50 protein-coding genes and 1 pseudogene (1 of these 51 running past the window's edge) are annotated in these 56,534 nt (G+C 66.8%); 23 read left to right on the top strand and 28 right to left on the bottom strand.

Annotated features, from left to right (window positions below):
* Positions 1 to 73: 73 nt before the first annotated feature.
* Complete coding sequence (locus ACN22W_RS31880) at positions 74 to 1,651, bottom strand: aldehyde dehydrogenase (NADP(+)) (protein WP_419688478.1); 1,578 nt, start codon at positions 1,649 to 1,651, stop codon at positions 74 to 76.
* A gap of 248 nt (positions 1,652 to 1,899) precedes the next feature.
* On the opposite strand from ACN22W_RS31880, the gene ACN22W_RS31875 reads away from it, so the two are divergent.
* Complete coding sequence (locus ACN22W_RS31875) at positions 1,900 to 3,291, top strand: MFS transporter (protein ID WP_419688476.1); 1,392 nt, start codon at positions 1,900 to 1,902, stop codon at positions 3,289 to 3,291.
* Between the two features lie 61 nt (positions 3,292 to 3,352).
* Here the strand turns inward: ACN22W_RS31875 and ACN22W_RS31870 are convergent.
* Positions 3,353 to 3,676 (bottom strand): annotated as a pseudogene (locus ACN22W_RS31870) (site-2 protease family protein); the annotation flags it as partial.
* A 92-nt stretch (positions 3,677 to 3,768) separates the two neighbouring features.
* On the opposite strand from ACN22W_RS31870, the gene ACN22W_RS31865 reads away from it, so the two are divergent.
* Entirely contained in the window at positions 3,769 to 4,821 is a 1,053-nt protein-coding gene (locus tag ACN22W_RS31865; RefSeq protein ID WP_419688474.1) for an RNA-guided endonuclease InsQ/TnpB family protein, read from the top strand.
* A gap of 28 nt (positions 4,822 to 4,849) precedes the next feature.
* Here ACN22W_RS31865 and ACN22W_RS31860 read toward each other — a convergent pair whose 3' ends face one another.
* Together ACN22W_RS31860 and ACN22W_RS31855 are read right to left on the bottom strand one after the other, a co-directional pair.
* On the bottom strand, positions 4,850 to 5,002 hold the full coding sequence (locus ACN22W_RS31860; protein WP_419688472.1) for a hypothetical protein: 153 nt from the start codon (positions 5,000 to 5,002) through the stop codon (positions 4,850 to 4,852).
* The gene (locus ACN22W_RS31855) at positions 4,999 to 5,952 is read right to left on the bottom strand and encodes a DUF2167 domain-containing protein (RefSeq protein WP_419688470.1); all 954 of its coding nucleotides are present in this window, start codon (positions 5,950 to 5,952) and stop codon (positions 4,999 to 5,001) included. The genes ACN22W_RS31860 and ACN22W_RS31855 overlap by 4 nt, the downstream gene beginning before the upstream one ends.
* A gap of 196 nt (positions 5,953 to 6,148) precedes the next feature.
* Between ACN22W_RS31855 and ACN22W_RS31850 the strand changes: the two genes are divergently transcribed.
* A complete protein-coding gene (locus tag ACN22W_RS31850) occupies positions 6,149 to 6,997 on the top strand; it encodes a helix-turn-helix domain-containing protein (protein WP_419688468.1) in 849 nt (282 codons plus the stop codon).
* 52 nt (positions 6,998 to 7,049) lie between these two features.
* Here the strand turns inward: ACN22W_RS31850 and ACN22W_RS31845 are convergent, their stop codons facing one another.
* The gene (locus ACN22W_RS31845) at positions 7,050 to 7,676 is read right to left on the bottom strand and encodes a LysE family translocator (protein ID WP_419688466.1); all 627 of its coding nucleotides are present in this window, start codon (positions 7,674 to 7,676) and stop codon (positions 7,050 to 7,052) included.
* A gap of 167 nt (positions 7,677 to 7,843) precedes the next feature.
* Here ACN22W_RS31845 and ACN22W_RS31840 point away from each other — a divergent pair, with 167 nt between their 5' ends.
* A complete protein-coding gene (locus tag ACN22W_RS31840; RefSeq protein ID WP_129515837.1) occupies positions 7,844 to 8,308 on the top strand; it encodes an Lrp/AsnC family transcriptional regulator in 465 nt (154 codons plus the stop codon).
* On the opposite strand, the gene ACN22W_RS31835 is transcribed toward ACN22W_RS31840, so the two are convergent.
* From ACN22W_RS31835 to ACN22W_RS31785, 11 genes are all read right to left on the bottom strand, one after another.
* A complete protein-coding gene (locus ACN22W_RS31835) occupies positions 8,305 to 9,675 on the bottom strand; it encodes a dihydroorotase (RefSeq protein WP_419688464.1) in 1,371 nt (456 codons plus the stop codon). The genes ACN22W_RS31840 and ACN22W_RS31835 overlap by 4 nt on opposite strands.
* A 3-nt stretch (positions 9,676 to 9,678) precedes the next feature.
* Entirely contained in the window at positions 9,679 to 10,239 is a 561-nt protein-coding gene (locus ACN22W_RS31830) for a carbonate dehydratase (RefSeq protein WP_048245843.1), read from the bottom strand.
* Positions 10,236 to 10,817: a 6-pyruvoyl trahydropterin synthase family protein gene (locus ACN22W_RS31825; protein WP_419688462.1), complete on the bottom strand. Its 582-nt coding sequence runs from the start codon at positions 10,815 to 10,817 to the stop codon at positions 10,236 to 10,238. The genes ACN22W_RS31830 and ACN22W_RS31825 overlap by 4 nt, the downstream gene beginning before the upstream one ends.
* Positions 10,811 to 11,731, bottom strand: a complete 921-nt coding sequence (gene folE2, locus ACN22W_RS31820) for a GTP cyclohydrolase FolE2 (protein WP_419688461.1) — start codon at positions 11,729 to 11,731, stop codon at positions 10,811 to 10,813. The genes ACN22W_RS31825 and folE2 overlap by 7 nt, the downstream gene beginning before the upstream one ends.
* 58 nt (positions 11,732 to 11,789) lie before the next feature.
* Positions 11,790 to 12,998 (bottom strand): zinc metallochaperone GTPase ZigA, encoded by a 1,209-nt coding sequence (gene zigA, locus ACN22W_RS31815; protein WP_193099728.1) that lies wholly within the window; start codon positions 12,996 to 12,998, stop codon positions 11,790 to 11,792.
* A gap of 177 nt (positions 12,999 to 13,175) precedes the next feature.
* The gene (locus ACN22W_RS31810) at positions 13,176 to 14,387 is read right to left on the bottom strand and encodes an acyl-CoA dehydrogenase family protein (RefSeq protein WP_419688459.1); all 1,212 of its coding nucleotides are present in this window, start codon (positions 14,385 to 14,387) and stop codon (positions 13,176 to 13,178) included.
* A complete protein-coding gene (locus tag ACN22W_RS31805; RefSeq protein WP_419688457.1) occupies positions 14,384 to 15,241 on the bottom strand; it encodes a hypothetical protein in 858 nt (285 codons plus the stop codon). The genes ACN22W_RS31810 and ACN22W_RS31805 overlap by 4 nt, the downstream gene beginning before the upstream one ends.
* A gap of 54 nt (positions 15,242 to 15,295) precedes the next feature.
* Complete coding sequence (locus tag ACN22W_RS31800; RefSeq protein ID WP_048023409.1) at positions 15,296 to 15,952, bottom strand: methionine ABC transporter permease; 657 nt, start codon at positions 15,950 to 15,952, stop codon at positions 15,296 to 15,298.
* A complete protein-coding gene (locus ACN22W_RS31795) occupies positions 15,945 to 17,123 on the bottom strand; it encodes a methionine ABC transporter ATP-binding protein (RefSeq protein ID WP_419688455.1) in 1,179 nt (392 codons plus the stop codon). The genes ACN22W_RS31800 and ACN22W_RS31795 overlap by 8 nt, the downstream gene beginning before the upstream one ends.
* Positions 17,124 to 17,141: 18 nt before the next feature.
* A complete protein-coding gene (locus ACN22W_RS31790; RefSeq protein ID WP_412023702.1) occupies positions 17,142 to 18,551 on the bottom strand; it encodes an LLM class flavin-dependent oxidoreductase in 1,410 nt (469 codons plus the stop codon).
* 11 nt (positions 18,552 to 18,562) lie between these two features.
* A complete protein-coding gene (locus tag ACN22W_RS31785) occupies positions 18,563 to 19,423 on the bottom strand; it encodes a MetQ/NlpA family ABC transporter substrate-binding protein (RefSeq protein ID WP_419688453.1) in 861 nt (286 codons plus the stop codon).
* Positions 19,424 to 19,844: 421 nt separating this feature from the next.
* Here ACN22W_RS31785 and ACN22W_RS31780 point away from each other — a divergent pair, with 421 nt between their 5' ends.
* The 5 genes from ACN22W_RS31780 (at position 19,845) to ACN22W_RS31760 (ending at position 26,060) form a co-directional block, all read left to right on the top strand.
* Positions 19,845 to 21,209: a 2-hydroxycarboxylate transporter family protein gene (locus tag ACN22W_RS31780; protein WP_048245865.1), complete on the top strand. Its 1,365-nt coding sequence runs from the start codon at positions 19,845 to 19,847 to the stop codon at positions 21,207 to 21,209.
* A 145-nt stretch (positions 21,210 to 21,354) separates the two neighbouring features.
* A complete protein-coding gene (locus ACN22W_RS31775; RefSeq protein ID WP_419688451.1) occupies positions 21,355 to 23,238 on the top strand; it encodes a sensor histidine kinase in 1,884 nt (627 codons plus the stop codon).
* Positions 23,228 to 24,589 (top strand): sigma-54-dependent transcriptional regulator, encoded by a 1,362-nt coding sequence (locus ACN22W_RS31770; protein WP_193099720.1) that lies wholly within the window; start codon positions 23,228 to 23,230, stop codon positions 24,587 to 24,589. The genes ACN22W_RS31775 and ACN22W_RS31770 overlap by 11 nt, the downstream gene beginning before the upstream one ends.
* A gap of 25 nt (positions 24,590 to 24,614) precedes the next feature.
* The gene (locus ACN22W_RS31765) at positions 24,615 to 24,944 is read left to right on the top strand and encodes a DUF3579 domain-containing protein (protein ID WP_343494741.1); all 330 of its coding nucleotides are present in this window, start codon (positions 24,615 to 24,617) and stop codon (positions 24,942 to 24,944) included.
* A gap of 264 nt (positions 24,945 to 25,208) precedes the next feature.
* A complete protein-coding gene (locus ACN22W_RS31760; RefSeq protein ID WP_343494740.1) occupies positions 25,209 to 26,060 on the top strand; it encodes an alpha/beta hydrolase in 852 nt (283 codons plus the stop codon).
* An 86-nt stretch (positions 26,061 to 26,146) separates the two neighbouring features.
* Here the strand turns inward: ACN22W_RS31760 and ACN22W_RS31755 are convergent, their stop codons facing one another.
* Complete coding sequence (locus ACN22W_RS31755; RefSeq protein ID WP_419688448.1) at positions 26,147 to 26,587, bottom strand: PACE efflux transporter; 441 nt, start codon at positions 26,585 to 26,587, stop codon at positions 26,147 to 26,149.
* A gap of 101 nt (positions 26,588 to 26,688) precedes the next feature.
* On the opposite strand from ACN22W_RS31755, the gene ACN22W_RS31750 reads away from it, so the two are divergent.
* The gene (locus ACN22W_RS31750; RefSeq protein ID WP_419688447.1) at positions 26,689 to 27,579 is read left to right on the top strand and encodes a LysR family transcriptional regulator; all 891 of its coding nucleotides are present in this window, start codon (positions 26,689 to 26,691) and stop codon (positions 27,577 to 27,579) included.
* Positions 27,580 to 27,644: 65 nt separating this feature from the next.
* Here the strand turns inward: ACN22W_RS31750 and ACN22W_RS31745 are convergent, their stop codons facing one another.
* Positions 27,645 to 28,076, bottom strand: a complete 432-nt coding sequence (locus tag ACN22W_RS31745) for a Tautomerase enzyme (RefSeq protein ID WP_129515854.1) — start codon at positions 28,074 to 28,076, stop codon at positions 27,645 to 27,647.
* Between the two features lie 125 nt (positions 28,077 to 28,201).
* Here ACN22W_RS31745 and ACN22W_RS31740 point away from each other — a divergent pair, with 125 nt between their 5' ends.
* Positions 28,202 to 28,798 carry a TetR/AcrR family transcriptional regulator gene (locus tag ACN22W_RS31740; protein WP_419688445.1) on the top strand — a complete coding sequence of 199 codons (597 nt, stop codon included), beginning with the start codon at positions 28,202 to 28,204 and terminating at the stop codon, positions 28,796 to 28,798.
* A gap of 20 nt (positions 28,799 to 28,818) precedes the next feature.
* Here ACN22W_RS31740 and ACN22W_RS31735 read toward each other — a convergent pair whose 3' ends face one another.
* The 5 genes from ACN22W_RS31735 to ACN22W_RS31715 form a co-directional block, all read right to left on the bottom strand.
* Positions 28,819 to 30,039: an ISL3 family transposase gene (locus ACN22W_RS31735; protein ID WP_419684184.1), complete on the bottom strand. Its 1,221-nt coding sequence runs from the start codon at positions 30,037 to 30,039 to the stop codon at positions 28,819 to 28,821.
* 165 nt (positions 30,040 to 30,204) lie between these two features.
* A complete protein-coding gene (gene opcM, locus ACN22W_RS31730; RefSeq protein WP_129515856.1) occupies positions 30,205 to 31,740 on the bottom strand; it encodes a multidrug efflux transporter outer membrane subunit OpcM in 1,536 nt (511 codons plus the stop codon).
* A gap of 10 nt (positions 31,741 to 31,750) precedes the next feature.
* Complete coding sequence (gene ceoB, locus ACN22W_RS31725; RefSeq protein ID WP_129515857.1) at positions 31,751 to 34,951, bottom strand: multidrug efflux RND transporter permease subunit CeoB; 3,201 nt, start codon at positions 34,949 to 34,951, stop codon at positions 31,751 to 31,753.
* A 45-nt stretch (positions 34,952 to 34,996) separates the two neighbouring features.
* The gene (gene ceoA, locus ACN22W_RS31720) at positions 34,997 to 36,214 is read right to left on the bottom strand and encodes a multidrug efflux RND transporter periplasmic adaptor subunit CeoA (RefSeq protein WP_193099713.1); all 1,218 of its coding nucleotides are present in this window, start codon (positions 36,212 to 36,214) and stop codon (positions 34,997 to 34,999) included.
* A gap of 31 nt (positions 36,215 to 36,245) precedes the next feature.
* The gene (locus ACN22W_RS31715) at positions 36,246 to 37,106 is read right to left on the bottom strand and encodes an alpha/beta hydrolase (RefSeq protein ID WP_048245885.1); all 861 of its coding nucleotides are present in this window, start codon (positions 37,104 to 37,106) and stop codon (positions 36,246 to 36,248) included.
* Between the two features lie 457 nt (positions 37,107 to 37,563).
* Between ACN22W_RS31715 and ceoR the strand changes: the two genes are divergently transcribed.
* The 4 genes from ceoR to ACN22W_RS31695 all read left to right on the top strand — a co-directional run bounded on the left by ceoR (position 37,564) and on the right by ACN22W_RS31695 (position 41,356).
* Positions 37,564 to 38,568: a putative multidrug efflux transcriptional regulator CeoR gene (gene ceoR / locus ACN22W_RS31710; RefSeq protein ID WP_048245886.1), complete on the top strand. Its 1,005-nt coding sequence runs from the start codon at positions 37,564 to 37,566 to the stop codon at positions 38,566 to 38,568.
* Positions 38,569 to 38,972: 404 nt separating this feature from the next.
* Positions 38,973 to 39,266, top strand: coding sequence for a DUF4148 domain-containing protein (locus ACN22W_RS31705; protein WP_193099712.1), 294 nt, complete (start codon positions 38,973 to 38,975; stop codon positions 39,264 to 39,266).
* Positions 39,267 to 39,972: 706 nt separating this feature from the next.
* Positions 39,973 to 40,584, top strand: a complete 612-nt coding sequence (locus ACN22W_RS31700) for a M35 family metallo-endopeptidase (RefSeq protein WP_240674458.1) — start codon at positions 39,973 to 39,975, stop codon at positions 40,582 to 40,584.
* 13 nt (positions 40,585 to 40,597) lie between these two features.
* The gene (locus ACN22W_RS31695) at positions 40,598 to 41,356 is read left to right on the top strand and encodes a hypothetical protein (RefSeq protein ID WP_419688441.1); all 759 of its coding nucleotides are present in this window, start codon (positions 40,598 to 40,600) and stop codon (positions 41,354 to 41,356) included.
* A 114-nt stretch (positions 41,357 to 41,470) separates the two neighbouring features.
* Here ACN22W_RS31695 and ACN22W_RS31690 read toward each other — a convergent pair whose 3' ends face one another.
* From ACN22W_RS31690 to selD, 3 genes are all read right to left on the bottom strand, one after another.
* Positions 41,471 to 42,550 (bottom strand): purine-nucleoside phosphorylase, encoded by a 1,080-nt coding sequence (locus ACN22W_RS31690; protein ID WP_048245889.1) that lies wholly within the window; start codon positions 42,548 to 42,550, stop codon positions 41,471 to 41,473.
* Positions 42,551 to 42,834: 284 nt separating this feature from the next.
* The gene (locus ACN22W_RS31685) at positions 42,835 to 43,425 is read right to left on the bottom strand and encodes a LysE family translocator (protein ID WP_419688439.1); all 591 of its coding nucleotides are present in this window, start codon (positions 43,423 to 43,425) and stop codon (positions 42,835 to 42,837) included.
* Between the two features lie 73 nt (positions 43,426 to 43,498).
* Entirely contained in the window at positions 43,499 to 44,563 is a 1,065-nt protein-coding gene (gene selD / locus ACN22W_RS31680) for a selenide, water dikinase SelD (RefSeq protein WP_419688437.1), read from the bottom strand.
* A 113-nt stretch (positions 44,564 to 44,676) separates the two neighbouring features.
* Between selD and ACN22W_RS31675 the strand changes: the two genes are divergently transcribed.
* Entirely contained in the window at positions 44,677 to 45,513 is an 837-nt protein-coding gene (locus tag ACN22W_RS31675; RefSeq protein ID WP_419688436.1) for an EamA family transporter, read from the top strand.
* 28 nt (positions 45,514 to 45,541) lie between these two features.
* Here the strand turns inward: ACN22W_RS31675 and ACN22W_RS31670 are convergent, their stop codons facing one another.
* Entirely contained in the window at positions 45,542 to 46,645 is a 1,104-nt protein-coding gene (locus ACN22W_RS31670; protein WP_048245893.1) for a porin, read from the bottom strand.
* A gap of 349 nt (positions 46,646 to 46,994) precedes the next feature.
* Here ACN22W_RS31670 and ACN22W_RS31665 point away from each other — a divergent pair, with 349 nt between their 5' ends.
* Genes ACN22W_RS31665 through ACN22W_RS31655 form a run of 3 tightly spaced genes read left to right on the top strand, consistent with a single transcriptional unit; the run spans position 46,995 to position 50,184 of the window.
* Positions 46,995 to 47,894 carry an N-formylglutamate amidohydrolase gene (locus tag ACN22W_RS31665; RefSeq protein ID WP_129515866.1) on the top strand — a complete coding sequence of 300 codons (900 nt, stop codon included), beginning with the start codon at positions 46,995 to 46,997 and terminating at the stop codon, positions 47,892 to 47,894.
* Positions 47,891 to 48,664 (top strand): IclR family transcriptional regulator, encoded by a 774-nt coding sequence (locus ACN22W_RS31660; protein ID WP_419688435.1) that lies wholly within the window; start codon positions 47,891 to 47,893, stop codon positions 48,662 to 48,664. Before ACN22W_RS31665 ends, ACN22W_RS31660 begins: the two co-directional genes overlap by 4 nt.
* Before the next feature lie 29 nt (positions 48,665 to 48,693).
* Entirely contained in the window at positions 48,694 to 50,184 is a 1,491-nt protein-coding gene (locus tag ACN22W_RS31655) for a YfcC family protein (protein ID WP_419688433.1), read from the top strand.
* Positions 50,185 to 50,215: 31 nt separating this feature from the next.
* On the opposite strand, the gene ACN22W_RS31650 is transcribed toward ACN22W_RS31655, so the two are convergent.
* Positions 50,216 to 51,724 (bottom strand): PLP-dependent aminotransferase family protein, encoded by a 1,509-nt coding sequence (locus ACN22W_RS31650; protein WP_419688431.1) that lies wholly within the window; start codon positions 51,722 to 51,724, stop codon positions 50,216 to 50,218.
* A 126-nt stretch (positions 51,725 to 51,850) separates the two neighbouring features.
* Here ACN22W_RS31650 and ACN22W_RS31645 point away from each other — a divergent pair, with 126 nt between their 5' ends.
* The 4 genes from ACN22W_RS31645 to ACN22W_RS31630 all read left to right on the top strand — a co-directional run.
* Positions 51,851 to 53,134, top strand: a complete 1,284-nt coding sequence (locus ACN22W_RS31645) for a 4-aminobutyrate--2-oxoglutarate transaminase (RefSeq protein ID WP_419688429.1) — start codon at positions 51,851 to 51,853, stop codon at positions 53,132 to 53,134.
* An 83-nt stretch (positions 53,135 to 53,217) separates the two neighbouring features.
* Entirely contained in the window at positions 53,218 to 54,687 is a 1,470-nt protein-coding gene (gene gabD / locus ACN22W_RS31640) for an NADP-dependent succinate-semialdehyde dehydrogenase (protein ID WP_419688428.1), read from the top strand.
* A gap of 674 nt (positions 54,688 to 55,361) precedes the next feature.
* Entirely contained in the window at positions 55,362 to 55,895 is a 534-nt protein-coding gene (locus ACN22W_RS31635; protein ID WP_419688426.1) for a PAAR domain-containing protein, read from the top strand.
* A 253-nt stretch (positions 55,896 to 56,148) separates the two neighbouring features.
* Positions 56,149 to 56,534, top strand: the 5' portion of a protein-coding gene (locus ACN22W_RS31630; protein ID WP_419688424.1) for a M35 family metallo-endopeptidase. It continues 13 nt past the right edge of the window; only the first 386 of its 399 coding nucleotides appear in the window; the start codon lies at positions 56,149 to 56,151; its stop codon lies off the right edge, out of view.

The raw sequence follows: 56,534 nt of genomic DNA, 5'->3' as shown, positions 1-56,534 counted from the left end.
TTCGTTTCCCGGTGCCGGCACGCGCCCCGGTGCACCAGCCGCCGGGGATCGCGCCTTCAGTCGATCCGGCTCGTCACTCCGCTTTCCCGTCGCGCAAACGCGGAATCGCGAGCCGATTGCTTTCCTGCAGCCCTTCGGGCAGCAGGTCGTCCGGGAAATCCTGATAGCACACGGGCCGCAGGAAACGGTCGATCGCCGTCGCGCCGACCGACGTGACGGCCGGGTTCGACGTCGCCGGGAACGGGCCGCCGTGCACCATCGCGTCGCAGACTTCGACGCCGGTCGGGTAACCGTTGACGAGCAGGCGCCCGGCCTTGCGTTCGAGGATCGGCAGCAGCCGGCGCGCGAGCGGCTTGTCGTCGGCATCCATCTGCAGCGTGGCCGTCAGCTGGCCTTCGAGCGCGTCGAGCACGCGCGCGACTTCGTCGAGATCGCGGCAGCGCACGATCAGCGACGCCGGCCCGAACACCTCGTGACTGAACGCCGGCTCGGCCAGGAACGCCTGCGCGCCGACTTCGTACAGCGCGCCGCCCGCCTGGCATTCGGTTTGCGCGGCCTCGCCCGCGCCGATTTCGCGCACGCCCGGCAGTTCGGCCAGCTTGCCGCGGCCGTTGCGGTACGCATCGGCGATGCCGCGCGTGAGCATCACGCCGGCCGGCTTCTTCGCGAGCGCCTGTGCGGCGACGGTTTCGAAGCGGTCCAGATCGGGGCCGTCGATCGCGAGCACGAGGCCGGGGTTCGTACAGAACTGGCCGACGCCGAGCGTCAGCGAATCGACGAAGCCCGTCGCGATCGCGTCGCCGCGCGCGGCGAGTGCGGCCGGGAACAGCACGACCGGGTTGATGCTGCTCATTTCCGCGTAGACGGGAATCGGCTGCGGGCGCGCGTTCGCGAGCTGCACGAGCGCCATGCCGCCCTGCCGCGAACCCGTGAAGCCGACGGCCTGGACCGCCGGATGGCTGACCAGCGCCGCGCCGATCACGCGGCCGGGGCCGACCAGCAGCGAGAACACGCCGGCCGGCATCCCGCATTTCGCCGCGGCGGCGCGGATCGCGCGGCCGACCAGCTCGGACGTGCCGAGGTGAGCCTCGTGCGCCTTCACGATCACCGGGCAGCCGGCCGCGAGTGCCGACGCGGTATCGCCGCCGGCCACCGAGAACGCGAGCGGGAAATTGCTTGCGCCGAACACGACGACGGGCCCGAGCCCGACCTTCTGCAACCGCAGGTCCGCACGCGGCAGCGGTGTGCGCGCAGGCTGCGCGGGGTCGATCGACGCGGCGAGGAAACGCCCGTCGCGCACGACGCGCGCAAACAGCCGGAGCTGGCCGACGGTACGGCCACGCTCGCCCTGCAGCCGCGCGACGGGCAGGCCCGTTTCGGCGTGCGCACGCTCGATCAGCGCGTCGCCGAGCGCGACGATCTCGTCCGCGATCGTGTCGAGAAACGCCGCGCGAGCCGCGAGCGGCTGCGCGCGGTACGCATCGAACGCGTCGCGCGCGAGTTCGCACGCGCGTTCGACGTCGGCCTGCGTCGCGACGCCGAATGCCGGCGCATCGATCGGCGCGCCCTTCGTCGGGTCGAACGCGCGCAAGGATCCGGCCGAGCCGGCCACCGCGTCGGCGCCGATCAGCATCTCTCCTGTCAGTTGCATGGGGTGTGCTCCGTGATTCGGGAATAGGTTGTTCATTGTAGCCCAACAGATACGATGTCTGCCGACATCATTTCACTTATCGTACTACCTGCCGGACCTCCGGCCACGTGCCGGACATCCTTGTTTACCGGACCTTATCACGGAATTGAGACCGCTTCCTGTCACCATCCAAAGGGAAAACCCGAGGTTTCTGCATCCGGGCATTGCCCATAAACTTCGGCTCATGTCATACGACGACGTACATTAAAGTGCCTAATCAGACCACCCCTCGCGATCTTCCGATCGATCTCGCGCGCACCGCGCGCCGGACCGCCGTGCGCTACTGGATCCTGGCGATGCTGTTCGTCGTCACGACGCTGAACTATGCGGATCGCGCGACGCTGTCGATCACCGGCACGCCGATCCGCAAGGCGTTCGGCATCGATCCGGTGACGATGGGCTACATCTTCTCGGCGTTCAGCTGGGCGTATGTGCTCGCGCAACTGCCGAGCGGCTGGCTGCTCGACCGCTTCGGCGCGCGGCGCGTGTATGCGGCGAGCATCTTCCTGTGGTCGGCGTTCACGCTGCTGCAGAGCACGATCGGCCTCGGCGGCAGCGCCGCGTTCGCGGTCGCCGCGCTGTTCGCGATGCGCTTCGCGGTCGGCATCGCCGAGGCGCCCGCGTTCCCGGCCAATGCGAAAGTCGTCGCGAGCTGGTTCCCGACCGCCGAGCGCGGCACGGCGTCGGCGATCTTCAACGCCGCGCAATATTTCGCGGCCGTGGTGTTCTCGCCGCTGATGGCGTGGCTCACGCATGCGTACGGCTGGCACCAGGTGTACCTGTGGCTCGGCCTCGCGGGCATCGCGCTCGCGTTCCTGTGGCTGCGCGTGATGAAGGATCCGGCCGACCATCCGGCCGTGAACCGTGCGGAACTCGACCATATCGAGCAAGGCGGCGGCCTCGTGCGTTCGACGGCCAGGCCGGCCGGTGCACGCGGTGCGGGCGCAGCGTCCGAAAGCAGCCGGGTCGCCGGCTGGTACTACGTGCGCCAGCTGCTGTCGAACCGGATGCTGATCGGCGTGTACCTCGGCCAGTACTGCGTGAACGTGCTTACGTACTTCTTCCTCACGTGGTTCCCGATCTACCTCGTGCAGGCGCGCGGGATGTCGCTGCTGAAGGCCGGCTTCATGACGTCACTGCCCGCGATCTGCGGATTCCTCGGCGGCGTGCTGGGCGGGATGCTGTCGGACGGGCTGATCCGCCGCGGCGTGTCGCTGACGCTCGCGCGCAAGATTCCGATCGTCGGCGGGATGGCGCTGTCGATGGTCATCATCGGCTGCAATTACGTCGACAGCGAAGCGCTCGTGATCGTGCTGATGGCCGTGTCGTTCTTCGGCAAGGGCATCGGGTCGCTCGGCTGGGCCGTGGTCGCGGACACCGCACCGAAGGAAGCGATCGGCCTGTCGGGCAGCCTGTTCAACATGTTCGGCAACACGGCCGGCATCGTCGCGCCGATCGCGATCGGCTACCTCGTCGGCGCGAGCGGCTCGTTCAACGGCGCGCTGGTGTTCGTCGGGCTGAACGCGCTCGTCACCGTGTTCAGCTATCTCGTGATCGTGAAGGACATCAAGCGCGTCGAGCTGCGACATCGCGACGCCTGAGCGTCGGCAAAACAGGCAGGAATACGACGGCGGCCGCGTAACAGCGGCCGCCGTTCTTGCATCAGAGCGAGGAATGCGCGACGCGCAGCATGTCGTGCACGCCGGACGTCATCAGCGCGAGGAACGCGAGCAGGCCGACATAGCAGAGCGCATAGGTCGTCTTCGTTTCGATCGACGTCGCGTAGTACACGCGGTTCTCCGGCGCGTCGGGATCGTAGCGCCACGCGCGCTTCAACTGCGGCAGCGCGAGGATCGCCATCACGATCAGCAGCGGGCTCGGGCGATACACGAACAGCGCGATCAGCACGGGCACGCCCGCGAACCAGATGCGCGGCGACAGCACCGCGGTGATCCGCCCGCCGTCGAACGGCGACAGCGGAATCATCAGAGATTGCTCAGGGAAACTCCATCTTTTGGGCAGAGAGTGAAAGGAGTCCTGTTGACAGGCAGCTTCTTCCACGGGTTAGGATAATCGATATGATTCTTGTCTATCGCTACCGGGTGAAATCACTCAACGGACTGCTTAACAAGCAGAGCCGTGCGGTGAACTACGTCTGGAACTTCTGCAACGACACGCAGAAGCATGCGCTCAAGTGGCGCAAGAAGTGGCCGACGGGTTTCGATCTGAACGTGCTGACAACTGGCAGCAGTAAGGAACTAGGCATCCATTCCGGCACCGTCAATGCAACCTGTGAGCAATACGCGAAGTCGCGCAGCCAATGCCGACGCCCTTACCTGCGCTATCGCGGCAGGAAGTCTCTTGGCTGGGTGCCGCTCAAGGGCCGCGACCTGAAGCGCGAGGGCGACGCGTTTCGCTTCGCCGGCAATAACTTCCGCGTATTCAACAGCCGGCCGCTTCCCGAAGGCAAGATCAAGGATGGGACCAACTTTGCCCAGGACGCACGCGGCAACTGGTTCCTGAACATCGTGATCGAGATGCCTGATGTTCAGGCCAGACCGATCCGCTCCGGTGTCGGCATCGATCTCGGCCTGAAAGACTTCGCCACACTTTCGACCGGCGAAAAATTGCCCAACGACCGTTTCGGTCAGCGCGCGGCCGAAAAACTAGCGAAGGCCCAACGCGCGCGAAAGCATAAGCGGCATATCGCAAAGCTGCACGCAAAGGTGGCGAATGCCCGCGCCAATTTTCAGCATAAGCTCGCGCTTGATCTGGTGCGCCGCTTCGACTACATCGCGGTCGGCAATGTGTCGGCCTACAAATTCGCCAAGACCAGGATGGCAAGAAGCGTCTATGACGCATCCTGGTCGTCCTTCCGAGACAAACTCCGTTATAAAGCGATCGCGCACGGAGCCACGTTCGAGGAAGTCGACGAAAGCGGTTCTACCCAGTCCTGTTCGGCGTGCGGGTCGAGAGACAGCACGACGCGGCCGAAAGGTATCGCGGGACTGCGAATAAGAGAGTGGGCCTGCGATGGCTGTGGTGCCGTGCATGATCGAGACACCAACGCTGCGCTGAACATTCTCCGATGCGGACGTGCATCGCCAGGTGTGGGAATCCTCCGCCTTTAGGTGGGGGCGGACGTCAAGTTGAATAGGTTCAGGAAGATGCCCGTAAGGGCGAGCAGCAGGTCGCTGTCGTCGTGCCGTGGGCGGCGCAGCAGTCCAGCGTGCCGACGAACGGCTCGGAGAGCCCGCGCTGCTGCGCGGCAAAATAATGGCCGGCTTCGTGCACCAGCAACAGCTTCGTCATTCCTTGCGCTCCGTGCCGGCCACGTCGGACGCGTCGGCGACGACCGGCGCCGCGGCCGCCTTCGGCTTGCGCCCGAAGAAGCGCTTCAGCGCCGCGCCGCCGGCCAGCAGCGCCACCGCGCCGATCTTGAAGAACTTCACCGCGAACGCACCGATCAGCGCGAGCAGGCCGAGCTTCTTCGCGCCGACGCCGACGATCAGCGCCGCGAGGCCGTACTCGGCGACGTGGTCGGTCGACTTGTTGAAATCGGCGTAGCGCTTGCCGTCGTTGAAGCTGATGTTCGACAGCAGGTCGTCGGCCGACGCCTTGTACTTCGGCAGGTCGGCCAGCGTCGACGCCATCGTCAGCGACAGGTAACCGTCGCGGCCGAGCACGAGCGTCCGGTAGTTCACGCCGTCGTTCTCGGCGTTCGCGGGCGCGCCCTTGTCGCGGATGATCGCGGACCATACGAGCCGGTGCGTGGCCGCGTCGTACGCGGGCGCCTTCGCCCAGCCGACCACCTCGGTCTCGGGCAGGCCGCGCTCCTTGCGCCCCGGGTTGTCTTCCTCGGTGCCGGCCTGCAGGTTCTTCAGCAACTCGTCGGGCTTCCAGTCCTTCGCGTCGTCGTCGCGGATATAGCCGCTCGGCTCGAACGACACGACCGAGATCCAGTCGGCATCGGGATCGTCGGGCAGCACGAGGCCGACCAGCTTCGATTCGTCGACCGAGTTGCCCATCGAACGCAGGTAGCGGCCGGCTTCGGCAGCCGGCACGAACGACTCGCCGGCCTTCAGCTTCAGCACGGCTTCGTGTTTCACATCGATGTCGGTCGGGCCGTTCACGACGGCCCCGTTGGCGGCCGCGGCGGCGGCCCTCATTTCCACCTGCGCAGCTTCGGTCTGCGCGTGGCCGGTGGTCGCGGCGAGTGCGAGCATCGCCACGCAGGCGAGCCGGACGGCATGTTTTTTCATTGTTGGATTCCCCTGAAATGCCTTGTCGTCAATATGCACGGCACCGGCCCATGCGTTTTCAATCGCGGGTCCGGCGTCGTCTCTCAGTTGGCACGGAGGCTATGGTAACGCAGCGCCGCGACGCGCCCGGGGAACGGCGCGATGCTTACCTCGCAGGTAATGCCCAACGCGCGCGGGATTGCCTATCATCTGGGTCATGAACCCGACCGCCGCCCTCCATTCGCCCTCCCCGTCCGCCAGCCGCGCATCCGGCATCGGCCCGCTGCTGCGCACGTGGCGGCAACGCCGGCGCCTGAGCCAGATGGCGCTCGCGCTCGACGCGGAAGTGTCCGCGCGCCACCTGAGCTTCGTCGAATCGGGTCGTGCGCAGCCGAGCCGCGACATGGTGCTGCATCTCGCGGAGCGTCTCGACGTGCCGCTGCGCGAACGCAATGCGCTGCTCGTCGCGGCCGGCTTCGCGCCGCTGTTTCGCGAGCGGCCGTTCTCGGATCCGCAACTGGATGCCGCGCGCCATGCGGTCGAAGCCGTGCTGCGCGGCCACGAGCCCTACCCGGCGCTCGCCGTGGACCGCCACTGGACGCTGCTCGCCGCGAACCGGATGCTCGGCGCGCTGGTCGCGCAGGCCGATCCGTCGCTGCTGCAGCCGCCCGTCAACGTGCTGCGCCTGAGCCTGCACCCGGACGGCCTCGCGTCGCAAATCGTCAACTGGCATGAATGGCGCGCGCACATCCTGCATCGGCTGCAGCGGCAGATCGATGCGAGCGGCGACCGCACGCTGCACGCGCTGCGCGACGAGCTCGCCGCGTATCCGGCGCCGGCCGGCCAGCCCGACGACACGCAGGCGCGTGCCGACTTCGCGGATATCGCGGTGCCGCTGCGGCTGCGCACCGCAGCCGGCGAGCTGACGTTCTTCAGTACGACGACGGTGTTCGGCACGCCGGTCGACGTGACGCTGTCGGAACTCGCGATCGAGGCGTTCTTTCCGGCGAATCCGGAGACGGTGGACGCAATGCGCGCGCTGGCGGACGCGTTGCCGGCGCAGTAACGCATGCTGTCGGCGCCATCGCGCCGGCGGCACGCGTACGAGGTAACGTCGATCAGCGGCGCTCGAGCGCCAGCTTCACACCGAGCCCCAGCAGGACCACGCCGCTGACGCGATGCATGCGCGTCAGGATGCGCGGATTGCGGCGGATCGACGCCGACAGCAGGCCGGCAAACAGCGCGACCGGCCCCTTGACGAGAAACGTCAGGCCGGCGAACGTCGCACCCAGCACGAACAGCGACAGCATCGGATGCGCGGCGCCCGCGGGAACGAACTGCGGCAGGAACGCCAGGTAGAACAGCGCGACCTTCGGATTCGACATGTTGGACAGCGCGCCTTGCGCGAACGTGCGCAGCCGCGATGCCGGCGCGCCGCGGCTGCTCGCGAGCGTCAGCTCGCCCGACGAGCGCAGCAGCGTGATGCCGAGATACAGCAGGTACAGCGCGCCGACCACCTTCAACGCAGTGAACAACCATTCGGATGCCTGAAGAAGCGCGCCCAGCCCGAGCGTCGCGAGCATCGTGTGCACGAGCAGCCCGACGCTGACGCCCGCCGCGGTCACGAGGCCCGCGCGCGTGCCGCCGGACAGCGTGCGCGACATCACGAGCACCATGTCCTGGCCCGGCGTGACGATGATCAAAAGGGACGTGGCGATGAACGGCAGCCAGGATACGTGCAGCATCGGAGATCTCCTGAAGGGGATGGCCGGCACGGGCATCGCGCGTGTCGCACAGGCCGGCCGGTCGTCCGATTATCGGCGCGTTGCGGTGGAGATTGGATGCGTATTTGGCTATTTGAAATGCCGTATTTGGCGCTATTCTCTAGCATCCGCATCGATGGTAGTGAAAAATGCCAACCAAACTGGACGCGATTGACCGGCGCATTCTGCGTGCGTTGCAACAGAACTCGAACCAGACGAACGCCGAACTCGCGCAACAGGCCGGACTCTCGGCCACGCCCTGCCTGCGCCGCGTTCACCTGCTCGAAGAGCAGGGCGTGATCGACGCCTATGTCGCGCTGCTGAACCCCGCCGCCGTCGACCTGAGGTTCACGGCATTCGTGCGCGTCACGCTGGAGCGCCAGGACAAGAAGACGGTCGAGCGCTTCGCGCGCGAAATCGAGCAGGCGCCCGAAGTCCTCGAATGCCACCTGATGGCCGGCAGCTACGATTACCTGCTGCGCGTCATCGCGCGGGATCTCGACGACTATCAGCGCTTCCAGATGGAAACGCTCACGCAGATCGAAGGCGTCCGCAACGTCGAAACCGAGATTCCGCTGAAGCGCATCAAGCAGACGGTGCGCCTGCCGATCTAGGCATCCAGAAACGTGACAGGCTGCCCGGCCGGCTGTCCGCTCAACGCGCCGTCGCGCACGGCGATCTGTCCGCGCACGACCGTGTGCACGGGCCAGCCGGTGACCGCGCAGCCGTCGTAAGGTGTCCAGCCGCTCACGCTGGCGATCCATTCGTCGCGGATGATCCGGCGCGCGTGCAGGTCGACGATGCTGAAGTCGGCGTCGTAGCCGATCGCGACGCGCCCTTTCCCTTCGATGCCGAAGATGCGCGCCGGCCCGGCGCTGGTCAGGTCGACCAGCCGTTCGAGGCTCAGGCGGCCCGCATGCACGTGATCGAGCATCAGCGGCAGCAGCGTCTGCACGCCGGTCATGCCGCTCGGCGACTGCGGATAGGGCCGGCGCTTTTCGTCGCGCGTATGCGGCGCGTGATCGCTGCCGATCACGTCGACCACGCCGTCTCGGACGGCCTGCCACAGTGCATCCCGATGCTGCCGCTCGCGCACCGGCGGGTTCATCTGCGCGAACGTGCCGAGCCGCTCGTAGCAGTCGGGCGCGTGCAGGCTCAGGTGATGCGGCGTGACCTCGACCGTCACGCGTCGCCGGTGCCGCGCGAGCCATGCCATTTCGTCCGCGGTGGACACATGCAGCACATGCAGCCGGCGCCCCGTCTCGGCGGCCAGCCCGACGATGCGCCGCGTCGCGGCCAGCGCACTTTGCACGTCGCGCCAGTGCGGATGGTCGCGCACGTCGCCGCTCGCGTCCACGAGCGCCCTGCGTTCGCGCAGCCGCGCCTCGTCCTCCGCATGCACGGCCATGCGCCGCCGCCCGTTGCGCAGGATCCGGCGCAACACGGCTTCGTCGTCGGCCAGCAGATCGCCGAACGAACTGCCCATGAAGACCTTCACGCCCGCGCAGCCCGGCAGGCGTTCAAGCACCGGCAACCGCTCGGCGTTCGCGGCCGAGCCGCCGATGTAGAACGCGTAATCGCACCATGCACGGCCGCGCGCGAGATCCAGCTTCGCCTGCAGATCCTGCTCGCCCAGCGTCAGCGGATGCGTATTGGGCATCTCGAAGATCGTCGTGACGCCACCGAGCACCGCGCCGCGCGTACCGGCCTCGATGGTTTCCTTGTGCGTCAGGCCCGGTTCGCGGAAATGCACCTGACTGTCGACGACGCCCGGCAGCACATGCAGCCCGCCGGCGTCGAGCAGCACGTCGGCGCTCCAGGTGCCGTGCAACGCGCCCAGCGCGACGACGCGGCCATCCGCGCACGCGACGTCGATCCGCTCGGCGCCGTTGGGCGTCATCACCGTGCCGCCGTGCACGAGCAGGTCGACGTGGCGGCGCTTCGGCCCGTCGCTCCGTTCAGGTCGAATGTGTTCGCCCATGACTCAGAACTCGTTCTGGATGTGCTTGTAGCCCAGCACCAGCGCGTTGTTCGTGCGCGCGACGTCCTCGGAGAAGTCGCTCGCGTCGGCCGTCACCTGCGGCAACGCGGCAAGATCGGTTTCCGGCCCGATGCGTTCGGTCGAGCGCACGTAGAAACCCGGCGGCAGGTGGCAGCCGTCGACGACCGCGTTGTAGCGCACCACGCAGCCGTCGTCGATGGTGCAGTTGAACAGCACGCTGTTGAACCCGACGAACACGCCGTCGCCGACCTGGCACGGCCCGTGGACGATCGCGCGATGCGCGATCGACGTATGCCGGCCGATGGTGACGCTCGCGCCCGACTTCGAATGAATCACCACGCCGTCCTGGATGTTCGAATGCGCGCCGATCACGATGGGCGCGATCCGGCCGTCCGCGTCTGTTTCGTCGGCGCGGATCACCGCGTACGGGCCGATGAACACGTTCTCCTCGACGATCACGAGCCCGCACAGGATGGCGGTCGGATCGACGAACGCGCTCGGGTGAATCTGCGGCAGGTCGCCGCGCGGGTTCTTTCTGATCATGAGGATTCCTGCTGAGAAAGGAGAGGGTCGCGCTTGAGCCGTTCGAACAGGCCCGGATCGCGCCACTGCGCGGCGACGGCCGGCGCGAACACGATGTCATCCAGGTCGATGCGGCCCATGCGCGGATTGAATGCATCGTCGCGAAAGCACTGCGCGTAGCCGGTCTCGGTCTCGTGCACGATGACCGAATGCAGCCGCACGTCGGCCTCGCCGTTCGACATGCTCGTGTGGGACAGCACCGCATCGACGAGACGAAACAACACGCGCGAGAACTGCTCGGCGCTCGGCGAAACGGGCAGCAACACCCAGCGCTCCGAGTGGCGGCGCATGCTGTCGAGATAACCCGGATCGTCGCCGGACCAGAGCGTCACCGCATGGTCGAACGCGTCGATCAGGTCGCGCACGTCGCCCTTGAGCAGCCCGAAGTCGTAGATCATCTGCCCGTGGTCCAGCGCATGCGCTTCGAGCACCAGCTCGACGCGGTACGAATGGCCGTGGATCGAATGCGAGCAGCGCCGCGTGCTGCAGCCACGAACGACGTGCGCATTCTCGAAGCGGAACAGCTTGCGGATCAGCATGCGTCGACGCCTTCGCGAACCGGTGCGGCCCAGGCCACCGCATCGTGCGGATGCAGGCTTTCCAGATGACGCACGCGAACGCGCGGGTTCGCATGGCGACCGTCCAGCGCGGCCTGAACGCGGCGCGCGGCATCCTCGACGAACATCAGGTTCCCGCCGTTCAGCACCGCGAACGCCTGCTCGTCCGCACGCTTGACGGCCGTCTGCACCGGCGTGCCGAGCGCGTGCTCGATACGATCGATCAGGTCAATCAGCCCCAGCGTCGCGGCGTCGACGGGCAACGCCACGCTCACGACGGCTTCGCTGCGCTGGCTGTGCGGCGTGGCCGCCGTCGCATGCCGCTGCAACCACGCGGCGACCGCGGCCGGCGCCACGCGATCCTCGCGGCCGAACGCCGCCAGAAACGCCTGCTCGACCCAGTGCCGCGACAGCGCGGCCGAACACGGGCACGTCGACGAATAGGCGACCGTCACCTGCGCGCGCAGTTCGAACGCGTCGCCGGTCAGCACCGCGTCGACCCGAACCGGATAGGACTTCCACCCGGCCAGCCCGTCGGTGACGAGCGCCGCGCGGCGCGCCAGCAGGTCGAAACGCAGCCGCACCCGTGCGCTGCGCGACGCGCAGTCGCGATGGCTGTCGACCATTGCGCGCAGCATGCGCCGCAAACCGGCCGGCGACAGCGCCGCGCCGTCGCCGAGCGCGTCGAGCAGCCCGTACAGCCGCGACATGTGGATGCCCTTCACATGCGGCGCGGGCAAATCGACCTGCACGTCGGCGCGCGCATGCACGTCGCGCCGGCAGCCGGGCTCGGCGACGGCAACGGGCAGGTCGATGCCCTGCATGCCGACCCACTCGAGCGGGCGGCGGCCCGGTGCGGCATCGGTCAGGGAAATATCGGGAAGGGCTGCATTCATGCTCGAGATCCGGTGGAGCGCCTTCTCCATCCGGATCGATGCAGGAAGCGCGTTCAGGTCAGGGCCAGTCGTGAAACGGGTTGTCCCACGTGGTCCAGTGTTCGGGGCCGGTGGCCATTTCGGTATCGGTCAGCAGACACGCGTCGAAGCGCGCGCGCAGCGCGGCCTCGTCCATGTCCATGCCGATCAGCACGAGTTCCTGGCGCGCATCGCCGACGTGCTCGTCCCAGCGCGCGCGGATCTGCGCGACGGCTTCCGGGTCCTGCGGCCAGCGCTCGGGCGGCACGGCCGCCCACCAGTGGCCGGCCGGCCCGTGCCGCGCGACCGCGCCGGCCTGCGACCACGAACCGGCGACGGTCGGATGGGTGGCCAACCAGAAGAACCCCTTCGAGCGGACGACGCCCGGCCATTCGCTTTCGACGAGATCGAAGAAGCGCCGCGGATGAAAGGGCCGCCGCGCGCGGTAGACGAAGCTGCGGATTCCGTATTCGTCGGTCTCCGGCGTGTGCGTGCCGCGCATCTCCTGCAGCCAGCCCGGCGCACGCGAGGCCGCGTCGAAGTCGAACAAGCCCGTGTCGAGCACGCGTTCGAGCGGCACCTTGCCGAATTCGGCGATCTCGATCCGCGCACGCGGGTTCAGCCCGCGCAGCAGCGCGACCAGCCGCTCGCGCGCGCCGCCGTCGATCAGGTCGATCTTGTTGATCACGATCACGTCGCAGAACTCGATCTGGTCGATCAGCAGATCGACGACCGTGCGCGCATCCTCGTCGCCCATCGATTCGCCGCGCGACTGCAGGCTGTCGCGCGACGCGTAGTCGCGCAGGAAGTTGAACGCGTCGACCACCGTCACCATCGTGTCGAGCCGCGCGACTTCGCCGAGACTGCGGCCGTCCTCGCCTTCGAACGTGAACGTCTCGGCCACCGGCAGCGGCTCCGAGATGCCGGTCGATTCGATCACGAGCTGGTCGAAGCGCCCTTCGCGCGCGAGCCGGTCGACCTCGATCAGCAGATCCTCGCGCAGCGTGCAGCAGATGCAGCCGTTGCTCATCTCGACCAGCTTCTCGTCGGTGCGCGACAACCCCGCGCCGCCGTCGCGGACGAGCGCGGCATCGATGTTGACCTCGGACATGTCGTTGACGATGACCGCGACGCGCCGGCCCTCGCGATTGTTGAGGATGTGGTTGAGCAGCGTCGTCTTGCCGGCGCCGAGGAAGCCGGACAGGACGGTCACGGGGAGCCGCGTGGACGGATGGAGTGCGGTGCTCATCGGGCGATTCCGGTAGAGGACGTTGAGGATCGGATGATATATTGTATCGATACGATATAACATATCATTTTCAGCGTCCAGCGTTCGGAACGATCGACGTGTCGGTATAAGCGGCACGCACCGGCGCTTACCGGTCGGCGCGGAGCCGCCACGAAGCGCCCCACGCCTGCTCCGTCGTCACGTATAAAGCGACGCCTGCGGCAATTCGCCCGTCAGCGCGAACCGGCCCACGTCGCGCAGCCGGTAGTCGAGCGGATCGTGCAGTGTATGCGTGCGCGCGTTCCGCCAGAAGCGGTCGAGGCCGAGCGACGCGGCCGTTGCGCGTGCGCCGCATGCATCGAACAGCGCCTCGCCGTTGTCGAGCGCCGCGCGCTGCGCGACGATCTTCGCGTCCGATACCGCCAGCGCCGCGTCGGCGCGCTCGTCCGCCGTCAACGCATCGCGGCGCACCCACGCGCGCTGTAGCACGTCGGCCGCGCGATCGGCGAGCGCCGCCGCGGCCAGCGCCCGCACGCGCATGTCGCCGAAGCGCTGCAGCGTGTACGGATCGTCGGCCGCCTGCGCGGCGTCCGAGTGAATCCACGGGCGGCCATGCTTGAGCACGTAATCACGCGCGTCGGCCAGCGCGCCTTCCGCGAGCCCGACGAACAGGTTCGTCAGCACGAGCTGCGACACGAGCGTGCGCAGCGTCGCGCGCGGCGTCGGCGGCGACTCGGAACGGTGCAGCACTTCGTCCGGCGCGAGCGTCACGCCGTCGAAGCGCACGCTGCCGCTGTCGGTCTGGCGCTGGCCGATCGGATCCCAGTCGTCGTTGACCGAGATTCCCGCGCGGTCGGTCGGCACCACGCCGAACACGGTACGGCCCGTTTCCGGATCGTGCGCGGACACCGTCATCCGCTGCGACCCGCGCGTGCCCGAACAGAAGCCCTTCACGCCGTCGAGCCGGTAGCCGCCATCCGGCGTCGCGGCAGCCACGAGCCGCGTGTCGAGCGGATTGACCGCATTGCCCCACCACCAGCGTTGCTCGACGGTGCCGCGCAGATAGCGTTCGCGCTGCGCGGCGCTGCCCCACACGTCGACGCTGACCACCTGCAGGCACTGGAACCCGACGAGATGCGCGAGCGCGCTGTCGACGCGCGCGATCTGCCGGATCGCGTCGTAGATCGCGGGCCACGCGGCTTCCTGCCCGCCGAACGCGCGCGGCACCGCGAGCGTCAGCAGGCCCGCATCGGCCAGCCATTGCTTTTCCTGCGCCGCGTGACCGCCCGCGCGGTCGCGCGCGGCGGCGGTCGCCCGCAGCGCATCGATCGCGCGCGCCAGCGCGTCGCGATCGAAGGTAGGCACATCGGTATCCGGCTCGAAGGTCGCCGGGCCGCGCGGATCGTTCATGCGACGGCTTCCTGCTGTGCGGCTTCCCGCGCAACCGCCTCGCCCGACAGCGGCACCAGCGCGCCAAGCTTGCGGCCGGTCAGCCGCGACAGGATCTCGCGCCGCCAGTCGTCATAGATCGCGCGATATTCGGCGATGTCCGCGCCGAACACGTGCGCGGTATGCGCGTACTCGTCGTGCAGATAACCGTCGAGCCGCGCCTGCGTTTCCTCGTCGGCCGCGATCACGCGATCGATCAGCGCATCGCGCTCGGCGGCCGGCAGCGTCGCGAGCCGCTCGAACCACCACTGGACGATCTGCACGCGATGCCACTCCTCGTCCGGCCGGATCCGGTTCTCGCCGTGTTCGCGCATCGCGCCGTCGCCGATGCGGCCGGTCTTGCGCTGGATCCACAGCTTCGCGAGGATGTGCAGCTCGTAATGCCATTCGAACGCGAGAAAACCCGCGACGTCGCGCACCGCGATGTCGCCGATGCGCGCCCAGTGCGCGGCGACGAGCCGGTCGACTTCCGGCAGCGGATCGCGCCCGGTCAGTTCGGTCACGCGCTCTCGTCCGATCACCGCGTGCGCGCCGTCGTCGCCGAGCTGGCGCGACAGGATCAGCTGGAAATGCGGATCGTCGCGGAACAACGTGTCGATCGCCTTCGCGACGACCTGCACGATGAACAGGTCGTGCGACGCCATCTTCGTGTAGTAGTCGGCGACGGCGGCCAGTTCGTCCGCGTTGCGCGGCTCGCGCGGCGGCGTGGCCAGTTTGTCGGGGAAACCGGGACGATGGCGTCGCGCCACGTCGAGAAACAGCGCTTCCTCGAATTGTCCGTTCCATTCGCGCGGCGCGCCGAGGGGCAAGGTCATGGGTAGGGTTCTCTCAGGTTCATGAATGAAACGAGCGCGTGCTTGTGGCACGGCTCAGGTACGCCGGGTCACGTGTCGGACCAGGCGGTCGCCCGTGATTTGCACGGCCGAGACGAGCGCGATCAGGATCACGATCACGGTCGCCATGACGGTCGTGTCGAAACGCTGGTAGCCGTAGCGGATCGCGAGATCGCCGAGCCCACCCGCGCCGACGGCACCCGCCATCGCGGTCGAGCCGATCAGCGCGACGACGGTGATCGTGAAACCGCCGAGCATGCCGGGCAGCGCCTCCGGCAGCAGCACGTGCCAGACGATGTGGCGGCGCTTCGCGCCCATCGCGAGCGCGGCCTCGATCAGCCCGCGATCGACTTCACGCAGACTCACTTCGGCGATCCGCGCGAAGAACGGGATCGCGGCGATCGACAGCGGCACGACGGCCGCCCATACGCCGATCGTCGTGCCGATCAGCACCCGCGTAAACGGCAGCAGCGCGACCAGCAGGATGATGAACGGCGTCGAGCGGAACACGTTGACGAGCGCGCCGAGCACCGCGTTCACGCCGCGCCGCGCGTAGATGCCGCCGGGCGCGGTCGTCACGAGGATCACCGCGAGCGGGATGCCGATCAGCGCCGCGATGACAGCCGACGCGGCGACCATCGACAGCGTGTCGCGGATCGCGTCGAGTAGTTCGGGCCACCAGAGCTCAAACATAACCGAGCACCTCCGCGTGATTCGCGTGACGGCGCGCACGTTCGAGCAGCGCGGCGACCGCGCCGCCGCGTGCCGTCGACTGGCCGGCTTCATCGGCGCGCGGCGACGCCGCGATCACGAGCCGCCCCTGCGCATGCCCCTGGATGCGCTCGATCCCGCCGTGCAGGAACCGCACGGAGCCGCCGAGTGCCGCCGCGAGCGCGCCGACGTCCGGCTCGCCGCCGCTCTCGCCCGTATAACGAACGTCGAGCACAACCTGCGCGCCGTCGGGCAACGCGGCCTGCTCGGGCAGCGGCTGCACGCGCGCGGCCAGTTCGGCCGGCAGGTCGTGCACGAGCGTGCTGAGCAGCGCGCGCGTCGCGCCGTGGCGCGGATCGCCGAACACGCGCCACACGGGGCCCGTTTCGACGACTTCGCCCTGTTCGATCACCGCGACCGTGTCGCACACCGCGCGGATCACCTCCATCTCGTGCGTGATCAGCACGATCGTCAGCCCGAGGCGGCGGTTGATGTCGGCGAGCAGCGCGAGAATCGACTGCGTCGTCTCGGGATCGAGCGCCGACGTCGCCTCGTCGCACAGCAGCACCTCGGGATCGTGCACGAGCGCGCGGGCAATGCCGACGCGCTGCTTCTGGCCGCCCGACAGGCTTGCCGGATACGCGTCGCGCTTCGCGGCGAGCCCGACGAGTTCGAGCAGCGCCTCGACCTTGCGCACGCGCTCGGCTTTCGGCACGCCGGCGATCTTCAGCGGCAGCGCGACGTTCTCGAACACCGTCTTCGCCGACAGCAGGTTGAAATGCTGGAACACCATGCCGGTGCGACGCCGCAGCGCAACGAGTCCGTCCTCGTCGAGCGCGCCGACGTCGACGCCCTGCACGCGCACGCGGCCCGAGCTCGGCCGTTCGAGCCCGTTCACGAGCCGCAGCAGCGTCGACTTCCCGGCCCCGCTGCGGCCGATGATCCCGAATACCTCGCCGCGCCGCACGTCGAGCGTCACGTCGCGCAGCGCGGCGGCGTGGCCGCGCGGCGTCGCGAACACCTTGCCGACCTGTTCCAGCGACACGGCCGCACCATCGGCAGGCGCGGCCGTTGCCTCATGCACCGCCGCAGCGGCACCTGCCCGCGCGGCCGATGCGTCGATGAAACCCAGCGTATCGAACAATTGCGTCATCGCTTCGCTCCGTCACGTTCAGGCATGCGCGGGATGCGCGGGTTCGGATACGGCGGCCGGCCGGTGCCGCGCGCCCGTGTGCCACGCGGGCAGGTGCGCGCCCGCGCCGAACAGCTTCTCGCGCAGCGTCGGCGCGGGATCGTAGTCTTCCTTGTAGACGCCGCGGTTCTGCAACTCGGGCACGACCCAGTCGACGAAATCCTCGAACGACTCGGGCATCACGGTCCGCGTCAGGTTGAAGCCGTCGATGCCGGTCTCGTCGATCCACGACTGCAGTTCGTCCGCGACCTGCGACGGCGAGCCGACGATCGGCGCATAACGACCGCCGAGCGACATCTGTTCGAGCATCCGGCGCACGGTCCACGTGCCGGTCGTGCTTTTGCGCGAGATCGCGTCGACGGCCGACTGGATCGAATCGGTCTTCACATACGAGATCGGCTCGTCGAGGCCGTACTTCGCGAAGTCGATGCCGGTCGAGCTCGCGAAATGCGCGAGGCCGGCTTCCGGGCTCGCGTAACGCCGGTATTCGTCGAATTTCTCGCGCGCGAGCCGCTCGGTCTCGGCCGTCACGACGCTCACGCCGGCGAAGATCCGGATCGATGCCGGATCGCGGCCCTGCCGCGCGGCGGCCGCGCGGATGTCGAGCGCCGCCGCGCGCGCGGCGGCCTTGCTCTGCCCGTTCACGAACACGCATTCCGCGTGACGGCCCGCGAACTCGACGCCGCGCGCGGACGAACCGGCCTGGTACAGCACCGGCGTGCGCTGCAGCGACGGCTCGCTCAGGTGGATCGCATCGATGGAATAGAACGGCCCGTCGTGCTTCACGCGCCGCACCTTGCCCGGCTGCGCGAACACGCGTGCCTGCGCGTCGCGGATCACCGCATCGTCGTCCCAGCTCTGTTCCCACAGCTTGTAGACGACGTCCATGTAGTCGTCCGCGCGCTCGTAGCGGTCGTCGTGGCCGATCTGCTGCGCGAGGCCCATCCCGCGCGCGGCGCTGTCGAGATAACCGGTGACGATGTTCCAGCCCACGCGCCCCTTCGTCAGGTGGTCGAGCGTCGACATGCGGCGCGCGAACAGGTAAGGCGGCTCGTAGGTCAGGTTCGCGGTCACGCCGAAGCCGAGGTGCTTCGTGACCTGCGCCATCGCAGGCACGAGCAGCAGCGGATCGTTGACGGGCACCTGAACCGATTCGCGCAGCGCCGCATCGGGGCCGCCGCCGAACACGTCGTACACGCCGACGATGTCCGCGAGAAAGATCCCGTCGAACTTGCCGCGTTCGAGCGTCTTCGCGAGATCGGCCCAGTAGTCGAGATCGGTGTAGTGCGCGGAGCGGTCGCGCGGATGCGTCCACAGCCCGTGATTGATGTGCCCGACGCAGTTCATGTTGAACGCGTTGAGCAGGATCTTCTTGTTGCCGTTCGCCATGTTCGCCTCCGTCACCACGCGATCGCGTACAGCGAGCCGAACGCGTTGTCGAGCGCCTTGCGCACGGCCGGCGAGTGCTGGTAGATCGCGATGAACTTGCGGATGCGCGGGTCGTTCACGCTGTCCGGCCGCACGACCCACTGGATCGCGAAATTCTTGTTCTCGGTGCCGTCGAACAGCAGCGCGCTGTTCGGGTCGGTCGTGCCGGCGAGCTTGATGAAGCTCGGGTAGCCCTGCGCGAGATCGACGTCGTCGAGCGAACGCGCGAGCTGCGACGCTTCGAGCGGGATGATCTTCAGGTGCTTCGGGTTCGCGACGATATCGTGGGTCGTCGCCCGGTAGTCGGCGCCCGGCTTCAGCGTGATCAGGCCCGCGCGCTGCAGCAGCAACAGCCCGCGCCCACCGTTCACCGGATCGTTCGCGATCGCGACGCGTGCGCCGTCCTTCAGGTCGGCAAAGCTTTTCACCTTCTTCGAATAGAGGCCGATCTTCATGATCGTGCCGGGCGCGATCGACACGAAGTTGTAGCCGCCCTGCTTGTTCGCGTTCTCGAGAAACGGGATGTGCTGGAAGTAGTTGACGTCGATGTCCTTGTTCGCGAGCGCCGCGTTCGGCGTATTCCAGTCGGTGAACTCGATGATCCGCACGTCGAGCCCCTGCGCCTTCGCTTCCTTCGCGGCGATCTTCAGCGCGTCGATCTGCGGGCTGGTCGAGATGCCGACCTTCAGCGGCGCGGATTCGGCGCGCGCGCCGTTCGGCAGCACGAGGCCAAGCAACGCCGCGAACAGCGCGGCCGCCAGCAGGCGGGCCGGCCGGGCAAACCGCGCCAGTCGGCCGGAGGAAAAGCAGGCGGAAAAAACGGCATGCAGCATGGAAACCACTCTCCTGTCCAAAGACGGTATCGACGGATGAGCGACGCCGCGGCGAACGCGCGGGCGTTCTCCGGACAGTCGTTGTCGCATCGGAAAAGGATCAGTCGATGATAGAGAGCGGCGGGGGGACGGTCTACGAAGCGATTGTGCGAAGAAAATCGCGCGCGGCGATATGGCGCGCGATCGCGCGTGGCCGGGCGCCCGGCCGGCCCTCAGGCTGAAATCTCGGCCTGGCCACCGAGCGAATTCCGAAATCTCGGAACGCCGTTCGTGTGACTATTTCCGCAGACGAAACAAACCCCTTGCGAATCAACGACCTGCAAGCGTGACGGCAAGCCGGACAGCTGGCACGGAGGTTGCGTAATAGACGGCACACAATGCCGCGAAGCAATGCAGGCATTCCAACATCAGGAGACACGTCTTGCAGACCTCTATCCATACCCCGTCCCATCCGGAGCCGATTGTCGAAGCCGGTCCCGCCAAGCGCGAACGCTTCTGGCCGGACGGCTGGTGGAAGCTGATGGAAATCCGCATCGGCATCATCCCGCTGCCCGTCTACTTCATCCTGCTCGCGCTGATCGTCGGTTTCGCGGTGACGGGCAAGGTGCCCGGCGAGATCTCGATGGCGATCGCCGTGCTCGCATTCTTCGGCTTCACGTGCGCGGAACTCGGCAAGCGTCTGCCGCTGTTGCGCAACATCGGCGCGGCCGCGATCTTCGCGACCTTCGTGCCATCGGCGCTCACGTACTACCACCTGCTGCCGAAGCCGGTGCTGAACCTGACGGTCGAATTCACGAAGTCGACCAACTTCCTGTACCTGTTCATCGCGTCGATCATCGTCGGCAGCATCCTGAGCATGGACCGCCGCGTGCTGATCCAGGGCTTCCTGAAGATCTTCATCCCGCTGGCCGTCGGTTCGGTCGCGGCCGCGATCGTCGGCACGGCGGTGGGCACCGCGCTCGGCCTCGGCGCGCGCCACACGCTGCTGTACATCGTCGTGCCGATCATGGCCGGCGGCGTCGGCGAAGGCGCGATTCCGCTGTCGATCGGCTATTCGGAACTGATGCACCTGCCGCAGGGCGAGATGTTCGCGATGGTGCTGCCGCCGGTGATGCTCGGCAGCCTGACCGCGATCATCCTGTCGGGCGCGCTCGACATGCTCGGCAAGCGCCTGCCGCACCTGACCGGCAACGGCCGCCTGCAGGTCGGCGAAACGGGCGACATGACGCCGGAAAGCGAAGAGATCCGCGGCCACGTCGACGTCACGCACATCGCGGGCGCCGGCATCACGGCGATCACGCTGTACCTCGTCGGCCTGATGGCGTTCAAGCTGTTCGGCCTGCCCGCGCCGGTCGCGATGCTGTTCCTCGCGGTGCTCGTGAAGCTGGCACGCGCGGTGTCGCCGCCGCTGCAGGAAGGCGCGTTCGTCGTCTACAAGTTCTTCTCGACCGCCGTCACGTATCCGCTGCTGTTCGCGATCGGCGTCGCGATGACGCCGTGGGACAAGCTGACCGCCGCCTTCACGATCGTCAACGTCGTGACGATCGTGTCGACCGTCGCGACGCTGATGGGCACCGGTTTCGTGGTCGGCCGCCTGATGAAGATGTACCCTATCGACACCGCAATCGTGAACGCCTGCCACAGCGGGCAAGGCGGCACCGGCGACGTCGCGATCCTGACCGCCGCGAACCGGATGCAGCTGATGCCGTTCGCGCAGATCGCGACGCGCATCGGCGGCGCGATCGTCGTCACGGTGACGCTGATCCTGGTCGCGCACTTCGGATGATGCGCCGCCGCGCGCACCGTCGCGCAGGCTGCTTCGCACGCGCCGCCGCCGGCCTAGCCGGCGCGCGGCGCGCGTCGTTCCGGACGGCCGGTAGCGGACGACCGGTTGGGCGGCCAGGGCCTGTTCACGCCGATAACGGGCTTCGATGAGGGCGAACGTGCAGAAGAGCTTCAAGGGTATCCCGTGGTGGGGCTGGGCGTCGGCCGCCGCGCTGTATGTCGGCGTGGCGGGCGCGGCCGTCGATTTCGCGTGGGAACGCGCGATCGACGCGCTCGAGGAAACCGGCGCGCACCGGCTCGACCTGTATGCGTCGAGCCTGAAGAGCGAGCTCGGCCGCTTCGAGATCCTGCCCGGCCTGGTCGCGCGACAGGACGGCGTGCGCGCGATGCTGAAGGCCGCGCCGCACGACACGCCCGCGCTCGTGCACACGGTGAACACCTACCTCGAAGCCGTGAACCGCGACGCGGGCAGCGGCGCCGTCGACGTGATCGACCTGCAGGGCGAGGTGATCGCCGCCAGCAACTGGAACGAGACGCTCAGCTTCGTCGGCACCAACGTGTCGTACCGGCCGTACTTCAAGGACGCGCTCGCGCGCGGCAGCGGCCGCTTCTTCGGCATCGGCACCAACACGGGCGTGCCGGGCGTCTACTTCGCCAGCGCGGTACGCGACGACGGCGTGCCGATCGGCGTCGCCGCCGTCAAGATCAGCGTCGATTCGCTCGAATCGGCCTGGCGCGCGCCGGGCGTCGCCGCGATGGTCGTCGACAGCAACGGCGTGGTCGTGATCTCGACCGAACCCGCATGGAAATTCACCGCGCTGCGCCCGATCACCGCGCAGCAGCAGCGCGACATCCAGGCGTCGCGGCAATACGCGGGCCGCACCGTCGACGCGCTGCCGTATCGCCGCATCGGCGATCGCAGCACGGCCGCCTGGTTCGGCACGTTCCCCGACCTGCGGCACCCCGACCGCACCACCCGCTATCTCGTGATGTCGCGCCCCGCGCCGCAGGCCGGCGATTCGCTGATGGTGCTGCTCGACATCGCGGGCGCGCGGCGCCAGCAGCAGACGGCGTTCGTGTTCGTCACCGGCGCGTTCCTGATCGCCGCGCTGCTGGCCGGTTACGCGATCCAGCGGCGCCGGGCGATCGCGGCACGGCTGCGCGTGCAGGACGCACTGCGCCGCGCGAACGACCGGCTCGAACTGACCGTCGCGCAGCGCACGGCCGCGCTGACCGCCGCGAACGAACAGATGCAGCGCGAGATCGTCGAGCGCGAGCGCACCGAGCAGCGGCTGCGCGATTCGCAGCAGGAAGTCGTGCACGCGGGCAAGCTCGCGGTGCTCGGACAGATGGCCGCCGGCCTCACGCACGAGCTGAACCAGCCGCTCGTCGCGATCCGCACGCTGTGCGACAACGCGCGCACGTTCTTCGAGCGCGGCCAGCCGGCGCCGGCGTATGCCAATCTCGAACGGATCGGCAAGCTGGTCGACAGCATGGCCGTGCTCACCGGCGAGCTGAAGACCTTCGCGCGCAAGCCCGACGTCGAGCGCGTCGCGGTGTCGCTGAACGAGGCCGTCGCGCATGCGCGGCTCATCTACGACGCGCGGATCCGCGACGAAGGCGTGCAGCTCGACGTGAACATCGCGCCCGGCACGGCGGTATCGGCCGAATCGAGCCAGTTGCAGCAGGTGATCGTGAACCTGCTCGGCAACGCGCTGGACGCGGTGCACGACGCGCCGGTGCGCCGCATCGTCATCGAAGCCGCCGGGCCGGACGAAGCCGGCCGCGTGCGCTTCACGGTCGCCGACAGCGGCGCCGGCATCGCGCCCGAGGTGCTGCCGCACCTGTTCGAGCCGTTCGTCACGACCAAGCCGCGCGGCCAGGGCCTCGGGCTCGGCCTCGCGATCACGTCGCGCATCGTCGAGGCGTTCGGCGCGAAGATCGCCGCGACGAACCGCGACGAAGGCGGCGCGCAGTTCAGTATCGAATTCGCGGCGGCGACGCTGCAAAGGACAGAGCATGGAAGATGAGATTCGGGTGCTGGTCGTCGAGGACGATGAAAACGTCCGGATCGGCGTCGAGCAGGCCGTCGCGCTCGCCGGGTTCCCGGTCGACGCGTTCGCGGCGGCCGCCGATGCACTTGCGCACGTCGCGCCCGGCGCGCCGGTCGTGATCGTGTCGGACGTGCGGATGCCGGGCATCGACGGGCTGCAGCTGCTCGATCGCGTGATGGCCGTCGATGCGCAGATCCCGGTCGTGCTGATCAGCGGCCACGCGGATATCTCGACGGCCGTCGGCGCGATGCAGGTCGGCGCGTACGACTTCATCGAGAAGCCGTTCTCGTCGGACGTGATCGCCGGCCGCGTCGCACGCGCGGTCGAGAAGCGCCGCCTGACGCTCGAAGTGCAGGGGCTGCGCGCGGCGCTCAACAACTGGCAGGGCATCGAGGCATTCGTGCTCGGCAAGTCGCCCGCGATGGCCGACGTACGCAAGAAGATCCTGCGCCTCGCCGATACGTCGGTGTCCGTGCTGATCACCGGCGAGACGGGCACCGGCAAGGAACTGATCGCGCGCAGCCTGCACGACTTCGGCGGCCGGCGCGACGCGCATTTCGTCGCGCTGAACTGCGGCGGCCTGCCCGAGCAGATCTTCGAGAGCGAATTGTTCGGCCACGAGGCCGGCGCGTTCACCGGTGCGATCAAGAAGCGCATCGGCAAGATCGAATGGGCTCAAGGCGGCACGCTGTTCCTCGACGAGATCGAGACGATGCCGATTCAGCTGCAGATCAAGATGCTGCGCGTGCTGCAGGAGCGCGTGGTCGAACGGCTCGGCGCGAACGAATTGATTCCGGTCGATTGCCGCGTGGTTGCCGCATCGAAAGCCGATCTCGCGGAACTCGCGGCCGACGGACGCTTTCGCGCGGACCTGCTGTATCGCCTCAACGTCGCGCAGATCGAGCTGCCGCCGCTGCGCGAGCGGCGCGAGGACGTGCCGCTGCTGTTCGAGCATTTCGTGCTTGCGGCCGCGCGGCGCTTCGGGCAGCCGGCGCCGGTCGTCACGGCTGCGCAGGTGTCCGAACTGATGACGCATGCATGGCCCGGCAACGTGCGCGAGCTGCAGAACGTGGCCGACCGCTTCGTGCTCGGGCTGACCGGCGACAGCCTGCTGTCGTCCGGCGGCACGCCGACCGCGGGCGGCACGCTCACGGAGCAGCTCGCGTATTTCGAACGGATGCTGATCGAGGACATGCTGCGGCGTCACAACGGCAACGTCGCGGAGGCGAGCGTCGCGCTCGGCATGCCGAAGAAGACGCTTTATCACAAGCTGCGCAACCTGCGGATTCCCGCGCGCGGCGACGCGGCAGCCGACGGCGGCGAATGACGCGAACGAGGACACGCACAACAGCATGGATCGCATCGAAGTCACCGAACACGGCCGCGTCGACGGCCACCTGATCCGCGGCGTCACGCGCGCGCAGAAAACCTTCCGCCCCAGCGACTGGCCCGAGCGCCTCGCGGGCGTCATCACGCTGTTCGTCGGCGAACTGCGGCCCGGTTATCCGTGCGCGCTGTCGCGGCTCGCGATGCCCGTCGTCGACGGCGGCGTCAAATGCCTGATCGTGTCGGACGAACTGCGCAGCGTGTGCGCCGATGCGTTCGACTTCGCGATGCGGTTCGCCGCCGACAACGACCTCCCCGTGGAGCTTCAGACCACGCCTGCATTGACGGTGCGCTGACGCGCGCGCCGCATGCGCGGCGTGCGCACTTCCCCGCTTTTTTTCGATGCGATCGCGCACGCGCGCAGGCCTTCGCACGCCCCTTCGGCCCGGCTCGGACCGTCAGACGATTGAAAGAATCTCGACGCACGACCACGGCCCGACAAGGCTTTGCGGCCGAGCCATCAATAAAATTGATCGTCACGATGAAAATTATGCGTTTTCCTTGCAGGTCGCCGTGATGCATAGTTGCGTCGAGTTGACGCACCTTTGAGTCTTTCAGTCATGAACATGCGAATCGAGCCGTCCGTGCTCGCGAACCCCGACCTGCAATTTGCGACGCTTTCGTCAGGCATCAGCCTGCCGTATGTCGAGCGGGGCAGCGGCGCGCCGATGGTGTTCGTGCACGGTTCGCTGTGCGACTACCGCTACTGGGATCCGCAGCTTGCATCGCTGTCGGCCCACTACCGCTGCATCGCGCCGAGCCTCAGCCATTACTGGCCGGCCGTCGAAGCGGGCATCCAGGACGAGTTCAGCTGGCAGAACCACGTCGACGAGCTCGCCGAATTCATCGACGCGCTCGATCTCGGCCCCGTGCATCTGGTCGGCCATTCGCGCGGCGGCAGCGTGGCGTTCAACGTCGCGCGCCAGCATCCGCATCTCGTCGACACGCTGACGCTCGCCGATCCGGGCGGCCCGCTGCAACAGCAGGGCGTGCGCGAAGCCGCGCTGCCGGCCGCCGCACTCGCGCTGCGCACGAAGGCCGTGAACCTGATCGGTCAAGGCGACGTCGAATCCGGTCTCGAGATGTTCGTCGATTCCGTGAGCCTGCCCGGCGCATGGAAGAAGAGCACGTCGCGCTTCCGCACGATGGCGATCGACAACGCAAGCACGCTGCCGAAGCAACTGCGCGATCCGCTGCCCGCGTATTCGCAGCACACGGCCGGCGATATCGCGTGCCGCACGCTGCTGATCGACGGCCAGCGCAGCCCGAAGATGTTCCGCAACAACGTCGACACGCTGTCGCAGTGGATCGGCGATGCGCAACGGCAGACCGTCGCCGGCGCGTCGCACGGGATGAATGCGGCAAGCCCTGCCGTGTTCAACCGCTACGTGCACGAGTTCATCGCCGCGTAATTTCCCGGGCGGCGTTCGTTCCGCCCGATATTCCCCGTTTCATTCCCCGCACGATGCGGGCGCCCGTCCGCATCGAGGGCGCCCGGTTACGCCGCCGCCTCCGCCTTGCGCGTTACCGCATCCGGCAACCCGAACACGCTGTCGAACGCCCAGTTGTACGCGAACGTGAAGATCGGGAAGAACACGATCAGTACTGCGTCGTACAGGAACGCCTGCAGCAGCGACACGTCGAGCCACCACGCGATCAGCGGAATCAGGAACGTCACGAGCGCGACCTGAAAACCGATCGCATGCAGCACACGACGCCCGACGGTGCGCGTCGTCGCCGCGCTCCGCCGCTCCCATGCCTCGAATGCGAGGTTGTACAGAAAATTGACGGTGACGCCCGTCGTCGAAATCATCACGCCGAGCAGGCCGCTCGTCGCCGCGCTCGCGCCGCTCAGCATACCGAGCACCGACGACGCGACCAGGATGCCGAGCACCTCGAACATCACGACGTAGACTATGCGTCTCTTCCACCCTTGCATGACCATCCACCTTCCTCTCGAACAAGGTGGCGAGACTATCAGCGGGTCCCCCGTCCGCAAAAGTCAGGTCCTTTCAATTTTTCTGACAGGAGAGGCCGCACATGCTGACCAGCGACCACATCGACATGCTGCTCACCGTCATCGACAAAGGCTCGTTTTCGGCGGCCGCGCGTGCGCTCGGCCGCACGCCTTCGGCGGTCAGCATGGCGATCGCGAATCTCGAGGCCGAACTCGATCTCGTGTTGTTCGACCGCGGCACACGGGAACCGACGCCGACCGCCGCGATGGCCGCGCTGTTGCCCGATGCGCGTTCGATCGCCGAGCAGTTGCAGGTACTGCGCGCACACGCGCAGCACTTGTCGGAAGGCGTCGAGGACACGCTGCGGCTCGGCGTCGCGGCCGAGATCGACAGCGCGCCCGTCGCCCGCGCGCTGACGGCGGTCGCCGCGAAATATCCGGCGCTCGCGATCAGTGTCGTCACGGCACCGCAGGACGCGATCGTCGACGCGCTGCATCGCGCCGCCATCGATCTCTGTGTGGCGTACTGCGGGCTCGACCTGCATCCGCAGGAACAGATCCACGCGCTGTGGACCGAGACGCTCATTGCCGTCGCTGCGCCGGCGCATCCGCTGATCGCCGAAGGCGCACATCCGGAAGCGATCGAACGGCTGTCGGGCTTCCGGCAGATCGTGATCGCCGATCCGGAGCGGCCGTTGACCGACGTGCGGCCGTTGATCGGCAACCGCACGTGGAAGGTGACCGACATGGCGACCGCGATCGCGCTCGTGAAGGCCGGTCACGGGTGGGCGAACCTGCCCGCGTCCGTGATCGGCGGATACGTCGCCAACGGCGAACTCGCGCCGCTCGTGTTCGAGAACATCCGCAACGGCTTACCGCTGCCCGTGTACCTGCGGCGGCCGAAGCACACGGGGCTCGGCAAGGCCGCGAGCGAACTGGTTCGCGCGCTGCGCACTGCATGCGACGGCAGGTAGCCGGTGCGGCGGCGAACGCCGCCGCACCGCCGGTCAATGCCTGACGGCTCGACCGTTAGTTGCAGTTAATGCGCAGCTGCCGCCGCGCCCTGGATCGAATCGACGAGCGACGCGTTGTCGTAGCGACGTCCGGCAATCCCCCATCCGCCATCGACGGCATGGACGACATTCACCCAGACTTGCGCCGGCGTCAGCCGTCCGCCCGCGCGGCGCAGCACGATCGCGGTCGCCCGTTCCACGTATTGCCGCTGCTTGTCGGGCGCCGCGAGCGCGACGGCCGGCAGCTTCAGTTCGACGAACGCCGCGGGCTCCGCGCGTCCCTGCACGAAGGTCCGGTGCCGCGGCAGCACGTTGAGCGTGCCCACCACGTTCGGCGCCAGGAACGCATTCCCGGTCAATCCTTCGACATCCAGCAGCGCATCGGTCAGCTCGGCAAACACCGGCCCCTCGTCGTCCGGCGTGAAAACCCCTTCGGATACTGTCAGCGTGATCGGCATCGCACTTCCTCCTGGTCAGGTCATCGGAATCGTGACGTGATATAAATATCAGTCACTCTCTATACATTAGACACTAATCGCTCTCTATGCAAGATAAAGAGCGATCACTCTGAAGCGAGCCAGTCATGCGTTATTCCGTCGAGCACAAGCACGAAACCCGCGCGCGCATCCTCGAGGCGGCGAGCCGCCTGTTCCGTCAGGAGGGATATGGCGGTTCGGGCATCGGTCCGTTGACGAAGGCGGCGGGCGTCACCAATGGCGCGTTCTACGGGCATTTCAAATCGAAGGGCGAAGCGTTCCGCAGCGTCGTCCTCGACGGTCTGGAGCAGCTCCGCCAGGGCGTCGCGACGTTCAAGGCCGAGCATGGCGCGCGCTGGCGGCGCCCGTTCGCGGCGTTCTACCTCGGGCCGCGGCGCACCTGCGAACTCGCCGAGAGCTGCGCGCTGCCGAGCCTGTCGCCGGAAGTGATGCGCGCCGACGACGACACGCGCGACGCGTACGAACAGGCATTGCGGCAGATCGTCGACGAAGTGGCGTCCGGCCTGGGCGACCCGCCCGACGACGATCGCGCGATCGCATACCTCGCGCTGCTTTCGGGCGGCGTCACGCTTGCCCGCGCGGTGCGCGACCCTGTGCTGGCGAAGCGGATTGCCGATGCCGTCGAGCGCTACGCGGTCGTGATCGCGGAACGCACGGACGTGAAACCGGAGCAGTCGGCCTAACGGACGGCCAATAAAAAGGTTCATCGCGGAATTCCGGGGAACGCGGCGCGGATCTTGAGGAAGAAGTATTCCTCGTCGCGGTACCCGTAAGCCCTGCGCTTGATGACCTTGATAGTGTTGTTGATGCCTTCAACAACGCTGGTATTGAGCGGATGGCGGCAGCGAGTCACGATTCCATGCCAATACCCCTGCAAGCGCTGGGCGAACTTTTGCAGGGCGGCAATCCCGCTTTGCTGGGCCTGTTCGAACCATTGCCCCCAGGCTTTTTCCGCCCAGGCTGGCTTTCGGTAGAACCAGAGCCGCTTGAGTTCGTCGCGCAGCACATAGACGCATAGCAGCGATTGATTGGCGGCCAGCAGTTCCTTCAGGTGTACCGCCTGTTCTGGTTTCAAGTTATGGCGGTTGCGCAGCAACAGCCAGCGGCTGGACTTCAGAACCTTCCGCGCTGGTTTGTCATCTCGCAGTTGGTTGGCCTGATCCACCCGAACTCGGTCGATCACTTCGCGCCCGTACTTGGCCACGACGTGGTACAGATCGAAGACGATTTCCGCCTGCGGGCACTGTTCCTTGATCTCCAGCTCGTAGGCCGTGGTCATGTCGATCGCAACTGCTTCGATACGCTCGGCCACGCCTTCAGGGAGTTGTTCGAAGAAGGCTCGCGCCGTTTCGCGCGAACGTCCTGGCCCGACCCAGAGCACCTGCCGGCCGATCGGATCAACCACCACCGTGGCGTAGCGATGGCCTTTGTGCAGCGCGAACTCGTCCATCGCCAGATAGCGGATCGTCGACCAGTCCGGCTCGGCCACGCGTGCTCGCAGGCGCATCTTGTCGATCGATTTGACCGTGTGCCAGCCCAGATCGTAGAAGCCCGCCACCGCTTGTACGCTGGCCGCTTGCAGCAACTTCTCGCAAGCCTTGGCGAACCGCTCCGTCACTCGCTGGTAGCGGCCCAGCCACGCCAGCTTCTCCAGTCGCGGGCCGCCGCAGTGTTCGCACCAGACCCGGCGACGGGGAACGTGCAGCACCACCCGATATTCGAACAGCGGCAGATCGCGCACTCGACGAACCACCGTCTCATGGATTTGCTGGCAGCGTGCACCGCATTGCTCGCAGTACATGACCTTGCTGACCGGCCTCAGATATAGCGACAGCGTGCGCTCTTCTCCTTGCGGCCATTCCACCCGTTCCAACCGATAGCCGGTCCAGCAGCCCAGCGCCTGAAGTGCCTTTCGATCGAGCAATTGCTTCCTCCGACATCCTTAAAATCATGTGTCAGATTATGCAATCGCTCGAAAACGCTCCACGGTTTCCTGCGATGAACCAATAAAAAACCCCGATCCGCATCGTCACGGATCGGGGTTCCTCGACTCGCCGCCTGTTCCGGCGGCCCGTCGCGAGCCGGTGCGTCAACGCACCGCGACTTCCTGCTTGACGGTCGCCGCGTCGCCGACCGCCGTCGGCGCCGCCCCCCACCCGCCGCCCAACGCGCGGATCAGGTTCACGGTCGACACGGCCTGCGCACCGGTCAGCTGGTTCGCCTGCAATTGCGACACCAGCACCGACCGTTCGCTGTCGATCACGTCGAGATACGCGATCTCGCCTTCCTGATACTGCGTGCGCGACAGCGTCGCCGCGCGGCGCGATGCATTGACGGCCGCATCCTGCGCGTGGATCTGGTCGTCGAGCAGGCGCAGATCGGCGAGATTGTCCTCGACCTCGCGGAACGCGACGAGCACCTGCTGCCGGTAGTTCGCGACCTGCTCGTCGTACTGCGCGCGCGCCTGCTGCACACCGGCCGCACGGCGCCCGCCGTCGAACAGCGGCAGCGTCAGCGCGGTGCCGGCGAACGGCCCGAGCAGGAACGTGCGGCTCGACCACATGAACAGGCTGCCGAGCGTCGACGCCTCATACCCGAACGCCCCCGTGATATCGAGCTTCGGGAAATACGCCGACTTCGCAAGGCCGATCCGCGCGTTCGCGGCCGCCATCGCGCGCTCGGCCGCCGACACGTCCGGACGGCGTTCGAGCAGCGCGGACGGCAGGCCCGGCGGAATCTTCACGCCGACCGGCACGATCGGCGTTTCCTTGAACGCGAAATCCGCGGGCGCCTTGCCGAGCAGGATCGCAAGCGCATGCTCCGAGGCTGCGCGCCGGCGCGCGACGCCGACCGCATCGGCCTGCGCGGTGGCCAGCTCGTTCTTCGCCCGCGACACGTCGAGCTCGCTGATGTCGCCTTCGTTGAAGCGGCGCTGCACGAGCTTGAGCGCCTGATCGCGCAGTTCCACCGTGCGGCGGTACAGGTCCTGGTCCGAGTCGAGCTGGCGCAGTTCGAAGTAGTTCTGCGCGACGTCCGCCTGCAGCGCGAGCTGCACCGAACGGAACAGCGCTTCGCTCTGCGCCTGGTCGGCACGCGACGCCTCGACGTTGCGGCCGACGCGGCCGAACAGGTCGGCCTCGTAGGACACCGTGCCCTGCGCGCGCCACAGCGTCGCGTTGGTCGGGCCCGTGCCCTGCGGCTGGAACTGCGACGCCGACGACAGCCCTTCGCGCGTCGGCCCGAAACCGGCGCCGATCTGCGGGAACCATTGCGAACGCGCCGAACGCGTCGCCGCGCGCGCTTCCTCGACCCGCGCGGCCGCGGCCTTCAGGTTCTGGTTCGCCGCGAGCGCCTGCGTCTCGAGCGAATCGAGCACCGGGTCGCCGAACACCGTCCACCATTCGCCGCGATGCGCGCCGTCCGACGGCTCGGCCGTCTTCCACGTGCCGGCCTGTTCGCCCTGCGCGAGCGTCGGCGCTTCCTTGTACGCGGCCGGCGTCGACGCATCCGGGCGCTTGTAGTCGGGGCCCACCGCGCACGCGGCGAGCAGCGTCGCGAGCAGGGTGCTCGCGGCCGCCACCTTCGCGAAGCGCATCAGGCCATTCGAGTTGTGCATGTTGTTCATGTTTCTATCCTCAAGCATCGGGTGCGGGTACGCCCGGAGGCGTCACGCCATAACCCGCCGAGTCCTTGCCGGCGACGTGGATCTTGCCGCCCGCGAGCGTACGCAGCACGACGTAGAACACCGGCGTCAGCATCAGCCCGAACAGCGTCACGCCGAGCATCCCGAAGAACACCGCGACACCCATCGCATGGCGCATCTCCGAACCCGCCCCCGTCGACGTGACGAGCGGCACGACACCCATGATGAATGCGATCGACGTCATCAGGATCGGGCGCAGCCGCATCCGGCTCGCCTCGATCGCGGCCTGGAGCGGCGTTCTGCCGTCGTGCTCCAGTTCACGCGCGAATTCGACGATCAGGATCGCGTTCTTCGCCGACAGCCCCACCAGCACCATCAGGCCGATCTGCGTGAAGATGTTGTTGTCGCCCTGCGTGAGCCACACGCCTGTGAGCGCCGACAGAATGCTCATCGGCACGATCAGGATCACCGCGAGCGGCAGCGTCAGGCTTTCATACAACGCGGCGAGCACCAGGAACACGAGCAGCACGCTGATCGGGAACACGACGATCGCCGCGTTGCCCGCGAGGATCTGCTGGTACGTGAGGTCGGTCCACTCGAACCGCACGCCGCGCGGCAGCGTCTCGTGCGCGATGCGCTCGATCGCGGCCTGCGCCTGACCCGACGAGAAGCCCGGCGCCGGGCCGCCGTTGATGTCGGCCGCCGTGTAGCCGTTGTAGCGCACGACCATTTCAGGACCGAACGTCGGCGTCACCGTGACGAGCGACGACAGCGGCACCATCTCGCCCTTGTCGTTGCGCGTCTTGAGCTGCAGGATGTCGTCCGCACGCTGGCGGAACGGTGCATCGGCCTGCACACGCACCTGGTACACGCGCCCGAAACGGTTGAAGTCGTTCACGTACAGCGAGCCGAGATACACCTGCATCGTGTTGAACACGTCGGTGACGGGCACGCCGAGCTGCTTCGCCTTCACGCGATCGAGATCGACGTTGAGCTGCGGCACGTTGATCTGGTAGCTCGTGAACAACGGGCCCAGTTCCGGCGCCTGCTGCGCGCGCTTGATGAAGTCGTTGGTCGCATCCGCGAGCCGCGCATAACCGACCGCGCCGCGATCCTCGATCTGCATCTTGAACCCGCCGAGCGTGCCGAGGCCGAGCACCGGCGGCGGCGGGAACACCGCGACGAACGAATCCTTCATCGCGCTGTACTGCTGGTTCAGCGCACCCGCGATCGCGCCGGCCGACAGCGCCTTGCCGTGCCGTTCCGAGAACGGCTTCAGCGTGACGAACACGATGCCCGCGCTCGAGCTGTTGGTGAAGCCGTTCACCGACAGCCCCGGGAACGCGACCGCGCTCTCGACGCCCGGCTGCTTCAACGCAATCGAACCCATGTCGCGGATCACCTTCTCGGTGCGGTCGAGCGATGCACCGTTCGGCAGCTGCGCGAACGCGATCAGGTATTCCTTGTCCTGCGCGGGCACGAAGCCGCCCGGCACGACCTTCGACACCAGCACGGTCGCGCCGACCAGCACGAGGTACACGCCCAGCATCACAGTCTTGCGCGACAGCACGCCGCGCACGCCGCGGCCATAGTTCTCCGCGCCGCGATGGAACACCTTGTTGAAGCCACGGAAGAAGCCGCCGAGCACGCGGTTCATCACGCGCGTGAGCCAGTCTTCCTTCTCGCCGTGCCCCTTCAGCAGGATCGCGGACAGCGCCGGCGACAGCGTCAGCGAGTTGAACGCCGAGATCACCGTCGAAATCGCGATGGTCATCGCGAACTGCTTGTAGAACTGGCCGGTCAGGCCCGACATGAACGCGAGCGGCACGAACACGGCGACGAGCGTCAGCGCGATCGCGATGATCGGCCCGCTCACTTCCTGCATCGCCTTGTAGGTCGCCTGCCGCGCGTTCATCCCGCTTTCGATGTTGCGCTCGACGTTCTCGACGACGACGATCGCATCGTCGACCACGATCCCGATCGCCAGCACCATCCCGAACAATGACAACGCGTTGATCGAATACCCGAACGCGAGCAGCAGCGAGAACGTGCCGATGATCGACACCGGCACCGCGATCAGCGGAATCAGCGATGCGCGCCAGGTCTGCAGGAACACGATCACGACGATCACGACCAGCGCGATCGCTTCGAGCAGCGTGTGCACGACGGCCTTGATCGACGAACGCACGAACTGCGTCGGGTCATAGACGATCTTGTAGTCGATGCCCGCCGGCATGTCCTGCTTCAGCTCGGCCATCGTCTTGCGCACTTCGTCCGAGATCTGCAGCGAGTTCGCGCCCGGCGACTGGTTGATCGCCATCGCGACAGCCGGCTTGTTGTCGAGCAGCGAGCGCAGCCCGTATTCGGACGCATCGAGCTGGATCCGCGCGATGTCGCGCAGGCGCGTGACGCCGCCGTCCGGCGTCGTCTTCACGACGATGTCGCCGAACTCGTCTTCCGTCTGCAACCGGCCGCGCGCGTTCACCGACAACTGCAACGGCGTGCCGGGCAGCGACGGCGACGCGCCGATCACGCCGGCCGCGACCTGCACGTTCTGCTCGCGAATGGCCTGCACGACGTCCTCGGCCGACAGCCCGCGTTGCGCGACCTTCTGCGGATCGAGCCACACGCGCATCGCGTAGTCGCCCGAACCCCACAGCTGCACCTGGCCGACGCCCTGGATCCGCGACAGGCGATCCTTCACGTTGATCAGCGCGTAGTTGCGCAGGTAGGTCATGTCGTACCGGTTGTCCGGCGAGATCAGGTGGACCACCATCGTCAGCGTCGGCGAGCTCTTCACCGTGGTGATGCCGAGCCGCTGCACGTCTTCCGGCAAGCGCGGCAGCGCCTGGTTCACGCGGTTCTGCACGAGCTGCGTGGCCTTGTCCGGATCGGTGCCGAGCTTGAACGTGACGGTGATCGTCATGTTGCCGTCGCTGTTCGCCTGCGACTGCATGTAGAGCATGTCCTCGACGCCGTTGATCTGCTCTTCAAGCGGCGACGCAACCGTCTCGGCGATCACTTTCGGGTTGGCGCCCGGGTACTGCGCCTTCACGATCACCGAAGGCGGCACGACTTCCGGATATTCCGAAATCGGCAGCAGGAACATCGCGATCACCCCGCCCAGCAGGATGATCACCGATAGGACTCCTGCAAAGATCGGCCGGTCGATAAAGAATTTTGAAATGTTCATGTGTGGCTCTGTCTGGTTGAACGCGGAATCGAAGCGGCGGGCCGCTTACGAATCCGCCTTCGCCGGTGCGGCCGGCTTCGCGTTGTCCGCCAGCGGCGCGGACGGCGCATCGCCTCCCGTCATCGGGACCATGTGCGGCTTCACCTGTTCGCCGGGGCGCACGCGCTGCGTGCCGTTCACGACGACGCGATCGCCGGCGGAAAGCCCGCTCACGATCACGCGCCGGTTGCCGTGCTGCATCCCCTGCTGCACTTCGCGGTACGACACGCGGCCCTGCTGGTCGACGACGAACACGAACTTCTTGTCCTGGTCGGTGTTGATCGCCGCGTCGTCCACGAGCAGTGCCTGGTGCGGCGCGCTGCCGCCCACCTTCACGCGGGCGTAGAGGCCCGGGACGAGCGCGCCGTCCGCGTTGTCGAAGCGCGCGCGCACGCGGATCGTGCCGGACGACGTGTCGAGCCGGTTGTCGACCGAATCGATCACGCCGCTGCGCGAGTAGCCGCTTTCGTTCGCGAGGCCGAGCTCGACCGGAACCTTGCGGCCGTCACGTGCGCCATTGATGTATTGCAGGTAGGTCTGCTCGTCCGCGTCGAACGACGCATAGATCGGCGACACCGACACCAGCGTCGTCAGCGGCGCGGCCGATGCGCCGGCCGACACGACATTGCCGACCGTGATCTCCGCGCGCGACACGCGGCCCGACACCGGCGCGGTGATCCGCGTATAGCCGAGGTTGATCCGCGCCGTTTCCAGCGCGGCATCGCCCGCCTTCACGTTCGCCGCCGCCTCGCGGGCCGCGTTCTGCTTCTCGTCGTAATCGCGCTTCGCGATCGCGTTGTCGCCGATCAGTCGCTGTGCGCGCTGCCAGTCGGTCTGCGCGTAGCCGTTGCGCGCCTGGGCCGCCGCGAGCTGCGCAGCCGCGCGGTCGACTTCGGCCTGGTACGGGCGCGGGTCGATCACGAACAGCACGTCGCCCTTCTTCACGAGCGCGCCGTCCTTGAAATTCACCGCGACGATCGTGCCCGACACCTGCGGGCGGACGTCGACTTTCTCGATCGCTTCGAGGCGGCCCGAATAACTCTGCCAGTCGGTCACGGTCTGCGGCACGATGGTCGCGACGTCGACTTCGGGCAGCGGCGCCGCCGCTTTTTCGGGCGCGTTCGCGTTCACGCGCATCGCGCCGAACGTTCCGAGGCCGACGACGGCGAGCGTCACGATCGCGGCGGTCGCGATTCGGGAGCGGGAGGTGCGTAGGATGGCCATGTGGATCTCCAGTAAGCGTGGATTGGTTTGGTTATTCGGAACGGTTCGGCTGGCGCGCCTGGAAGCGGCACTGGAAGAAGCGCACGGCTTCCTCGAAGGCGGCTTCGTGCGTCGCGAGCGCGGCGTGCGTGATGTCCGGGTAGCGGATCACCTGCGTGAGCACGCCCGACGAGATCAGGCAGCCCGCATATTTCTCCGCTTCGACGTGCAATACGTCGTTCTGCGCGGTGACGACCAGCGTCGGCGGCAGCCCCGCGAGGCGCACCGATTCGAGCGGCGCCGCGTACGGGTGCATGCGTTGCGCCGCCTGCGGCAGATACGCGCGATAACAGGCCGCGCATTCGCGCGCGGTGATGTCGGAGGCAAGACGATCGGCGTCGCCGATGCGCGTCATGCTCGGGTCGAGCATCGGCCCGAACAGCGCCTGCGCGGCGATCGACACTTCGCCGCGGTCGCGTGCGATGAACGCGAGGCAGTTCGCAAGCTGGCCGCCTGCGTCGTGGCCCGCGACGCCAATCTTCTTCGGATTGCCGCCGAACGCGCGGGCCCGTGTCGCGGCCCATACGGCGGCGCGATACGCATCCTCCGGCGCGGCCGGAAAAGGAAAGGCCGGCGCGAGCGAATAGTCGACCGACACTACGAGAGCTGGTAAGCGTTCTGCTAAAAAGCGCGCGGCGAAATCGGCGTCTTCGAGCGAACCGCGCACGAAGCCGCCGCCGTGGAAGTAAAGCACTACCGGCAATCCGGTCTTGTCCGGGCGGCGGTAGAGGCGCAGCACGATGTCCTGCGCGTAGCCGGGAATTTCCACTTCGGCGACGGTCAACGCCGCGCCAGCCATGGCTTGCACGGGCAACGCGGCTTTCAGGAATTTGCTGAATTCAGAAGCGTCCATGACGATGCAGCATCCATTTCGAGATGGAACGAATTCTGGGTCCGGCAGACATTGGGATAAATGCCTATAATCCGGCAACACAATTCAACGACCCCGAACAATCCGAGGCTGCGTTCACCCACGAGGTAGCGCAGCCTTCTTGTTCCGGCGGCTCAAGGGTCTGCTTGTATATGGAACGCACATGCGAATGCCCGAAATCGCTCGTAGGGCAAGGAGTGAGGAGCGCCGTTTGGCCGAGCCAAACAAGCGACGAGCGACGCCGCCATACGGGCGATTTCGGGCATTCCCGTGACATGAATTTCTTAATTTGGGGTTGCCACGAGAACGGCCGCTCGCCGCGTTGCGCTCCTTGCGAATACGTCAGTATTCGCGGCGTCGCGCGCCTCGCGAGCGGCCGTTCTCGTGGCAACGCATGCGCGTTCCATATACAAGCAGACCCTAGATTGCGGAGGTTGTGATGGACCGGCTTCAGGCCATGCAGGTGTTTACTCGCGTCGTCGATACAAGCAGCTTCACCAAGGCAGCAGAAACGCTCAGCTTGCCGCGGGCGTCCGTCACGACGATCATCCAGAATCTCGAGGCATTCCTCGGCGTGCGGCTGATGCACCGGACCACGCGCCGGCTGTCGCTCACGCCGGACGGCGCCGCGTACTACGAAAGATGCGTGCGGATCCTCGCGGACGTCGAGGAAACCGAGGCGAGCTTCCAGGCCAACAACCGGAAGCCGCACGGAAAGTTGCGTATCGACATGCCCGGCTCGATCGGACGGCTGCTCGTGATTCCGTCGCTGTGCGAATTTCATACACGCTACCCCGACATCGACCTGCAGCTCGGCCTGTCCGATCGGCCGGTCGACCTGTTGCAGGAAGGCGTCGATTGCGTGATCCGCGTCGGCGCGCTGCAGGACTCGTCGCTCGTCGCGCGCCGGGTCGGCCTGTTCGAAGGCGTGACGGTCGCCGCGCCCGACTACCTCGAGCGCTTCGGCGAGCCGCAGACGATCGACGACCTGAGCCAGCACAAGGCCGTCAACTATTTCTCGAGCCGCACCGGCCGCACGATCGACTGGACCTTCCTGAGCGAAGGCAAGGAAATCGAGGTCAAGATGGACAGCATCGTGTCGGTGAACGACGCGGATGCGTACGTGACCTGCGGGGTCGAAGGCTTCGGGCTGATCCAGCCGCCGCTCTTCATGGTGCTGCCGCACCTGCGCGAAGGCCGGCTCAAGGAAGTCCTGCCCGGCGTCAAGCCGCTGCCGATGCCGATCTCGGTCGTGTATCCGCACAGCCGCCATCTGTCGCCGAAGGTGCGCGTGTTCGTCGACTGGGTCGCCGAAGTGTTCGACCGCTGCCCGCTGCTGAGCGGCAAGGGCAGCCTCGACGCGACGTGCAGCAAGCGCACGTTCGAGGAAGCCGAACGCGCGCCGGCGCTCGACACGCCGGTCATCAACGAATGGGTCGCGTAATCGTCTGAACCAACACGCGCGGGCTGCGCAGCCCGCGCGTTGTCCCGCCTTCGTGCCGCGTGCCTGCGCGGCGCACCCGATCCTTCCCGAATCCGCAGCAAACCTTTGTGCCGAGCGCGGCAATCGCCCGCGTGCGCCGTTGCGTGACGTTGCGCGTGTTCGTCGCACCCGCGTGAGGCCCGCGCCATGGGGCTGCCGGCGCTTTCCACATAACCCTGTCGGCGATGCGGATGACGATTGTTCCACTGACACGACAATTCAATTCGCGTCTGCCGCATTTATCGCGACGGAACAGATACCTAGAGTAAACCCTGTCGCGCACTTCGTTGCGCATCGAACAGATCCCGCTGAATGGGACCGGAGTAAGCGCCAAGGCGCCAACTCCGACAGACAGGAGTTACGTCATGAACCGCCGCCACCTTCTCTCCGCCCTGGCCCTCGCACTCGCCGTATCCGCACCGGCCTTCGCCGATTCGGGCACCCCGCATGCCGGCGACTACGGCAACACGTCGTGGTACTCGCAGCACTACGGCCCGCGCACCCGCGCCGAGGTCAGCGCGGAAGTCGAACAGGCTCGCCGCGACGGCACGCTCGCGTACCTGCGCAAGGCCAACTCGTATCCGCAAGGGCTCGAGCTCGCACAAGGCCCGTATCGCCCGATGCAGGAAAGCAACCAGCTCGCCGGCGGAGGCCGGTAAACGCGCAACGCCGCGCAGCGGATTGCCCGTGCGCGGCGTCGCGACACCCCCATCGACGACTCGTTGAGTCAGTTAGTTGCAGGAGCACATGATGAACGACCCACTTCCTTCGCCGCTCGATCACTGGGACGACACCACACCCGTGTGGACGCCGTTCCGTTCGGCCCCGCACTCGCATTGAGCGCCGGCTGAGTCATCCGTCCGGCCATTACCTGCGCGGCACGCCGTCGCGCCACTCGCCCCAGTGCGTCACGATGTCCTGCACGAGCGGATTGCCCGCGCGGTACAGGTTTTCGGTCGCCGGGGTACGGCGTGCCGGCCACTGCGGCGCATTTGTGCCGCAGTTACAGCGACCGCTATTGCGACACGATTGGTGACATTACCTAAGGTCGATCCAACGACCAAGTCGCATCAATGCCCGACACATCGATTGACACGGGCTGATTAGTCTGCCGGGGCGCGCTTACCGCCATACTCGTGGTCTATCGGCCGCATATCCCAAGTCCAAGCGGTCTCAATCCAGATCATCAGGCCGGCCGGGCCAGCGAAAGAACACCTGTTCGCCGCAAGAAACCGCGGCCTTTCCTGCCTGCCATTCACACTTACCAATACTCATTCGTTCGGTTAGCCGCAATTTTGTGGATCATCGATCTAGTTCGGGCACTTAGCATCAGCACTCCAAATGATATCCATATGGAGAGCGCCCATGACAACGTCGTCACAGCCCAGTGTATCGCTCGACGGACCGCCAATCTGTCCGAACATGACGGATTCGGCGTTCAGGAAACGGATACTTGAATTGCGGGACGAAGCAGTCGAGATCACACTGCGACGGCGCATGGAACTGACGCGATGGAATCCGGCCACGGAAGCGCGAGTCATCGAGTGGTTCGGCTCGGCAAATATCGATACAAGACGCAGACTAACTTCGGGGCTCGATGCCCTGGCCAGGGTGATGGCTAATCTCGGACCAAGAAACTTCGTCCGCATCGGTTCCGATGCCGACCGCGCAACAGGATGTCTGCCAAACATGAAACATCTCGACGCCGTGGTCGCACATGTCTGTCGCCCCGACACCGCGACTCATACTATCGCGATCAATCTCCCGTTTTGCTCGCTACCCGAGCGATCAGCCGGAAACCTTTCCTCGCAGCAGCTGACCATCGTTCACGAGTGCGCCCATTTTGCTGACACTTTCGACGCGGGCGACCATCCAGCGGCATACGGTCGCTGGGCCTGCGCCCAGTTCGCGAAACGCTACCCGGGCATCGCGATCGGCAATGCAGACAACATCGCCTGGTTCATTCTGGCGCGTTGAATCGGAGCAACCCATGCGACATGCCCTCCCTGTCATACTCGGCGCCCTCCTGTCGCTCCCGATACAGGCCAATGCGTGCAAGATCCTGCTGACCGACAGCATGGAACTGCCGCTGAATTCGACCGAGATCGCCAACAGCGACCGACTCGCCGTCGTCAGACACTACCTGACCGCCAGGGAATGGACGCGCGAAGGGGCGGCGGCCTCGATCGACGCGACGGCTTACGATTGGGAAAACCGACCTAATCAACTCGCGCAGCAACGCGGTGCGCAGATGAAATCGTTTCTCGTGCAACTCGGGATGTCGCCCGACGACATCTACGTCGACGAGCGAATCGTGTCGCGCAGGAACGGCAAGCTCGATCCCGATGACAGAAAGCAGCTGTGGGTCCAGTTCGTTCCGAAATGCCCGCCTGCAGGGTGTCAGAGTCTCTGCAATTCGGCGGGTACGCCCGGTGTCGCCAGTTATGCCCTGACGCCCGAGACGCCAGGGCCCCAGCCCGACTCGATCCGCTTTTCGTGCGGCGACAGCCGGGAGTCCACATCGGCGCGTTTTGTGACAACGGAACGCTGGACCGCACGCACACGCAATCAGACCTTGCTTTTACGAAATCAAGACCACAAGCCGTTGATGCACACCTGCTACCGGATCAGCACCAGTGCAACGCAATATATCGGCATGACGGACGAGCACGGTGAGACTGCGACCATGCAACTATTGGGGCCCGAATACACGCGCATCGAACTCATGCTCGCGCAACCCGGGCCGTGATCCTCTGCAGTCGGCCCCGCGAGCCCCAATCCGGTTGCTCCAGGCGATACTGATTCGCCCGGAGCTCGGCTACGCGTGAATGATCGAGTGACTCCAACGCGTCGCTAGACTCACTCACCTGCGCGGCACGCCGTCGCGCCACTCGCCCCAGTGCGTCACGATGTCCTGCACGAGCGGATTGCCCGCGCGGTACAGGTTTTCGGTCGCCGGGGCGAAGCCGCCCTGGTCCGCGTAGTTCAGCAGGTTGTCGGCGCTCGTCTGCCCCGCATACGGCCGGTCGAAATCGGACCCGGTGCGCAGCACCGCGACGCGCGACAGGTCGACCCGCTTCACGCTCGCCGCGCGCTTGAGCGCTTCATACGTCGCGTTGTCTTCCTGCGCGGTCATGCAGTAGGTGCCCTTGCCGTCGGTCAGGATCTTGGTCCACTGGCGCGCGCGCTCGCCGATCAACGTGCCGGAGAACCACGTGTTGCCCGATGACGTGTCGCACTGGATCACCGTCGGCGGCCGGTTCGCCGGCGCATACGTGAACTTCGCGCGCGCGGCCTGCGCCTGCGCGCTGTCGGCGAGCACGACGTTGCGTGACAGCGCGTATGCGGCGTCGGTCAGTTGCGGGTTGAGCTGGAACACTTCGGTGCGGTAGTCGAGCGGCGGCTTGTCGTTCGGGCTCTTCGTGTTGATGCCGAGATAGCCCGTATTCCAGCCGGCCGGAATCTCGCGTGCATCGAGTTCCCACTGCAGACTGAAATCGACGAGGTACTTCGACCACGCGGCCGACCCGACCGTGCCTTGCGCGGGGTCGACACCCGCGATGCCGGAGACCAGGAAATACGTGCGGCGCAGATCGAAGCGCTGCGAGAACGTGAGCGCCATGATCGTCGCGGTCGCGTTCGCGTAGCCCATGCCGGTCGTCACGACGCATACGTCCTGCTTGTTGCAGTGAACGGCCGGATAGTCGGGCGACAAGCCGGGCACGGTGATGTCGCGCCACGGGCCAAGCCGGTCGAGCCAGGCCTGGCCCTCCGGACCGAACATCGTGATGATCATGACCTTGACCGGGCGGCCCTGTGCACCGGTCTCGGCGAATGCATTGTTGCCTGCGTTGTTGCCCTGGTTGTCCTGCGCGATCGACGGCGCGGTCGCACAGGCCGCAAGCGAGAATGCGGCGGCGGAAAGAATGGAGCGAGTCAGCATCGGCGTTCCTTGTTTCGATGATGTTGGGTGAGAACGGCTCTCGGAGACTGCGCGAGGGAGTATAGAACGGGCATGCGCAATGCGGAACCCGGCTACGAAACGGCTGCCGGTGTTTCGTGCGACGGCGCGCGTGTTGCGTAACGCGGTGAGTCGCCGCGGATTCACGCCATGGCACCATCGCCCTGCATGACAACCATCAGGAATGCTATCCGGTTGGCAGGAACGAACGCCCGCCGACAGGCCGCCGATCGTCACCCCCTTCCGCAGCGGCCGACTCCCAACCGCTACACGCGCGCGAGCCCCGCCACCCCATAACCGAGCACGACCAGCGCGGCGACCACATGGCTCGCCGCGAGCCACCCGGGCGACTTCGCGACGCGCCCGATCGCACTGCCGCCGAACGCGAACACGAGCTGCCCCGTGAGACTGCCGGCAAACACGCACGCGGCGCCCAGCAGCCAGTGCCGATGCGCGCCGGCGGCAGCCGTCGCATAGCCATAGAACAGCAGGATGGTGAGCGGATTCGCGAGCGTGACGAAGAACATCGACGTGAACGGGCGGTTGCCCGGCGGCGGCGCATCGCCATCGAGCGTGCGGCGCCGATCCCGCAGCGCCTGCCACAACATCCGTGCGCCCATGGCGAGCAACACGAGCGCGCCGACGACGCGGAACAGCGACAGGTGCGACGCGAGCGTGCTCGCGAGCATCGCGCCGATCGTGAATGCGACGACCGCATAACAACCGTCGGCAGCGGCGACGCCCGCCGCCGCGCGCACGCCGGTGGCAGTGCCGGCGCGCATGCCGTAGTTCGCGATCATCAGTGCGACGGGCCCGACCGACAGCGCGATCATCAGCCCGAACAGGAAGTCGTTCATCGGTCATCGATGCGTTCGAGGGAACGCATCGATTCTAGCGACCGCAAAAATAATCCCGTGCGGAAATTCCGCGTCAGGCGACGTCCACGCGCGCGGGCCCGTCCACCATCTCGCCGACCACGGCCGCGCGGTCGAAACCATCGGCGCGGAAGCACGCGAGGACTTCGTCGACCGCCTCCGGCGCACATGCGACCAGCAGGCCGCCCGACGTCTGCGGATCGGTCAGCAGCGCCTGTGCAACGAGCGGCAGCCCGTCGGCCAGCCGCACATCGGTGCCGTACGCGGCCCAGTTGCGCCCCGACGCGCCGGTGAACACGCCGTCGGCGACGAACGCCTCGACGCCCGCGAGCCACGGCAGCGACGCGTAGTGCACGCGCGCGGTGAGATGCGCGCCGCGCGCCAGTTCGAGCGTATGGCCGAGCAGCCCGAAGCCCGTGACGTCGGTCAGCGCGTGCACGCCCGGCAACGCGGCGAGCGCGGTGCCCGGCCGGTTCAGCTTGGTGGTCGTCGCGATCATCTGCGCGTAACCCGCGGCGTCGAGCTGGCTCTTCTTCAGCGCGGCCGACAGCACGCCGACGCCGAGCGGCTTGCCGAGCACGAGCACGTCGCCCGCGCGCGCGGCGGCGTTGCGCTTCACGCGCGACGGATGCACGACGCCGATCGCCGCGAGCCCGTAGATCGGCTCGACCGAATCGATCGAATGGCCGCCCGCGACCGGGATGCCGGCGTCCGCGCACACCGCTTCGCCGCCGCGCAGCACGGCCGCGATCGTCTCGTGCGGCAGCACGTTGATCGGCATGCCGACCAGCGCGAGCGCGAGGATCGGCTTGCCGCCCATCGCATAGACGTCGGACAGCGCGTTGGTCGCCGCGATGCGGCCGAAGTCGAACGGATCGTCGACGATCGGCATGAAGAAGTCGGTCGTCGCGACGATCGCCTGCTCGTCATTGAGCCGGTAGACGGCCGCATCGTCGGACGTCTCGGTGCCGACCAGCAGATCAGGGAACAGCGCGGGCGGCGTCGCGCGCTTCAGCAGCTCGGACAGCACGCCCGGCGCGATCTTGCAGCCGCAGCCGCCCCCGTGCGACAGGCTCGTGAGGCGCGGAACGGCAGGCTGGGCTTGGGTGGCATCGGTCATCGTCGGCATCCGGTGAATAACAACGTTCCATTATCGACAATTCCGCGCGAACGCGCCCGATACCCACATAATTGACGCCGCCTGCCTCTCCCGCCCTGCCTACGCCTTCGTTCATGGATCACCTGTTCATCGGCCTCGTGCTGTGCTCCGCGCTGCTGCACGCCATCTGGAATGCGTTCCTCCACGTCAGCGAAGACCGGCTCGTCCAGCTCGGCACGATGTCGCTGCCGTATCTCGCGTTCGGCATCGCCGGTGCCGCGCTGCTGCCCGCACCGGCGCCCGCCGCGTGGCCGTACATCGCCGCGTCGGCCGCCCTGGAGGTCGCGTACTGCTTCACGCTCGCGCGCGCTTACCGCAACGGCGAGTTCGGACAGATCTATCCGATCGCGCGCGGCATCTCGCCGCTGCTCGTGTCGGTGCTCGCGTTCGCGATGCTGCACGAGCAGCCGACGCCGTTCGGGTTCGCGGGCATCGCGCTCGTGTCGTTCGGCATCATGTCGCTCGCGCTGCGCCGCGGCTTCCGGTTCTCGGGGGAAGGCGTGCCGTATGCGCTGCTCACCGGCGTGTTCATCGCCGCGTACTCGATCTGCGACGGGATCGGCTCGCGCGTGTCCGGCAGCGCGCTCGGCTACATCGCGTGGGTGTACCTGCTGTGGAGCGTGCCGCAGCTCGTGCTTGTGTGCGCAATGCGCGGCGGCCCGCGCGCGGTGCTCGGCTCGCGCTCGGCGCTGCGGCAGGGCGCGATCGCCGGCACGATCTCGCTCGCCGCATACGGGATCGTGATCCTCGCGTACCGGCACCTGCCGGTCGCAACCGTGTCGGCGCTGCGCGAAACGAGCTCGATCTTCGCGGTCGCGATCGGCTGGTTCGTGATGCGCGAGCGGCCCGGCGCGCAGCGGCTCGCCGCGTGCGCGCTGGTGGTCGCGGGCGCGGCGCTGATCCGGCTGTAAGCCGCACGCGCGCCCGCGGCGTGCCGCGTCAGAACTTGTGGCGGATGCCCGTCACCGCGACGATCTGCGTACGCGTGCTCGACGGATTCGAGATCCCTTCGATCGCGGCCACCGTGTTCGACGACGCGCGCTGGTAGAACGCATTCACGTAGATATCGGTGCGCTTCGACAGGAAATACTGCGCGCCGACGCTCGTCTGCAGGTAGTGCGAACTCGGCTTCGGCCCCTGCGACGCGAGCACCTGCGTGTAGGTTTCGCCGAGCGCGAACTGCAGCGCGGGCGTCATCAGGTAGCGCACGCTGCCCTCGTAGTTGTTGAAGCGCAGCGCGCCGCCCGTCTGCAGGTTGAACAGCGAGCTGGTGTACAGCAGCCCGAACGTCGCGGCGCCCCATGCATACGCGCCGCCCGCGCCCCAGATCTGCTGGCGCGTCACGCCCTTGATGAACGTGTAGTAGTTGTCGGATGCCGCCGCGCCGGTAGTATCGAGCGCCGGATGATCGACGCGCACATAGGCCGCGCCGAGTTGCAGCGGCCCGTTCTCGTAGCTCGCGCCGAGGCTCCACACACGGTTTTCCGCGAACGACGTCGAATTCGAGAAGCCGTACAGGCCGACCGCACGCAGCCCGTACCACGTGGGCGTCTGGTACTGCACCGAGTTGTTGGTGCGGAACGTGTTGTTCAGGTCGTCGGTGTCGAACGGATGCAGCGCGTACTGCGTGAGCGCGGTGGTCGCGCCGATCTGCAGCGGCTCCAGCACTTCCTGCGCCGCGTTGTACTGGCGGCCCATCGTCAGCGTGCCCCAGCGGTCGTTTTCCAGCCCGACGTACGCGCGGCGCCCGAAGATCCGGCCGCCCTGGCTCGCGGCACCGCTCTCGATGTTGAAGCCGTTCTCGAGCCGGAACACCGCGCGCGTGCCGCCGCCGAGTTCTTCCTTGCCGAGCAGCCCCCAGCGCGTGCCCTGCTCGTTGCCGCCGGTCGCCTGCCACGCGGCATGCCCGTTCTGGTTGTTCGTGTACGTGATCCCCGAATCGACGACGCCATACAGCGTCACGCTCGACTGCGCCTGCGCGTGCGTCGCACCCGCCGCGATTGCAACGCCTGCCAGCGCGACCGCCATCTCTTTCCGCTTCATCTCCGACCCCTTTTGTCGATTGAATATGGGGAGCGATTTATTTCGCCCGCAACGTGTTTTATTGAATAAAACATCGTCTTATTCATTGTCGAATTCGGCGATTTGAAGCGTCAAGCCATGCCAAAAATCGCACGAGGGAGTCGAAACGGCCTTGCTCGCAGTGCGTTTCGAAGAATGAAACAAACCCAATAATGGCGGGCATTACGAGCCGATCGCAACGCGTAATACCCGCGTCGAAAAAAGCCCTTGACCGCAATTTTCTGCCGTTGTGAAATATTGATACGCTGTTTTAATGATTAAAACGCACGAGCAAAACGCTTCGAGACACTAGGTAAAGAACCTGATCCCCATGCTGACGTTTAATTGCAACAACGCGACCGACGGCGAATCGCCCGCGTATTTCGTCGCAGCGCCGACGGCGCCCGCGCTGCCGATCGTCGTCGATTCGCCGCACAGCGGCATCGCGTATCCGCCCGACTTCGCCACCGTCGCGCCGGACGACGCGATCCGCACCACGTGGGACGCCTACATCGACGAACTGTGGGCCGGCGCCCCCGCGCGCGGCGGCACGCTGCTCGGCGCGACGTTTCCGCGTGCGTACATCGATCCGAACCGTGCGGAAACCGACATCGACGCGACGCTGCTCGCCGAGCCGTGGCCCGAGCCGCTTTCGCCGCAGCCGTACACGCAGCGCGGGATGGGGCTGATCCGGCGCGACGCGCTGCCCGGCGTGCCGCTATACGACCGCAAGCTGTCGCTCGCCGAAGTGCATCACCGGATCGATGCGTACTACCGGCCGTACCGCCGCGCGCTCGCCGGCATCGCCGAGCCGCTGCATGCCGCGCATCGCGCGCTGTGGCACATCGACTGCCACTCGATGAAATCACGCGGCAATGCGATGAACGTCGACGCGGGTGCGTTGCGGCCGGACGTCGTCGTCAGCGACCGGCGCGGCACGACCGCCGACCCGGCCTTCACCGCGTGGACCGCGCAGTGGTTCGCCGACGCCGGCTACCGCGTGCAGATCAACGACCCGTACCAGGGCGGCGACCTGCTGACCGCGCTCGCCGATCCGGCACGGCAGCGCCACAGCATCCAGATCGAATTCAACCGCGCGCTCTACATGGACGAAGCCGCGTTCGCGAAACACGCGGGCTTCGTCGCGCTGAAGCGCTCGGTCGACGCGTATCTCGACGCGCTCGCCGATTACGTCCGCGCGCGCGTCGCGGCGCCGGGAGATGCCGCATGACGACCTACATCGTCGACGCCGTCGACAGCGCGCTGAAGCTGCTGACCTACGTGGCCGAGCATCCGCACCTCGGCGTGACCGAGCTCGCGTCGCAACTCGGCATCAACAAGTCGCGCACCTACCGGATGCTGTGCACGCTCGAACTGCACCGCTTCGTCGTGCAGGACCCGCGCACGTCCACCTATGCGCTCGGCCCGCAGGCGTTCGTGATCGGTGTAGCCGCATCGCAACAGAACGCGCTGGTGCGCGCCGCGCACCGGCACATGCTCGCGCTCAACCAGGCGATCAACGAGACCGTCGTGCTGCGCGTGCGCGAAGGGCTCGAATCGGTATGCGTCGCGCGTTGCGAAACGACGCATGCGGTGCGCACCGTCGGCTCGGTCGGCAACCGCCGGCCGATCAATTTCGGCGCATCGGGCAAGGTGCTGCTCGCGTTCGCGCCCGATGCGGTGCGCGACGAGTATGTCGCGCAACTGCGCAGGACCGGGCAGGCCGACGATCACGCGAAACTCGCCGGCGAACTCGACGCGGTCGCGCGCAAGGGCTACGCGGTCAGCAGCGGCGAAGTGACGCCCGGCGCGGTGGGGATCGCGGTGCCGGTGCGCGACCTGACGGGTGCGACGGTCGCGTCGGTCAGCGTGACGGGCCCCGAGGTGCGCGTGAGCCACGCCGACATTCCCGACTATCTCGAACGCCTGCAGGCGTGCAGTCACGCCATTTCCGCCGAACTCGGCTACGTCCCGGCGCGCGCCGCGCTGCAACCGGCCTGACGGCCCGCTCCTTCTTCGACGAGGATCCGATGTCCGCCTCTTCCCCGAACCCGGCCGGCGCGCACGGCGCCGACACCCCCGCGCTCGCGGCCGACGATCCGGCGGCCGGCGCCGGCCACGCGCCGCATCCGCACGGCAAGATGCTGCATCCGGTCGTGATGATGCTGTGGGTGCTGGCCGCCGCGATCGCGCTCACGTGGATCGTCGACTCCGGCCACTTCGCGCGCAACGGCCGGCTCGTCGTGCCGGGCACCTACCAGGTGGTGCCGAAGACGACCGCGCTCGCGACGCTCGTCGCGCCGGCCGTCAGCCACAGCACGCCCGCGCATGCATTGCCGGCGAGCCTCGTGTCCGCGTTCGTCGCGGTGCCGGAAGGCCTGCTGAAGAACGCGCCGCTGATCGTGATGGTGATGTTCGTCGGCGGGATGTTCGGCGTGATGCGCCGTACGGGCGTCGTCGATGCCGGCATCGACCGGCTGCTGCAGCTCACCGGCAACAACGCGTACCTGCTGACGCCGATGCTGATGATCCTGATCGGGCTCGGCAGCACGCTGCTCGGCTTCATCTCCGAATACCTCGTGATCATCCCGATGGTCGTCGTGATCGCGCGGCGCCTCGGGCTGTCCGACCTGTTCGCGGTCGCACTCGTCGCGATCGCCGCGAAGATCGGTTATATCGCGTCGGTCACGAACCCGCTCGCGCTCGCCGTCGCGCAGCCGCTCGTCGGTGTGCCGCTGTTCAGCGGCGTCGCGCTGCGCGCGGCCGTATTCGTCGTATTCCTGACGATCGGCATCCTGTATCTGCTGCGCTACGTGCGCAACACCGGCTACCGGGCGGGGCAAACCGCGTCGGGTACCGCCGCGCACGCAACCGCGAAGCTGTCGCTGCGCCACAAGGCCACGCTGGTCGTATTTGCCGCGGCCGTCGCGATGCTGATCTACGGTACGCGCGAACTGAAATGGGGCAACGTCGAACTCGCAGCGTTCTACGCAGCCGTGAGCATCGCGACGGCCGTGATCGGCCGGCTCGATTCGCGCAGCGCGGCCGATGCGTTCGTCGACGGGATGAAGAACATGATGCTCGCCGCGCTGCTGATGGGGCTCGCCGCATCGGTCGAGCTGCTGCTGCAGAACAGCCTCGTGCTCGACACGCTGATCCACTTCTTCACGCGGCTGGCGGACGGGCAATCGCCGGTGTGGGTCGCGAACGGGCTGATGGGCGTGCAGATGGTGCTCGACGTGTTCATCCCGTCGGTGTCGGGCAAGGCCGCGGTCAGCATGCCGATCATCGGGCCGATCGCGCAGCTTTCCGGCGTGAGCGGCCAGACGTCGGTGCTCGCGTTCGTGCTCGGCGGCGGACTGACGAACCTCGTCACGCCGACGTCCGGGATGCTGCTCGCGTATCTCGCGACCGCGCGCGTCGACTTCGGCGCGTGGATCCGCTTCGTGCTGCCGCTGTTCCTGACGCTGCTCGCGCTGTCGTGCGTCGTGCTGACGTTCGCGGTGTGGATCGGGTATTGAGCGCCGGGACGGTTACCGGCGCCCGCCGCCGTCACGCGACGGCGGCCACCTTGCCGAACGCCCGTTCGTCGATCGCCTCGGCGAGCGTCGCGAACGCCGTCGCGATTTCGTCCTCCGGCACGCACGCATAACCGAGCAGCAACCCGGGCGCCGCGCGCTCGCGATCCGCGTAATAGCCGGACAGCGGCCGCACGACGATATTGCGTTCGAGCGCGGCCTGCGCCACCGCGCGATCGTCGACGCCGGCCGGCAGTTGCGTGACGAGATGCAGCCCCGCGTCGCTGCCGAGCGCCTGCAGCGACTCGCCGTAGCGGCGCGCAACCGCATCGAGCAGCACCTCGCGGCGCTGCCCGTACAGCGTGCGCATCTTGCGGATATGCGACACGAAGTGCCCTTCCGCGATGAATTCGGCGAGCACGGCCTGCTGCAGCAACTGCCCTTCGCGATACAGCTCGGCGCTCGCGGTCGCGAAGCTTTCCGCCAGCGGTTCCGGCGCGACCAGGTAACCGACCCGCAGCCCCGGGAACAGCGTCTTGCCGAAACTGCCGACGTAGATCACCTGCCCGGCCGTGTCGAGCCCCTGCAGCGACGCGAGCGGCCGACTGCCGTAGCGGAATTCGCTGTCGTAGTCGTCCTCGATGATCCAGCAGCCGTGCTGGCGCGCGTATTCGAGCAGCATGCGCCGCCGCGCGAGGCTCATCACCATCCCGAGCGGATACTGGTGCGACGGCGTGACGAGCATCAGCTTCGGCGGTTCGGCAAGATCGGCGGCCGACGGCGCGATGCCTTCCTCGTCGACCGGGATCGGCCGCGTGGTCAGCCCCGACACGTTCAGCACGCTGCGCACGCCCCAGTAGCACGGGTCCTCGGTCCAGATCGCGTCGCCGGGATCGGTCAGCAACCGCACCGCCAAGTCGATCGACTGGTGAATGCCGGTCGTGATCACGATCTGCTCGGGCGTGCAGCGCACCGAGCGCGACGTGCGCAAGTAGTCTGCCAGTGCCTCGCGCAGCAGCGCGAGCCCGCCGCCCGGCGCATAGGTCAGCAGGTCGGGGCGCAGGCGCCGCCAGTACTTGTTGTGCAGCCGCGTCCACACGCGCGCCGGAAATCGCGACACATCGGGCACGCCCGGCATGAACGCGCCGCCCTGGCGCTTCGACACGCCAGCCCCTTCGACCAGCCGTGTACCGCGCGCGGACAACCGCCGCGCGGACGACAGCACCACGGCCGGGCCGGCCGCCGCGTCGGGCGGTGCGCCGACGATCTCGTCCGGCGCGCTGTCGGCGACGAACGTGCCGCGGCCCGTGGCCGAGTTCACATAACCTTCGAGCGCAAGCTGTTCGTAAACCTGCGTGACCGTGTTGCGCGCGATCCCGAGCTCGGCCGCCAGCAGCCGCGACGACGGCACGCGCGTGCCGGCCGGCAGTTCGCGCGACAGGATCGCCTGTTGCAGCAGCCGGTGAAGCTGCCGGTAGATCGGCTGTTCGCCGCCGCGCACGAGGCGCTGCGCCAGCCAGTCCGACAACACGCTCGCGCGCATGATTGGCTCCTGAATATTTATTGAAATGGCTCTGATTACCAGAGCCAAATGTGATTATAGTCGCCTCCATGGGCTGCCAACGCGCCCGATTCCCTACTCACCGGATAGAACATCAAGGAGATGACCGTGAAGAATGCCGACCTGCAGGCCCGCAAGAACGCCGCCACCCCGCGCGGCGTCGGTGTGATGTGCGATTTCTACGCAGCCCGTGCCGAGAACGCGGAACTGTGGGATGTCGAAGGCCGCCGCTTCATCGATTTCGCCGCCGGCATCGCGGTGCTGAACACGGGCCACCGCCACCCGAAGATCGTCAAGGCGATCGCGGATCAGCTGAACAACTTCACGCACACCGCGTACCAGATCGTCCCGTACGCGTCGTACGTCGAACTGGCCGAGAAGATCAACGCACGCGCACCGGGCGACTTCCCGAAGAAGACCGCGTTCTTCACGACCGGCGCCGAAGCCGTCGAGAACGCGATCAAGATCGCACGCGCTTCGACCGGCCGTCCGGGCGTCATCGCGTTCTCGGGCGGCTTCCACGGCCGCACGATGATGGGCATGGCGCTGACCGGCAAGGTCGCCCCGTACAAGCTGAACTTCGGCCCGTTCCCGGGCGACGTGTTCCACGCGCCGTACCCGAACGCCGTGCACGGCGTGACGACCGCCGACTCGATCAAGGCGATCGAGATGCTGTTCAAGGCCGACATCGATCCGAAGCGCGTCGCCGCGATCATCTTCGAACCGGTCCAGGGCGAAGGCGGTTTCTACCAGGCGCCGGCCGAATTCGTGCGCGCGCTGCGCAAGATCTGTAACGAACACGGCATCCTGCTGATCGCCGACGAAGTGCAAACGGGCTTCGCACGTACCGGCAAGCTGTTCGCGATGCAGCACTACGACGTGCTGGCCGACCTGATCACGATGGCGAAGAGCCTCGCGGGCGGCATGCCGCTGTCGGGCGTCGTCGGCCGTGCGGACGTGATGGACGCGGCAGCGCCCGGCGGCCTCGGCGGCACGTACGCGGGCAACCCGCTGGCGGTTGCGTCGGCGCACGCGGTGCTCGAGATCATCGACGAAGAGAAGCTGTGCGACCGTGCAACGCAACTCGGCGACGTGCTGAAGGCGAAGCTGGGCGCGCTGCAGGCCGACGTGCCGCAGATCGCCGACGTGCGCGGCCCGGGCGCGATGATCGCGGTCGAGTTCCTGAAGCCGGGCTCGGGCGAGCCGGACGCGGAATTCACGAAGCGCGTGCAGACGCGTGCGCTCGAGCGCGGCCTGCTGCTGCTCGTGTGCGGCGTGTACTCGAACGTCGTGCGCTTCCTGTTCCCGCTGACGATTCCCGAGGCCGTGTTCGACGAAGCGCTCGTGATCCTCGAGGAAGTGCTGAAGGAAACGGTCGGCGTGCCGGCCTGAGTTCCCGTCCACTGAATGCGCCGCCGCCGTCGTCATGACGGCGGCGGCCGTTTCGTCATCCATTTTCAAAGCAGGCTACGCAAATGAGCACTGTTCAGGAAACCCTGGCACTGAAAGATCCGTCGCTGTTCCGCCAGCAGGCCTACGTCAACGGCGAATGGCAAGGCGCATCGAACGGCGAGACGTTCGACGTCCGCAACCCGGCGACGGGTGGCCTCCTCGGCACCGTGCCGGCGATGGGCACGACCGAGACGCGTCACGCGATCGACGCCGCCAACGCCGCATGGCCGGCGTGGCGCAAGAAGACCGCGAAGGAACGCGCGGTCATCCTGCGCAAGTGGCACGACCTGATGATGGAAAACGCCGACGACCTCGCGCTGATCCTGACGACCGAGCAGGGCAAGTCGCTGGCCGAGGCGAAGGGCGAGATCGGCTACGCGGCGTCGTTCCTCGAGTGGTTCGCCGAGGAAGGCAAGCGCGTGTACGGCGACACGATCCCGACGCCGGCGAGCGACAAGCGCATCGTCGTGACGAAGGAAGCGATCGGCGTGTGCGCGGCGATCACGCCGTGGAATTTCCCGGCGGCGATGATCACGCGCAAGGTCGGCCCCGCACTCGCGGCAGGCTGCCCGATCGTCGTGAAACCCGCCGAGGCGACCCCGTTCTCCGCGCTCGCGATGGCCGTGCTGGCCGAGCGCGCGGGCGTGCCGGCCGGCGTGTTCAGCGTCGTCACGGGCGATCCGAAGGCGATCGGCGGCGAACTGACGTCGAACCCGATCGTGCGCAAGCTGTCGTTCACCGGCTCGACGCCGATTGGCCGCCTGCTGATGGCGCAATGCGCGGCGACGGTCAAGAAGGTGTCGCTGGAGCTCGGCGGCAACGCGCCGTTCATCGTGTTCGACGACGCCGATCTCGATGCGGCCGTGCAGGGTGCGATCGCGTCGAAGTACCGCAACAGCGGCCAGACGTGCGTGTGCACGAACCGCTTCTACGTGCATGAAGCCGTGTACGACCGGTTCGCGCAGAAGCTCGCGGCGGCGGTCGGCCAGCTGAAGGTCGGTCGCGGCACGGAGCCGGGCGTCACGCAAGGCCCGCTGATCAACGAAGCGGCCGTGCTGAAGGTCGAGGCGCACATCGAGGACGCGCTCGCGAAGGGTGCGACCGTCGTGACGGGCGGCAAGCGCCATGCGCTCGGCCACGGCTTCTTCGAGCCGACCGTGCTGACGGGCGTCACGCCGGCGATGAAGGTCGCGAAGGAAGAGACGTTCGGGCCGCTCGCGCCGCTGTTCAAGTTCAGCAGCGACGACGAGGTGATCCGCCTCGCGAACGACACCGAGTTCGGTCTCGCGGCGTACTTCTTCAGCCGCGACATCGGCCGCGTGTGGAAGGTCGCCGAAGCGCTCGAATACGGGATGGTCGGCGTGAACACGGGCCTGATCTCGAACGAAGTCGCGCCGTTCGGCGGCGTCAAGCAGTCGGGCCTCGGCCGCGAAGGCTCGCACTACGGCATCGACGACTACGTCGTGATCAAGTACCTCTGCCTCGCCGTCTGACGGTTCAGGGCCTGCCGCGATCGCGACGGGCCCTGACCGCCCGGCCGGAACCGGGCGGTCCGACGCGGGCCGGCGCCCCTCTCCGCCGCGCCCGCGTCATCTTGATACGCACGATATCGCCCCGCTCTGCGCACCCGATTTCGATCGCCGTATCCGCCGATACGTCATATCGCGCGCGAATTTCGTTCAAGTCTCATTTCGCTGCAAGCCGCTAGATTGAGCGTTCCACCTCGATCCGGTTTGCCCGCGCATGAACACTTCACCCGACGGCCCGGTGCGCACAGAGTCAGCGCATGTAGGCACCGCTGCAGCCGGTGGTGCCGTGACACACGTCAACAGTCGCCGGCATGACGTACGGGCGGGCAACCTCCCAGCCTCGTCACCTGCTGCCTCAAGCTTACCGACGCTGCAGTATTCTGCTCGACCCCCCTTCGAACCAGCCTCGATGATCGTTTCATTTCATCCATTTATGTCGGAATCCAAAATAAGATTCGTACTCGTTCCATAGACAGAGAAAATCTTACCGGCCACTGTCTATCGCTCGTCCATACATCCGAGTCCATGGAAGAACAACATGCCGCCGACAGTCGCAGGTGCTGCGGTCGATCGATATGCGATCTGTGACCTCGAGTCGGACGAATGGATCATTACCAACTTCGATTGAGGACATAACCATGAGCAGACGAGCGATCAGGAACGGCGACGCAACGACGACGGGCGGAATCGTCATCGCTGACACCGCAAGCATATTCGTGAACAACAAGCACATTGCGTTGGACGGCGACAAAGCGACGTGCGGGAATTGCGAGGGAATGTTTCCGATAGCAGGAAGCGCGGTATCCGTTATCGGTAGCGGACGTGCCGTAGCCGTGGAAGGCGACGCTGTACTTTGTCCATGCGGGCAAAATCTTTTAGTCGCGAGCAACGACTGCACGTTTTTCATTGGGGGCGGCGGACATGGATCGGCGAACCCCTTCTCCGGATATTCGGCATTCGCACCCACGCGATACGTGTCGACATCGGACATTCACAGCGATCAATTTGTGATCCGCGACGTGAGGACGAAGCAACCGTTAAGCAATGTGCGCTATTGGATCAAGGATCGATCCGGAAACGTGCTTGCATCCGGCGTGAGTGATCGACACGGCTGCACCGTGCGCGTGCGAACCGAACGCGCGCAGGCATTGAAGCTCGTAATCGAGGACTGAAACAATGGGAAACCAAACTACCGTCGCCGAGACGACAACAAACACCATCGCGGGATCACAGACATTCGCGGATGTTGACTTGCGACCGATCTGCGAAAACATGACTAACTCGGAATTCCGTGCCGTGTTCGCGAAGGCACAAGCCAAAGCCGTCGAGAAGCTAGGCGCACGCACCGTCGCTTTACAAAGATAGTCGCAGTCCGAAAAAGATCGCGTTTTCAAGTGGTTCGGTCGCAACGACGAGCGAACGCGTATGCACCTGCTCACCGGCTTAACGAAAGTGCTTGGCGTAGTTCGAGCGTTCAACGAAAACAATGTCGTTCGAAGCGGCAGCGCTGGCGATCTGGCGACGGGTTGCACGCCTCATCCGCGCGGAACGGCCAACGAGGCCGCGCATGTATGCGCGCCAGACACGACAACACATACCATCGCCATCAGCGCGCGATTCTGCACGATGCGCCCATGGACCGACGGTGCTGATTCTCACGTATCTACTATCATCCATGAAGCAACCCACTTCCACGACACCATGTCTTCGACGGACGATCAATACACAATCACGCCATTTCTCGCGCCTTGGGGCCGGTCAAATCCTGACTTGGCAATCCACAACGCCGACAGCATTGCGGGGTATGTTGT

The organism is Burkholderia theae, assembly GCF_048565265.1.
In the GTDB taxonomy this organism is placed as follows: domain Bacteria; phylum Pseudomonadota; class Gammaproteobacteria; order Burkholderiales; family Burkholderiaceae; genus Burkholderia; species Burkholderia theae.
Note: the sequence above shows the minus strand (reverse complement) of the source record. Positions and strands in the feature narration are given on the sequence as shown.

Excerpts from the sequence above, each read along its gene's own strand:
- ACN22W_RS31880 (WP_419688478.1), bottom strand. The coding sequence starts at position 1,651 with ATGCAACTGACAGGAGAGATGCTGATCGGCGCCGACGCGGTGGCCGGC.
- ACN22W_RS31865 (WP_419688474.1), top strand. The coding sequence starts at position 3,769 with ATGATTCTTGTCTATCGCTACCGGGTGAAATCACTCAACGGACTGCTT.
- ACN22W_RS31860 (WP_419688472.1), bottom strand. The coding sequence starts at position 5,002 with ATGACGAAGCTGTTGCTGGTGCACGAAGCCGGCCATTATTTTGCCGCG.
- ACN22W_RS31855 (WP_419688470.1), bottom strand. The coding sequence starts at position 5,952 with ATGAAAAAACATGCCGTCCGGCTCGCCTGCGTGGCGATGCTCGCACTC.
- ACN22W_RS31850 (WP_419688468.1), top strand. The coding sequence starts at position 6,149 with ATGAACCCGACCGCCGCCCTCCATTCGCCCTCCCCGTCCGCCAGCCGC.
- ACN22W_RS31845 (WP_419688466.1), bottom strand. The coding sequence starts at position 7,676 with ATGCTGCACGTATCCTGGCTGCCGTTCATCGCCACGTCCCTTTTGATC.
- ACN22W_RS31840 (WP_129515837.1), top strand. The coding sequence starts at position 7,844 with ATGCCAACCAAACTGGACGCGATTGACCGGCGCATTCTGCGTGCGTTG.
- ACN22W_RS31835 (WP_419688464.1), bottom strand. The coding sequence starts at position 9,675 with ATGGGCGAACACATTCGACCTGAACGGAGCGACGGGCCGAAGCGCCGC.
- ACN22W_RS31830 (WP_048245843.1), bottom strand. The coding sequence starts at position 10,239 with ATGATCAGAAAGAACCCGCGCGGCGACCTGCCGCAGATTCACCCGAGC.
- ACN22W_RS31825 (WP_419688462.1), bottom strand. The coding sequence starts at position 10,817 with ATGCTGATCCGCAAGCTGTTCCGCTTCGAGAATGCGCACGTCGTTCGT.
- folE2 (WP_419688461.1), bottom strand. The coding sequence starts at position 11,731 with ATGAATGCAGCCCTTCCCGATATTTCCCTGACCGATGCCGCACCGGGC.
- zigA (WP_193099728.1), bottom strand. The coding sequence starts at position 12,998 with ATGAGCACCGCACTCCATCCGTCCACGCGGCTCCCCGTGACCGTCCTG.
- ACN22W_RS31810 (WP_419688459.1), bottom strand. The coding sequence starts at position 14,387 with ATGAACGATCCGCGCGGCCCGGCGACCTTCGAGCCGGATACCGATGTG.
- ACN22W_RS31805 (WP_419688457.1), bottom strand. The coding sequence starts at position 15,241 with ATGACCTTGCCCCTCGGCGCGCCGCGCGAATGGAACGGACAATTCGAG.
- ACN22W_RS31800 (WP_048023409.1), bottom strand. The coding sequence starts at position 15,952 with ATGTTTGAGCTCTGGTGGCCCGAACTACTCGACGCGATCCGCGACACG.
- ACN22W_RS31795 (WP_419688455.1), bottom strand. The coding sequence starts at position 17,123 with ATGACGCAATTGTTCGATACGCTGGGTTTCATCGACGCATCGGCCGCG.
- ACN22W_RS31790 (WP_412023702.1), bottom strand. The coding sequence starts at position 18,551 with ATGGCGAACGGCAACAAGAAGATCCTGCTCAACGCGTTCAACATGAAC.
- ACN22W_RS31785 (WP_419688453.1), bottom strand. The coding sequence starts at position 19,423 with ATGCTGCATGCCGTTTTTTCCGCCTGCTTTTCCTCCGGCCGACTGGCG.
- ACN22W_RS31775 (WP_419688451.1), top strand. The coding sequence starts at position 21,355 with ATGAGGGCGAACGTGCAGAAGAGCTTCAAGGGTATCCCGTGGTGGGGC.
- ACN22W_RS31770 (WP_193099720.1), top strand. The coding sequence starts at position 23,228 with ATGGAAGATGAGATTCGGGTGCTGGTCGTCGAGGACGATGAAAACGTC.
- ACN22W_RS31765 (WP_343494741.1), top strand. The coding sequence starts at position 24,615 with ATGGATCGCATCGAAGTCACCGAACACGGCCGCGTCGACGGCCACCTG.
- ACN22W_RS31760 (WP_343494740.1), top strand. The coding sequence starts at position 25,209 with ATGAACATGCGAATCGAGCCGTCCGTGCTCGCGAACCCCGACCTGCAA.
- ACN22W_RS31755 (WP_419688448.1), bottom strand. The coding sequence starts at position 26,587 with ATGCAAGGGTGGAAGAGACGCATAGTCTACGTCGTGATGTTCGAGGTG.
- ACN22W_RS31750 (WP_419688447.1), top strand. The coding sequence starts at position 26,689 with ATGCTGACCAGCGACCACATCGACATGCTGCTCACCGTCATCGACAAA.
- ACN22W_RS31745 (WP_129515854.1), bottom strand. The coding sequence starts at position 28,076 with ATGCCGATCACGCTGACAGTATCCGAAGGGGTTTTCACGCCGGACGAC.
- ACN22W_RS31740 (WP_419688445.1), top strand. The coding sequence starts at position 28,202 with ATGCGTTATTCCGTCGAGCACAAGCACGAAACCCGCGCGCGCATCCTC.
- opcM (WP_129515856.1), bottom strand. The coding sequence starts at position 31,740 with ATGAACAACATGCACAACTCGAATGGCCTGATGCGCTTCGCGAAGGTG.
- ceoB (WP_129515857.1), bottom strand. The coding sequence starts at position 34,951 with ATGAACATTTCAAAATTCTTTATCGACCGGCCGATCTTTGCAGGAGTC.
- ceoA (WP_193099713.1), bottom strand. The coding sequence starts at position 36,214 with ATGGCCATCCTACGCACCTCCCGCTCCCGAATCGCGACCGCCGCGATC.
- ACN22W_RS31715 (WP_048245885.1), bottom strand. The coding sequence starts at position 37,106 with ATGGACGCTTCTGAATTCAGCAAATTCCTGAAAGCCGCGTTGCCCGTG.
- ceoR (WP_048245886.1), top strand. The coding sequence starts at position 37,564 with ATGGACCGGCTTCAGGCCATGCAGGTGTTTACTCGCGTCGTCGATACA.
- ACN22W_RS31705 (WP_193099712.1), top strand. The coding sequence starts at position 38,973 with ATGAACCGCCGCCACCTTCTCTCCGCCCTGGCCCTCGCACTCGCCGTA.
- ACN22W_RS31700 (WP_240674458.1), top strand. The coding sequence starts at position 39,973 with ATGACAACGTCGTCACAGCCCAGTGTATCGCTCGACGGACCGCCAATC.
- ACN22W_RS31695 (WP_419688441.1), top strand. The coding sequence starts at position 40,598 with ATGCGACATGCCCTCCCTGTCATACTCGGCGCCCTCCTGTCGCTCCCG.
- ACN22W_RS31690 (WP_048245889.1), bottom strand. The coding sequence starts at position 42,550 with ATGCTGACTCGCTCCATTCTTTCCGCCGCCGCATTCTCGCTTGCGGCC.
- ACN22W_RS31685 (WP_419688439.1), bottom strand. The coding sequence starts at position 43,425 with ATGAACGACTTCCTGTTCGGGCTGATGATCGCGCTGTCGGTCGGGCCC.
- selD (WP_419688437.1), bottom strand. The coding sequence starts at position 44,563 with ATGACCGATGCCACCCAAGCCCAGCCTGCCGTTCCGCGCCTCACGAGC.
- ACN22W_RS31675 (WP_419688436.1), top strand. The coding sequence starts at position 44,677 with ATGGATCACCTGTTCATCGGCCTCGTGCTGTGCTCCGCGCTGCTGCAC.
- ACN22W_RS31670 (WP_048245893.1), bottom strand. The coding sequence starts at position 46,645 with ATGAAGCGGAAAGAGATGGCGGTCGCGCTGGCAGGCGTTGCAATCGCG.
- ACN22W_RS31665 (WP_129515866.1), top strand. The coding sequence starts at position 46,995 with ATGCTGACGTTTAATTGCAACAACGCGACCGACGGCGAATCGCCCGCG.
- ACN22W_RS31660 (WP_419688435.1), top strand. The coding sequence starts at position 47,891 with ATGACGACCTACATCGTCGACGCCGTCGACAGCGCGCTGAAGCTGCTG.
- ACN22W_RS31655 (WP_419688433.1), top strand. The coding sequence starts at position 48,694 with ATGTCCGCCTCTTCCCCGAACCCGGCCGGCGCGCACGGCGCCGACACC.
- ACN22W_RS31650 (WP_419688431.1), bottom strand. The coding sequence starts at position 51,724 with ATGCGCGCGAGCGTGTTGTCGGACTGGCTGGCGCAGCGCCTCGTGCGC.
- gabD (WP_419688428.1), top strand. The coding sequence starts at position 53,218 with ATGAGCACTGTTCAGGAAACCCTGGCACTGAAAGATCCGTCGCTGTTC.
- ACN22W_RS31635 (WP_419688426.1), top strand. The coding sequence starts at position 55,362 with ATGAGCAGACGAGCGATCAGGAACGGCGACGCAACGACGACGGGCGGA.